The organism is Stenotrophomonas sp. (assembly GCF_032056425.1).
Taxonomy (GTDB): Bacteria; Pseudomonadota; Gammaproteobacteria; order Xanthomonadales; family Xanthomonadaceae; genus Stenotrophomonas.
In genome coordinates this window covers 56,872-114,542 of sequence record NZ_DAMBCN010000009.1, presented here as the reverse complement: position 1 = coordinate 114,542, position 57,671 = coordinate 56,872, and the positions used below count along the sequence as shown (strand labels likewise).

The window sequence follows — 57,671 nt, the reverse complement described above, 5'->3', positions numbered from 1 at the left end:
ATGTCGCGGCGCGGCTCCAGGTGGATGTCCGAAGCGCGCTGCTCGTAGGCGTACTGCAGCAGCCAGTCGACGATGTGCACGATGTGCTGGTCGTCGGCATTGACGTCGCCGGCGCGGCCCAGTTCCACCAGCTGCTCGAAGCTGGGCAGGGTGCCGCTGGGTTCGCCGCGCACATCGCCGCGCGCGCCTCGCACCGATCGGGTCACCCCGAAGAATTCCATGGTGTAACGGTGCAGGTCCAGCGGGTTGACCACCGCCAGTTCGATCTGGCGCCGCGTCAGGTGCTGCAGGTCGCGGCGCCATTCCTGCGCCAGCGGCTCGCTGGTGGCCACCAGCACGCGTTCGGCGTCGACGGCCAGCGGCAGGAAGCGATGACGGCGGGCATAGGCGTGCGAGGCCACCGCAGTAACCGAGGCGACGTCGACGCGGGTCGGGTCGATGCGCAGGTAGCGGCAGCCAGTGCGCCGGGCCAGCCATTCGGTCAAGCGTTCCAGGCTCAGCTCACCGCCGTCGCTGGCGGCCAGCTTCAGGTTGGACAGCAGCACCAGCGGATGCACTTCGCTGGCATTGCGCGCACCCTGCGCGGAAAAGCGCACGCGCTCGCGGTCCGCCGTGGCGACCCTGCCATCGGCCAGCAGCGCGGCGGCCACCTGCTCGAACTGCAGTCGCCCCGGGGGCAGCGGCACCGCGCCCGGATCGCCGGAACTCCCCACCGGCAGCCGGTGATCCATCTGCCTGCTCCTCCCGGGTACGGAATGCCCCGCAGGTCGGCCGCTATACTAGCGCACCCCTTTGCCGGCCAAGAATCGTCCGCATGTCCGCGACCCCGACCGTTCCGATCACCTTCCAGGGCCTGATCCAGACCCTGAACCAGTTCTGGGCCCAGCAGGGCTGCGTGCTCATCCAGCCGCTCGACCTGGAGGTGGGCGCCGGTACGTTCCACCCGGCCACCTTCCTGCGTGCGATCGGGCCGGAAGGCTGGAACGCGGCGTACGTGCAGCCCTCGCGCCGCCCCACCGACGGCCGCTACGGCGAGAACCCCAACCGCCTGCAGCGCTACTACCAGTACCAGGTGGCGATGAAGCCGGCGCCGGACAACATCCAGCAGCTGTACCTGGATTCGCTGAAGGCACTGGGCATCGACCCGCTGGTGCACGACCTGCGCTTCGTCGAGGACAACTGGGAATCGCCGACCCTGGGTGCCTGGGGCCTGGGCTGGGAAGTCTGGCTCAACGGCATGGAAGTGACCCAGTTCACCTACTTCCAGCAGGCCGGTGGCCTGGAGTGCCGCCCGGTGCTGGGCGAGATCACCTACGGTCTCGAGCGCCTGTGCATGTACCTGCAGAACTGCGACAACGTCTACGACCTGGTCTGGACCTACGGCCCGGACGGCCAGCCGGTGACCTACGGCGACGTTTACCACCAGAACGAGGTGGAGCAGAGCACCTACAACTTCGAACACGCCGACGTGGAAGAAATGTTCCACCGCTTCGATGCGTGTGAGCGCGAGGCGCAGAAGCTGGTGGAAGTGAACCTGCCGCTGCCGGCCTACGAGCAGGTGATGAAGGCCAGCCACACCTTCAACCTGCTGGACGCGCGCCGTGCGATCAGCGTGACCGAACGCCAGCGCTACATCCTGCGCGTGCGCGCGCTGGCCCAGGCGGTGGCCAGGGCGTACTACGAGCAGCGCGAGAAGCTGGGCTTCCCCGGCGCGAAGAAGGCCTGAGGGCCGCGCTTCCCACCCCTTCCGGGCGCCGGTCGCGTTGCGCGCTGCGCCCCCACCACAGGATTGAAACGATGAGCCAACTGTCCCCCCTGCTGATCGAACTGGGCACCGAAGAGCTGCCCGTGAAGGCGCTGCCGGGCCTGGCCCAGGCCTTCTTCGACGGTGTTGTCGATGGCCTGCGCAAGCGCGGTGTCGAACTGGAACTGGGCGATGCGCGCCCGCTGTCCACCCCGCGCCGCTTGGCCGTGCTGCTGCCCGGCGTGGGCCTGGAACAGCCCGAACAGCGCAGTGAAGTGCTGGGCCCATACCTGAACATCGCGCTGGATGCCGAAGGCCAGCCGACCAAGGCCCTGCAGGGTTTCGCGGCCAAGGCCGGGATCGACTGGACCGCACTGGAAAAGACCAGCGACAACAAGGGTGAGCGCTTCGTGCACCGTGCGGTGAGCCCGGGCGCACGCACCGCTGCGCTGCTGCCGGAGATCCTGCGCGAGGCGATTGCCGCCATGCCCATTCCCAAGCCGATGCGCTGGGGCGACCACGACTGGGGCTTCGCCCGCCCGGTGCACTGGCTGGTGCTGCTGCACGGTGCCGACGTGGTCGACGCCGAGCTGTTCGGCCTGAAGGCCGACCGCATGAGCCGCGGCCACCGCTTCCACCACGACAAGACCGTGTGGCTGAGCCAGCCGCAGGACTACGTGGAATCGCTGCGCGCGGCCAAGGTGCTGGTCGACCCGGCCGAGCGCCGCGAGCGCATCGTGGCCGAGGTCGAGGCCGCGGCAGGTACCGCCGGTGGCAGTGCGCGCATCACCGAAGACAACCTGGAGCAGGTGGTGAACCTGGTCGAGTGGCCGTCGGCCGTGCTGTGCAGCTTCGAGCGCGCGTTCCTGGCGGTGCCGCAGGAAGCGCTCATCGAGACGATGGAGATCAACCAGAAGTTCTTCCCGGTGCTGGATGAAAGCGGCAAGCTGACCGAGAAGTTCATCGGCATCGCCAACATCGAATCGAAGGACGTGGCCGAAGTGGCCAAGGGCTACGAGCGCGTGATCCGCCCGCGTTTCGCCGATGCCAAGTTCTTCTTCGACGAAGACCTGAAGCAGGGCCTGGATTCGATGGGCGAGGGCCTGAGGACGGTGACCTACCAGGCCAAGCTGGGCAGCGTGGCCGACAAGGTGGCGCGCGTTTCCGCGCTGGCCGAGGTGATCGCGCCGCAGGTCGGTGCCGATCCGCTGCTGGCCAAGCGTGCCGCGCAGCTGGCCAAGAACGACCTGCAGTCGCGCATGGTCAACGAGTTCCCCGAGCTGCAGGGCATTGCCGGCCGCCACTACGCCGTGGCCGGTGGGCAATCGCCGGACGTCGCGCTGGCCATCGACGAGGCCTACCAGCCGCGCTTCGGTGGCGATGACATCGCGCTGTCGGCGCTGGGCAAGGTGCTGGCGATCGCCGAGCGCGTGGACACCCTGGCCGGCGGTTTCGCCGCAGGCCTGAAGCCGACCGGCAACAAGGACCCGTTCGCCCTGCGCCGCAACGCGCTGGGCCTGGCCCGCACCATCATCGAGAGCGGCTTCGAGCTGGACCTGCGCGCGCTGCTGGCCAGCGCCAACGCCGGCCTGGCCGCGCGCAACGTGCAGGCCGACGTGGGCGAGCTGTACGACTTCATCCTCGACCGCCTGAAGGGCTACTACAGCGACAAGGGTGTGCCGGCCACGCACTTCAATGCGGTGGCCGAATTGAAGCCGGCCTCGCTGTATGACTTTGACCGCCGCCTTGACGCAATCGGCACGTTCGCCGCGTTGCCGGAGGCTGAAGCTCTGGCCGCGGCCAACAAGCGCATCCGCAATATCCTCCGCAAGGCCGAAGGCGACATCCCGGGCCAGATCGATGCGTCGCTGCTGCAGGAAGACGCCGAGCGCGCGCTGGCCGAGGCGGTGACCGCGGCCATCGACGATACCGGCGCCAGCCTGCACCACAAGGACTACGTGGCCGTGCTGGCGCGCCTGGCCCGCCTGCGTCCGCACGTGGACGCGTTCTTCGATGGCGTGATGGTCAATGCCGAAGACCCGGCCCTGCGGGGCAACCGCCTGGCCCTGCTGACGATGCTGGGCGAGCGCCTGGGCAAGGTGGCGGCGATCGAGCATCTGTCGAGCTGACGGGTGGATAGGTAGGTAGCGCCGGGCATGGCCCGGCACTACCCATATCGTGCAGGTGACGCGCACAAAGCTGCGCATTTTGACTGCCACTTAACAACCGATCCCGATTCGCGCGCTGCATTTCGCATCGTCACGCGCGGTCGGTATGCTGTGCCGCATGCAGCCAAAGAACTACGCCCTGCCCCTGGTGCTCCTGTCCTTCGCCGTGGCCTCGTCCGCCCACGCACGCGGCACCATCGACAAGGTGGAAATCAAGGGATTGGACAAGGGCGACGACGCCGAGATGATCGAGAACATCGAAGTCTCGCTGTCGCTCTATGAAACCATCGGCAAGGAACAGGGCGAATCGCGCTTGGAATACCTGCTGTCGCAGGCCGAGCGGCAGACCCGCCAGGCGCTGGAACCGTTCGGGTACTACAACCCGGTGATCACCGTGGAAGCGCCCCGCCAGGACGAGCACCTGCAGGTGGTGATCCATGTGGAAAAGGGGCCGCCGGTGACCGTGCGCCGCGAGCACATCGACATCACCGGCCCGGCCACCTACGACCAGTACCTGCAGGATGACCTGGCCGCGTTCAAGCCACGCAAGGGCCAGCGCTTCGAACACACCCAGTACGAGGCCAGCAAGATCACCATCACCCGGCGCCTGGCCGAGCGCGGCTATTTCGATGCCGACTACACCCAGCGCCAGGTGCAGATCACCCGGGCCGACAATGCGGCCGACATCGACCTGACCTGGGACAGCGGCCGCCGCTACAACATGGGCCCGGTGCGCTTCGAGCAGGACTACTTCGTCGACAGACTGTTCGATCCGCTGGTGTACTGGGAACAGGGCAGCTATTTCCACGAGGGAAAGCTGGACCGCCTGCGTGAATCGCTGACCAAGCTGGATTACTTCAGCGTGATCGACATCCAGCCGCGCCCGGACCAGGCCGATGGAAATGGCGAGGTGCCGATCGATGTGAAGCTGACGCGTGCCAAGCGCACCATCTACACCGCCGGCCTGAGCTACGGCAGTGAAAGTGGCGCCGGTGTGCGCGGTGGCGTGGAGCGGCGGTTCCTGAACAGCCGCGGCCACAAGATGAACACCCAGCTGGACTATGCGCAGAAGCGCAAGAGCCTGATCAGCACCTACCGCATTCCGGCGTTCAAGTGGCTGGACGGCTGGTACGGGCTGACCGCCAGTGCCTATGACGAACAGACCGACTACATCGATCTGCGCAACTTCAAGCTGATCGCCAGCCGCAGCGGCGAGATCAACGAGCACTGGACCGCCATCGCCTCGATCAACGCGCTGCGCGAGCGCTGGCGCTACGCCTCGGGCACCGAGTTCACCGATGCGGTGTACAACACCTCCACGCTGGTCTACCCGCAGCTGGTGGCCGACTACGTGAACGTGGATGACGAACTGTTCCCACGCAGCGGCCTGAGCGGCAGCGCGACCCTGCGCGGCGGCGTGGAGGGTGCCGGCTCGGACACCAGTTTCGTGCAGGCCAACCTGCTGCTTCGCTGGTACATCCCGATCGGTGAGAGCAACCGCCTGATCCTGCGCGGTGAAGGCGGTACGACCTGGACCAGCGACCTGGTGGCCATGCCGCCCAGCCTGCGCTTCTTCGCCGGTGGCGACCGCAGCATCCGCGGTTACGCGTTCCGCGAAGTCGGCCCGCGCACGCCGGCGCCGGACAAGTACGCGCTGGGTGCGAAGAACCTGGTGATCGGCTCGGCCGAGTACGAGCACTATTTCAACGGCGGCCCGTGGGGCGCGGCGGTCTTTGTCGACACCGGCAGCGCGTTCGACAACACCATTGACCTGCACACCGGCGTGGGCTTCGGCGTGCGCTGGAAATCGCCGGTGGGCCCGCTGCGCGTGGATATCGCGCACGGCCTGAACAATCCGGATTCGCAGTTCCAGCTGTACCTGAACATCGGAGCGGACCTGTGAGCGCGCCAACGCCGAATCCGCCTGCAGGCAACCCGCCGCCGCGCGTGCGTTTCTACCGCCGCCGCCGTTTCTGGGCGTGGTCGGGCGTGGGCGTGCTGGGCCTGGTGCTGCTGGCCCTGCTGGCGGTGTACTGGCTGCTGCAGACCGTGGCCGGCCGCGATGTGCTGCTGGCACAGGTGGTGGCACGGCTGCCGGTGGGCGCCAGTTTCACCTGGGACAAGGTGGACGGCCCCGTCGCCGGCCCGCTGACCCTGTACAACGTCGATTTCCGCTACGACGACATCCATTTCCACGCCGAGCGTGCGCACCTGGAACCGGACCTGCGCCCGTTGCTGGGCCGCAAGCTGCTGCTGGACCGGCTGGAACTGACCAACGCGACCTTGAACCTGGCCAAGAGTGACGAGCCGTTCGAGCTGCCGTCGTGGCCCGATTCGCTGCCGCAGATCGAGATGCCGCTGGCCATCCAGGCCGATGCCATCGCGATCGATGGCTTCCGCATCACCCAGGCCAACGAGCCGCTGATCGACATCGCCCGCGTGCGCGGCGGCATCGAGATCGCCAATGGCGAGTTCCAGGCCCGGCAACTGGTGGTGGACAGCGATCTGGGCGATTTCACTGCGCAGGGCCGCTACATTCCGGCCAAGGATTACGACACCGACGTGACCGTGACGGCGGTGCTGCCGGCCCCGCGCGGGCGCACGGCCGCCACGCTGGGACTGGTGGCACGCGGCAACCTGGCGCACATGGAAGTGGGCGTGGCCGGTCGCGCGCCGAAGCCGCTGCGCGCCATGCTGGTGTTCGACGGCCGTACCGATCCGACCTGGAGTGCCAGCGTGCGCAGCGATGAGCTGGATCTGGCACTGCTGTCGCCGGCGCTGGCCGCATCGGCCATCGCACCACTGTCGCTGGACTTCACCGCCACGGGCAAGGGCGGCCACGCCAACCTGCACGGAAGGCTGAAGCAGGGCGCGCAGGACCTGGAACTGGCACCGTCGGTGGTGTCGCTGGAAAACCAGGTGCTGAAGGTGTCGCCGCTGGTGCTGAAGGCGTTCGGCGGCGAAGCACGCCTGCAGGGTACCGCCGATTTCAGCAACCCGGACCAGCAGACCCTGAATTTCTCCGTGATCGCCAGGAACCTGACCTGGGTGCCCGAGGCTGACCCGAACACCGCCGGCAGTGCGCCGGTGCCGGTCACGCTGCAGGAAGCGCGCTTCGGCCTGGCCGGTACGTTGAAGGCGTGGGCGGCGATCGGCCGTGCGCAGATCGAGCGCGAGCAGAAGCGCGCCGACCTGCGCTTCGACGTGCGCGGCAATGACCAGTCCGCATCGATCCGCGAACTGGTGGCGCAGACCCCGGGTGGCCAGTTGCAGGTGGAAGGCCAGGTAGCCTGGGCGCCACAGCTGGACTGGGATGCCAAGGCCAGCCTGAGGGACTTCGATCCGGGCTACTTCCTGCCGGGTTGGGACGGTCGGCTGTCGGGCAACCTGGCCTCGAAGGGGCGCCAGATTCCGCCGCCGGCCAGCGCGGCGGCCGGCACGTCCCCCACGCTGGAAGCCACCGTCGATCTGCCTGCGCTGAAGGGCATGCTGCGCCAGCGCAACGTGGATGCGAAGGGCAAGTTCGCGCTGCAGGGTGCGCAAGGGCAGGGTGAACTGGCGCTGGCGATCGGCAGCAGCCGGGTCACCGCCAAGGGCAAGGTGGGCGACCGCCTGGACATCGATGCGCGCTTCGAGCCGTTGCAGCTGAGCGATCTGCTGCCTGGCGCCGACGGTGGCCTGCGTGGCCAGGTGCAGGTAAGCGGTCCGCGCGATGCGCCCGACATCCGTGCTGATCTGGTGGGCAACAACATCAACTGGGATGGCTACGGCGCGCAGAGCCTGAGCATCCAGGGCAACCTGCCGTGGCGTGGCGACGCCGGGCGGCTGTCGATCCAGGGCCAGCAGGTCAACGCCGGCATGCTGCTGGAACGCCTGGCCATCGATGCGCAGGGCAGCGTGTCCAACCTGCGCCTGAGCGCGCAGACCCACAACGAACTGGGCGCGATCGACCTGCAGGGCAGCGTGCGCCAGCAGGGCGAGCAATGGCGCGGTGAACTGTCCAACCTGCGCATCGCGCCGGTGAAGGGCGATGCCTGGGCGTTGCGTGCACCTGCCGCCTTCGCCGTGAACGGTGGCACCTACACGTTGGCCGAGGCCTGCCTGGCAGCAGCCACTGGCGGCGCCCTGTGCGCGCAGGCCAACTGGCCGCGCGAAGGGCTGGTGGTACGCGGTGATGCCTTGCCGCTGTCGCTGGTGCAGCCGTGGTTGCCGCCGCAGTCGGGGCGCCGCATCTACCTGCGTGGCGAACTGACCCTGGATGCGCAGATCCGCCCGCGCGGCAATGCCTGGGAGGGCCACGTGGAAGTGCGCTCGCCGGAAGGTGGCGTGCGCCTGGGCGAGAACCGCAACACCGGCACTGGCGCCAATGCCAACCGCGGTGAACTGGCGCGCTACGACCAGTTCTCGGTGAAGCTGGACATGACCCCGGCCAGCATCAAGGGCTACCTGGGCCTGGGCTTCCAGGGCAATGGCTTCGTGGACGCGAAGTTCCAGACCGGTTGGGAACCCAGCGCGCCGTTGAACGGCGAGTTGTACCTGAACATGTCGCGCCTGTACTGGCTGGAACTGTTCTCGCCGGACATCGTGCGCCCCACCGGCTTGATCGAAGGCCATGTGAGCCTGCGCGGCACGCGTGGCCAGCCGTCGCTGGGCGGCGACGCGCAACTGAGCAACTTCAAGGGTGAATTCCCGGCGCTGGGGCTGACCCTCGACCAGGGCAAGGGCAGCTTCATCGCCCAGCCCGATGGCTCGGCCAAAATCACTGCACAGGCCAATTCGGGGCAGGGCACGCTGTACGTGGACGGCGGCCTGTCCTGGTTCGGCGATGCGCAGCCGCTGCAGCTGAAGATCCATGGCGAGAACGTGCTGGTGTCCAACACCAGTGAGCTGCGCATCATTGCCAACCCCAACCTGGACTTCACCCTGGCCAAGGCGGCGATGGAACTGCGCGGCACGGTGCACGTGCCCGAGGCTGACATCGACCTGGAACGCCTGGACCGCGGCACGTCGGTGTCCGAAGACGTGGTGGTGCTGGACCCGGCAGACCCGGAAGAGTCGCGCACTTCGCCGCTGGACATGGACCTGACCGTCAGCCTGGGCGACAAGGTGAAGATGACCGGTTTTGGCTTGAAGGGCGCGCTGACCGGCAAGATGCAGGTGTGGGCGCGACCGGGCCGCGAGATGACCGCCAATGGCGGCCTGGAAGTCAGTGGCCGCTACAAGGCCTATGGCCAGGACCTGACCATCACCCGCGGCAACCTCAACTGGAATTACAACGCGGTGTCGGACCCGCGCATCAACATCCGCGCCGAGCGCCGCATTGGTGACGTTACGGCGGGCATCGATGTGACCGGGCGCGCCCAGCAGCCGCGCGCCGATGTCTGGTCCGATCCGGCGATGTCGCAGTCCGAGGCGCTGGCTTACCTGGTGCTGGGCCGCAGCCTGACCAATGCCAGCAGTGACCAGACCCAGCAGGTGACCGCCGCCTCGGCCGCGCTGTCGGCCGGCAGCGGCCTGCTGGCCTCGCAGCTGGGTGCCAAGCTGGGCCTGGACGATGCCGGGGTCAGCCAGTCGCGCGCGCTGGGCGGTTCGGTCATCGGTTTCGGCAAGTACATTTCACCCAAGCTGTACGTGGGCTACGGCGTGTCGATGGTCGGCAGCGGTTCGGTGCTGACGCTGAAGTACCTGCTCAGCCGCGGCTTCGACGTGGAAGTGGAGTCGAGCACGGTGGAGAACCGTGGTTCACTGAACTGGCGCCGGGAGAAGTAGTAGCACCACGCCCGGCGTGGCTGCACCGGGCCGGGATCAGAGCACTGTCAACGACAGGGCTCTGATCCTGGGGTTTCATCCCGTGGCGCGAAGCAGCTGGCGGTGACGGAACAGGTCCATGCTCCACAGCAGCAGGGCGCCCAGCAGCGCCGGTACCACGCTGAGCACGGACAGCAGGACCAGGGTGGACATCGGCCCGGACATGCCAACGGGCTGGCCGCACCGCACCCGCAAGCGAACCCAGGCGGCGACCAGCACTGTCCACGCCAGCAGCCAGCACAGCGGCAGCAGCCACAGCGAAAGCGAGGGCGCCCACAGGTACACGGCGATACCGGTAGCGGCCAGGGCCACGCAGGCGATCGGCAGGGCCAACCAGCGCACGCGGGAACGCGGCCCGGGCGATGATTCGGGCGCGCTCTGCCAGACAAACAGGTAACGCACCCCAATGGCGAACAGCGTGCCCAGCAGGGGGGCAAGTGCGGCCGCACCCAGCACCAGCGCGATGCGTTGCCCACTCGACAGCGCAGGCAGCAGATCGGTACCCAGACGGGTGGTGAGCAGCACCAGCAGTGCCACCACCGGCAGCACCAGGCTTGCCAGCAGTGCCCGCAGCAACGCCAGCTGCGCCGAGATGCCGTGCGCCTCGCTGCTGGCACCGGCCCAGAACCGGGCCTGGCCCGGGTCGATACCGGGCGGCAGCGCGTGGCCGGGTTGGCAACCCAGCACGTCCATCAGGGCCGCGGCCTGGCGGGGCACCCGCAGTGGCAGTGCGGACAGCAGGTTGCGCAGGTGCGGGCGCGGTTCACGCAGCTGCTGCAGGCGCGTGGCCGCGTCATCGTGGCTGGTCCAGCGCCCGCCCTGTGCCTCGATCTGCTGCGCCAGTGCATCGGCCTGCGCGGGCAGCTGCAGCCACGCCTGCCAGGCATGCTGGGCCAGTTCCCGCAGTTCGCGTGGCGCCAGCCCGCAGCCCACTTCGTCCCAGCCGAATGCCTGGTACAGCGTCGCCACCTCGGACAGGTTCATGGCCGCACGGCGGTCGCGCAGGGCCTGCAGCACCAGCGCCGCCAGCGCATCGCGTTCGTTCAGTGACCAGTGGCTGCGCAGTTCCTGCACGTAGACCGCGAACGGCTGCGGATCGGTGGCTCTGGCACGGTCCAGCACCTCTGCGCAGACCCGCTGCAGATCCGGCGGCGCCGCGCCCTGGGTGACGTCGTGCAGCCGATCCTGCGACGGCGCGGAGGTGGCCGCCGCCGCTGCCTCGCCCGCTGCCACGGCGCGGCAGTGGGCCAGCGCCTGCGCATACGCCTCCTGCAGCTGCTGGAACGCCATCGGGTCCTGGTCCGGACGGTTCTGTTTCAGCGCCTGCGCATAGGTCTGCTTGAGCGCACGTTCGTCGCCGCTGCCGGCGACCTGCAGCAGATGTTCAAGGATGTTCATGGTGTGCTCTCCAGCTCGTCCATGGCCGTATGGAAGCGTTGCCGCACCGGCTCGATCAGCGCCGGGTCCTGGGTGTCGAGGGTGGTGCGGAACTGCACGATCCAGGCCTGCAGGGTCGGGCGCAGGCCGAGATGCTGTTCGTACAGGCGCTCGGCCCGGGTCAGTACGGCCAGGTTCTGCTGCTGCTCGCGGGGGTGCATCTTCAGTGCCTGCAGGCTGGCCAGGCGCTGGGCAATCTGTGCGGGATCCAGCAGCCCCGGGTTCTGTTCGATCACCTTTTCCATGCGCAGGCCGGTGGCCATTTCGGTCGCTTCCACCTGCAGCAGCCCATTCACGTCATAGGTGAAGCGCACCCGCGCGCCGCTGTTCCTGCGGCCCGGCGCCAGCGGCAGGACGATCTCGCCCAGCTTGATGTTGTTCGCGGCCATCGGGCTCTCGCCCTGGTAGATTTCGATGTGCAGGTTCGGCTGCCCGTCCTCGGCCGCCAGCACAGGCGCCTCGCGGCTGGTCGGTACCGCCGCGTTGCGTGGAATGATCGGATGGAAGTGACCTTGCTGCAGACTGTGCTGGGTGGCAATGCCGACCTTGATGCCCAGCGTGTACGGGCAGACATCGGTCAGGACCCTTTCCTCCAGTGCTTCATCGCGTGCCTTCATGCCGGCGGCAACCGCTGCCCCCAGCGCCACCGCCTGGTCTGCCGGGACATGGCGCAGGGGCAGGCGGCCGAACAGCCGGGTCACCAGCCGGGTGGCCATCGGCATGCGCATGGCCCCGCCCACCAGCACGATGTCATCCAGATCCGATGGCGACAGTCGTGCGTCGCGCATCGCCCGTTCAATCGGCGCACGCATGCGCTGCAGCAGCGGTTCGGCCAGGCCCGCGAACGTCGCTTCATCGATCTGCCAGTGCAGTTCGCGGCCGTCCAGCAGGATCTGCAGCTGCGCGGTGCCGTGCTGGCCGAGGTCACGCTTGAGCCCTTCCAGGCGCTGGCGCAGGGTGGCCGCTTCGCGCGGGGCGAGGTAACGCAGGTCGATGCGGTGGTGGCTGCAGAACGCGGCGACCAGCACGTCCAGGAAGTCTTCACCGCCGAGGACGTTGTCACCGGCACTGGCGTGGACCTGGACCACCCCGTCGAACAGCTCCAGCAACGAGACGTCGAAGGTGCCACCACCGAGGTCCAGCACCAGCACGCGCCCTTCCGCCTGCCGATCCTGCACGCTGTACGCCAGGGCGGCGGCGGTGGGCTCGTTGACCAGCCGTTCCACGCGGATGCCGGCCAGTTCACCGGCCACACGGGTGGCCTTGCGCTGGGCGTCGGAAAAGTACGCCGGCACGCTGATCACCGCTTCTTCGATGCGCGTGCCCAGGGCGGCCTCTGCATCGGCCAGCAACGAGCGCAGCACCAGCGCCGACAGCTCTTCCGGGCGGAAGCCGCGGTGGCCCAGCCGGACGTCGCGGCCGGTGCCCATCAGGCGCTTGAAGCCGGCCACGGTCAGCCCCGGGTGGGTCACCAGGCGGTCGCGGGCAGGTCTGCCAACCAGCACGCGGTCGCCGTCAACGCTGACCACCGAGGGGGTCAGCAGCTCACCGTGGGCATTGCTGAACAGTGTCGGGCCCTCGGCGCGATGCACGCCGATCAGCGAATGCGTGGTACCCAGATCGATTGCTGCAATCATCGGTCCCTCCGTGGATTCCGAACCTGATTCTAGCCAGCGGCCATGCTCCCTTACCATCGGCCGTTGCCCCGGCCTGCCCCAGCGGCTATGGTCCCCGGCTGTTCTGTATTGCCGGAGTGCCGATGTCTGCCCGCAAATCTCTTCCCGCCGCCCTGGCCCTGGGCCTGACCCTGGCCGCCGGTGCCCATGCCGATGAGGGCATGTGGATGCCGACCCAGCTGCCCGATCTGGCCAAGCCGCTGCAGGCTGCAGGTTTCAAGGGCGATCCGGCCGACCTGGCCAACGTGACCGCGCCGCCGTTGAGCGCCGTGGTGCGTGCCGGCGGCGGTACCGGTTCGTTCGTCTCGGCAGACGGCCTGCTGCTGACCAACCATCACGTCGCGATGGGGGTGATCCAGTACAACAGCTCGCCCGAGCACAACCTGATCGACAACGGCTTCATCGCCCAGGGCCGCGCCGATGAGCGCCCGGCCAACCCGGATTTCCGCGTGCTGGTGACGGTCGGCTTCGACAAGGTGACCGACCAGGTGCTGGCCCAGGCCCGTGGCAAGACCGGCCGCGCGTATTACGACGCGGTGGATGCGGCCAGCAAGCAGATCGTGGCCGAGTGCGAGAAGACCGGCAACGTGCGCTGTTCGGTGGCCAATATGTACTACGGCACCGATTTCTACCGCATCGCGCAGCTGGAACTGAGCGACGTGCGCCTGGTGTACGCACCGCCGCGCGCGATCGGCAACTACGGCGATGAGATCGACAACTTCATGTGGCCGCGCCACACCGGCGATTTCACCCTGCTGCGTGCCTACGTTGGCAAGGATGGCAAGCCGGCCCCGTACAGCAAGGACAACGTGCCGTACCAGGCACCGGCGCACCTGCAGATGTCGGTGGAAGGGCCGAAGGAAGGCGACTACGCGATGCTGGCCGGCTACCCGGGCATCACCTACCGCCACCGCACGGCTGCCGAATTCGCCGGGCAGATCGACGCGGTGCTGCCGCGCCGGGTGTCGCTGTTCCAGCAGATGATCGACACCATTGAAGCGGCCACCGCCAACGACGCTCAGGCGCGTACCCGCTACGCCTCGCAGCTGCAGTCGCTGAAGAACAACCGCAAGCGCGCCGCCGGCGAACTGGAAGGCCTGCTGCGCAGTGATGCCAAGGCCCAGCGCGCCGCCGACGAGACCGCCATGCTGGCTGCCACCGACCGGCGCTACCAGGGGGACATCAAGGCACTGCTGGGCAACCTGTCGCAGGGTGCGGCGGTGGGCGAGCGCGACCTGCTGCTGGATCAGATGGCCCTGCAGACCCAGCTGCTGCGCTCGGCGCTGCTGCTGGAACGCCTGCGCATCGAATCGGCCAAGCCGGACGCGCAGCGCGAGACCGGCTTCCAGCAGCGCGACCAGGCGATGATCGAAGGCGTGCTGAAGCAGGTGCAGCGCCGCTACGCACCGGAGGTCGAGAAGGCCCTGCTGACCCGCCTGCTGACCCGCTACCAGCAGCTGCCGGACGCGCAGCGCGTGGCCGAGTTCGACACCGCCTTCGGCCGAACCCCGCAACAGCTGGCCAAGGCCCTGGACGGCCTGTATGCCGGCACCCAGCTGGGTGACGAGGCACAGCGCCTGAGCCGCTTTGCCGCCGCCCGCGAAGGCAAGGCCCTGGCCGCCGATCCGCTGATTGCCGTGGCCGGTCCTCTGGTGGCCGCGCAGCTGCGCATCGAAAACGAAAGCAAGACCCGCGAGGGCGAGCAGCTGCGCCTGCGCCCGGCGTACATGCAGGCGCTGTTCGCCTGGCGGGCCAAGCAGGGCCGCGCCGTGTACCCCGATGCCAACCGCACCCTGCGCATCAGCTACGGCAAGGTCGAGGCACTGCACCCGCGTGATGGCGTGACCTATTCGCCGGTGACCACCGTGGCCGGCATCGTCGAAAAGAACACCAACGCCTACCCGTTCGATGCGCCCAAGCCGCTGCTGGCGGCCATCGCCAAGGGCGATTTCGGCAGCACCGCCGACCCGGCGCTGAAGACCCAGACGGTCAACTTCCTGACCAACCTGGACACCACCGGAGGCAACTCCGGCTCGCCGGTGCTCAACGCCAAGGGCGAACTGATCGGCCTGAACTTCGACAGCAACTGGGAATCGGTCAGCGCCAGCTGGTGGTTCGACCCGCGCTTCAAGCGTGCCGTGCACGTGGACATGCGCTACCTGCGCTGGCTGCTGGCCAAGGTCTACCCGGCGCCGGAGCTGCTGAAGGAAATGGGCGTGCCGGCGGAGTAAGGCCGGTTGCTGGTGGGTGCCCACCTCCTTTGGTGGGTGCCCACTGTCCACCTCTTCTGGTGGGTGCCCACTGTTAGTGGGCACGGATGCCCCGTCACGACCAACGGTCGTGACCTACCCTCCCGCCCAACGGTCGTGATCTACTGGCCCCTGTCCTGACGGAAACGCGCGCGTGGTCTCCAGCTGGATCCTGCTGCTGGTCTCGGTTGCCTATGCCGCGCTGCTGTTCGGCGTGGCGTGGTGGGGTGACCGACGGCCCATGTACCCCGACCGCCCGTGGCTGCGGCCGGTGGTCTACAGCCTGGCACTGGCTGTCTACTGTTCGTCGTGGACCTTCTACGGTGCCGTCGGCACTGCCGTGCGCAACGGTGTGGGCTACCTGCCGATCTACATCGGCCCGTTGCTGCTGCTGCTGTTTGGCTGGCGCATCATCGAGCGGCTGGCGCTGATCGCACGCAGCCAGAACGTGGTATCCATCGCCGATTTCATTTCCTCGCGCTTCGGCCGCTCGCGGCGGCTGGCCGCGCTGGTGGCGATCATCGCCCTGATCGGCATCGTTCCGTACCTGGCCCTGCAGTACAAGGCCGTGGCCATGAGCCTGCAGGTGCTGACCGGCAACAGTGGCCCCACTGGCTTCTTCACCGATCCGGCGCTGTACGTGGCGCTGTTGATGGCCCTGTTCGCCACCCTGTTCGGCACCCGCCAGGTCGACGCCACCGAGCACCACCACGGCATGATGCTGGCCATTGCCTTCGAATCAGTCATCAAGCTGTGCGCGATGCTGGCGGTGGGTGTGTTCGCCTACCTGTGGCTGAGCGACCGCAGCGAGGCGGTGGTCGCCTCGGTGCATACGCTGTTCACCGGGTTGCCGCCGGTGGGCTTCATTTCCCAGACCCTGCTCAGCTTCCTGGCCATCATCTGCCTGCCGCGCCAGTTCCATGTGGCGGTGGTGGAGTGCGGCGATGTGCGCGACGTGCGCCGCGCGCGCTGGATGTTCGGCGGCTACCTGGTGCTGATCTCGGCCATGGTGCTGCCGATCGCCACCGCCGGCGTCAGCCTGTTCGGTACCGGTGGCAGCGTGGCTGACGATGCGATGGTGCTGGCGCTGCCGCTGGCCGAAGGGCGCAACGCGCTGGCCCTGATCGCCTACGTGGGCGGTTTTTCGGCGGCCACCGGCATGGTCATCGTCTCGTCCATCGCACTGGCCACCATGGTCAGCAACGACCTGGTGATGCCGATCCTGCTGCGCCGCAGTGGCGACCACCAGGAAGCAGCCGACGTTGCCTCGCGCGTGCTGTGGATCCGCCGCCTGGCGATCCTTCTGCTGGCGTTGATGGCGTACAGCTACTACCGCAGCAGCAGCAACGACAGCACCCTGGCATCCTACGGCCTGATGGCGTTCGCGGCGGTGGCGCAGTTCGCGCCGGGCCTGATTGGCGGCCTGTACTGGCGGGGCGCCAGCCGCCGCGGCGTGGAAGCGGGCATGCTGCTGGGCTTCGCCACCTGGCTGTACACCCTGTTGCTGCCGGCGATGACCCTGGCCGGCTGGGTGGATGCCGCCTGGGTGCAGCACGGCCCGTTCGGCATCGACTGGCTGCGCCCGCAGCAGCTGTTCGGCATGACCGGCTGGGACCCGCTCACCCATGGCACCTTCTGGTCGCTGCTGGTGAACGCGGCCACGATGATGCTGGTGTCCGCGCGCTGGCGGCCCGGCGTGGACGAACGCCTGCGCGCCGCCCCGTTCCTGGACCCCTACGCCGAACGGCCGTCGGTGGCCGGTGGCTGGCCCGGCCATGTGCACGTGGGTGACCTGCTGGCGCTGGCCTCGCGCGTGGTGGGCGAACGCCATGCGCGGCGTTCGTTCTTCGAACAGGCACAGTCGCTGGGCCGCGAACTGCAGTCGTCGGCACCGGCCGACCGACCATGGGTGCAGTTCACCGAGCGTCTGCTGGCCGCCTCCATCGGTGCGGCCTCTGCGCGCCTGCTGCTGACCAGCCTGCTGCGCGGTTCGGGCATGGACCTGGGCGAAGTGGTTGCGGTGCTGGACGAAGCCGGGCAGGAGCTGCGCTTCAACCGCGAGATTCTGTCCACCACCCTGGAAAACATCAGCGCCGGCGTCAGTGTGGTTGACCCGGACATGCGCCTGACCGCATGGAACCGCCGCTACCAGGACATGTTCGGCTATCCGGACGGCATGCTCTACGTCGGCCGACCGGTGGCCGACCTGATCCGCTACAACGCCGAGCGCGGCGAGCTGGGCGAGGGCGATATCGAAGTGCAGATCAACCGCCGCATCGGCTACATGCGCGCCGGTTCGCCGCACGTGTTCGAGCGCACCCGCAGCGATGGCAAGGTGATCGAGATGCGCGGGCAGGCGCTGCCCGGCGGTGGCTACGTCACCAGCTACAACGACATCACCGACTACAAGCACGCGGAAAAGGCCCTGCTGGAAGCCAACGAAACGCTGGAACAGCGCGTGGCCGAGCGCTCGCACGAAGCCGAGGTCGCGCAGCAGTCGAAGACCCGCTTCCTGGCGGCGATCAGCCATGACGTGCTGCAGCCGCTGAACGCCGCGCGCCTGTTCGCCTCGGCACTGCGCGACAGCGACCACGTGAGCGATGAGCAGAAGCATCTGGCCGAGCGCGTGGATGCCTCGCTGCGCGCGGCCGAAGAGCTGCTGGATGGCCTGCTGGACGTGTCGCGGCTGGATGCCGGTGGCCTGCACCCGGTCATCGGCGAGTTCGATGTCAGCGCGCTGATGCGCGAGCTGGCCGCGCAGTACACCCCGGTAGCGGCGGGGCGTGGCCTGCGCCTGGATCTGTTCGCGCGCACCACCTGGGTGCGCAGCGATCGTCGCCTGCTGCGCCGCGTGCTGCAGAACTTCCTGGCCAATGCCCTGCGATACACCCGCCAGGGCCGCATCGTGCTGGCCGTGCGCCAGCGCGGCGATGAAGTGGAACTGCAGGTGTGGGACACCGGGCCGGGCATTCCCGAGCACCACATGCGGCAGATCTTCGATGAATTCCACCGCTACCAGCAGCCGTTTGACTGGGGCGAGCAGGGCCTGGGCCTGGGCCTGTCGATCTGCCAGCGCATCTCGCGCCTGCTGGACCATCGCTTGAACGCCCGCAGCCGGGTCGGCAGCGGCTCGATGTTCTCGATCATCCTGCCGCGGGTGGCACCGTTGCCGGGCTACACCGAACCGGCCACTGCGGTGGCCGCGGCCGCACCCACGGTGCGCAGCGATTCGCTGGCCGGACTGCGCGTGCTGTGCGTGGACAACGACGAGGAGATCCTGGACGGCATGCGCGCGCTTCTGGGCCGTTGGCAGGTGCAGGTGATCACCGCCTCCACCGTGGACCAGGCACTGCAACGCATCGCCGAGCGTCCGCAGGTGATGCTGGTGGATTACCACCTGCATGACCGCATGGATGGCCTGGATGCGCTGGTGGCGCTGCGCGAGGCTGCAGGCTATCCGCTGCCGGGTGCATTGCTGACCGCCGATGGTCGCGACGAGTTGAAGCGGATGGCTCGCGAACGCGGCTACCGCGTGCTGACCAAGCCGATCAAGCCCGCTTCGCTGCGCGCCTTCCTGGGCGCGCTGCGCGATGCAGGAACGTCACCGTAAATCCACGCCATGCGTGGATCCGGTAGGTGCCAACCTTGGTTGGCACGCTGCGGGACTGCATGCCCGGCGGTCACGATAACCCACGCGTTACGCGGCGCCGTGCAGGTGCTCGTACAGGATCGTCGAACCGATGATGATCAGGATCACGCCGCCGATGATCTCGGCGCGCTTGCCGACCATGCTGCCCAGCGCACGGCCGAGCATGATGCCGGCGGTGACCATCGTCAGCGTGCACAGGCCGATCACGGCCGCCATCACGCCGATATGCACGTCCATGAAGGCCAGGCCGATGCCCACCGCCATGGCGTCGATGCTGGTGGCGAAACCGGTCAGCGCCAGCTTCCAGAAGCCGTGGTGCTGCGAGGAGTCTTCCTCTTCGTCATCGCCGTCCGGGCGCACACCGTTGATGATCATGTGCACGCCCAGTGCCAGCAGCAGGCCGAACGCGATCCAGTGGTCGAAGGCTTCCACGTACTGCAGGGCAGCGCGGCCGAGCAGCCAGCCGATGATGGGCGTGATCGCCTCGATGACACCGAAGATGATGCCGGCGCGCAGTGCATCGCGGAACACCGGCCTGCGCATGGCCGCACCCTTGCCGATCGCGGCAGCGAAGGCATCGGTGGACATGGCAAAGCCGATCAGGAGGATCGAAACAGGAGACATGGGCGGCATCTGAAGGTCGGGCAGGGACGAACGCACGGCTCGCGTTCGCGCCCAACCTGAGATTGCGCACGCGGGCCGCTGGTCTCGCCAACCATCATGGTTGTCCACGCCACGGCGCACTGGCCGAGTATGTTGACGTGGACGATTCCTGCGAAGGAATCCGGCTACTCCCCAAGGGGACGCGAAGCTTAGCACCGCGATCCGCGCGTGGCGCATTTCCAGGCAAACGCGCAGGCAGGGCTGGTTTGTATAGCGAAGGCTATATCGATGCCGATGCGGTAGCGCCGGGCCATGCCCGGCGAGCGCAGCGGTGCAGCGGTTCAAGGTAGCGCCGGGCCATGCCCGGCGAGGGTCAGTCTTCTTCCGGCGGCAGCACGATGGCGTCGTCGTCGATGGCCAGCTTGCCGGCCATCAGCACGGCCTGGGTGCGGTTGGTCACGCCCAGCTTTCGCAGGATCGCGGTTACGTGCGCCTTGATGGTCGCTTCGGAAACATTGAGGTCGTAGGCGATCTGCTTGTTCAAGCGACCGGCGCCGAGCATCTGCAGCACGCGGAACTGCTGCGGGGTCAGCTCGCGCAGGCGCTGGCCGACTTCGCGTTCCTCGCTGCCAGTGGGCGGCACGTTGTGCGCTTCCGGCGGCGCCCAGGTCTCGCCATCCAGGATGGTGCCCAGCGCATGGCCGATGGTGTCCGAGTCGGCCGACTTGGGAATGAAGCCCAGCGCGCCGTGGTCCAGCGCTCGGCGCATCACCGTGGCTTCTTCGCGCGCAGAGACCACCACCACCGGCAGGTGCGGGTGCAGCGACCGCATGTGTACGAGCGCGTTGAAGCCCTGCGCACCGGGCATGTTCAGGTCCATCAGGACCAGGTCGGCATCGTTGTGCTGGTCGGCCAGCGCGTACAGCGCTTCCACGCTGTCGGCCTCGAACAACTGCACGCCGGGGATGACCCGCTGCACCGCACCGCGCAGGGCTTCGCGGAACAGGGGGTGGTCATCGGCAATCAGAAGGGTGGTCATGGTCGGGGGGAACCGTGGGGGAAACTGTTCGGGGTCAGATCCCGTTCCGTCAGGGACGGGCTCTGACCCCGTGGCGGCCGGAATCTGCTGGGGTCAGAGCCCTTTCCTTGCGGAAAGGGATCCGACCCCGGGCTCTGACCCCGGGTGATGCATCAGCGCACCTTGCGTTCGTCCACCAGCGAGGCCACGACCGACGGATCGGCCAGGGTCGAGGTGTCGCCAAGCTGGTCAGGGGCATTCTCGGCGATCTTGCGCAGGATGCGGCGCATGATCTTGCCCGAGCGGGTCTTCGGCAGGCCCGGTGCCCACTGCAGGTGGTCCGGCGTGGCGATGGGACCGATCTCCTTGCGCACCCAGGCGACCAGCTCTTTCTGCAGCGCGTCGCTGGGGGCCTCTTCGGCCACCAGGGTCACATAGGCATAGATGCCCTGGCCCTTGACGTCGTGCGGGAAGCCGACCACGGCCGCCTCGGCCACCTTCGGGTGCGAGACCAGCGCGCTTTCCACTTCGGCGGTACCGATGCGATGGCCGGACACGTTGATCACATCGTCCACGCGGCCGGTGATCCAGTAGTAGCCGTCCTCGTCGCGGCGGCAGCCGTCGCCGGTGAAATAGCTGCCCGGGTAGGTGCGGAAATAGGTATCGATGAAGCGCTGGTGGTCGCCATACACCGTGCGCATCTGGCCCGGCCAGGAATCGCGGATGATCAGGTTGCCCTCGGTCGGGCCTTCCTGGATCTCGCCATCGGCATTGACCAGCGCCGGCTGCACGCCGAAGAACGGCAGGGTGGCCGAGCCCGGCTTCAGGTCCATCGCGCCGGCCAGCGGCGAAATCAGGATGCCGCCGGTTTCGGTCTGCCACCAGGTATCGACGATCGGGCAACGGCTGTCACCCACCACTTCGTAGTACCAGCGCCAGGCTTCCGGATTGATCGGTTCGCCGACGCTGCCAAGCAGGCGCAGCGAAGCGCGCGAGGTCTTCTTCACCGGCTCCTCGCCCTCGCGCATCAGTGCACGGATGGCGGTCGGGGCGGTGTAGAAGATGGTGACCTTGTGCTTGTCGATCACGTTCCAGAAGCGCGAGGTGTCCGGATAGTTCGGCACGCCTTCGAACATCAGCGAGGTCGCGCCGTTGGCCAGCGGGCCGTACACGATGTAGCTGTGGCCGGTGACCCAGCCGACGTCGGCGGTGCACCAGTAGATATCGTCCTCGCGCAGGTCGAACACCGCTTCATGGGTGTAGGCCGCGTACAGCAGGTAGCCGCCGGTGGTGTGCAGCACGCCCTTCGGCTTGCCGGTGGAACCGGAGGTATAGAGGATGAACAGCGGATCTTCGGCGTTCATGCGTTCCGGTTCGCAGGTGGACGGCTGGCTGTCCACCACATCGTGGAACCAGCGATCGCGCGGGGCCTGCATGTCCACCGCGCCGCCGGTGTGGCGCACCACCAGCACGGTTTCCACCGTGTTGGTGCCCGGCAGCTTCAACGCGGCATCCACGTTGGCCTTCAGCGGTACCTTGCGGCCGCCGCGCAGGCCTTCGTCGGCGGTGATGATCAGCTTGCTCTGGCAATCGCTCACCCGGTCGGCAATCGAGTTCGGGGCGAAGCCACCGAACACCACCGAGTGGATCGCACCGATACGTGCGCAGGCCAGCATGGCCACCGCGGCATCGACGATCATCGGCAGGTAGATGGTGACCCGGTCACCCTTCTTCACGCCAAGGTTGCGCAGCGCATTGCCCAGGCGGCAGGTGCGCTCGTACAGCTCGCGATAGGTCACATGCTGGGCCGGCGCATCCGGGCTGTCCGGTTCGAACAGCAGGGCGGTCTTGTCGCCACGCGTTTCCAGCTGGCGGTCCAGGCAGTTCACGCTGGCGTTGAGCTCGCCATCTTCGAACCACTTGATGTGGAAATCGGCCAGGTCGTAGTTGACGTTGCGGATCTTCGTCGGCGCACGCATCCAGTCCAGCCGCTGTGCGGCCTTGCCCCAGAAGGCATCGGGATCGGATACCGACGCCTGGTACTGCTGTTCGTAGGACTTCTTGTCGATGCGTGCCTTGGCGGCGAACTGCGGATCGACGGGGTAGATATCAGCCATGGCACCCTCACTTGCACGTTGACTTTTCATGTGCGGTCGCAGCATCGCAACGACCCTCCGCCACCAGTTTGCCCCATCCACCTCCGGTCGCGTCACCACTGCGCTTAGACCATGGTCGAAAGTCGGCGCCCTGCAGGCCCGGCTTCGACCAATGGCGAATACCGCTATACATAAACGCCCCGCAGTCTCGGCTCGACCGTGCCCCACGCGCGGCATCACCTTGCCACTTGGGAGAGAGGGCAACATGAGCCACCGTACGTTGAAAGCCGTGCGCAAACCTTTGGCGGCCTGCCTGCTGGTCGCCCTGGTCGCACCGGGCATGGCGTTTGCAGAGACCGCCAAAGAGAAAGCGCTGGAAGCACGCGTTGCCGAGCTGGAACGCCAGGTCCAGGCGCTGCTGTCGTCGCAGCAGCAGCAACAGACCCAGATCGTGCAGACCCAACAGGCCGTGACCGATGTCCGCGCCGTGCAGGCCGAGCAGAAACCGGTCGCACAGGTGCCGGCCGGCAAGCAGCCGATCCAGGTCACCACCATCACCCCGGGCGCCGCGCCGGGCACTACGGTCAAGATCGGTGGCTTCATCAAGGCCGACTTCCTGGCTACCCAGACCGGTGATGGCCAGTTGGCCGACGATGCCACCGGCCGTGCGCTGTACCTGCCGGGGCAGACCCCGGTGGCCGGTGCCGGCGGCAGCGGCAAGCGCTCTGACGTGGACTACAACGCCCACGCCAAGTTCTCGCGGTTCAACCTGGGCATCGACAACGTCAGCGAATCGGGCAACAAGGCCGGTGCGTTCTTCGAGATGGACTTCTTCGGCAACTCGCTGGGCAACCAGACCGCCACCAACACCTACGGGGTGACCCTGCGCCACGCCTACATGTACTGGAACAACTGGCTGGCCGGCCAGACCTGGTCCAACTTCATGGACGCTGCAGCACTGCCGGAAGCGGTCGACTTCGTCGGCCCGACCGATGGCGTGGTGTTCGTGCGCCAGGCCCAGGTGCGTTACACCCAGGGCGGCTTCAGCGTTGCGCTGGAAAACCCGGAAACCACCACCCTCACCGGTACGCGCAACCCGGTCACCGGCGCGTGGACCAACGCCAGCGCCAACTCCGACCGTGGCAGCCTGCCCGACCTGACAATGCGTTATGGCTGGAAGGGCGACTGGGGCACCTTCGGCGTCGGTGGCATCGTGCGCCAGCTGAAGGTCGACAACCAGGCCACCGGCGCCAAGGCCGACAAGGTGGCCGGGGGCCTGACCCTGGGCGGCAAGTGGGTGATGGGCGGCAACGATTCGCTGCATTACCAGCTGACCGGTGGCGAGGGCATTGCCCGTTACATCGGTCTGGGTGTGACCGCCGATACCGCCTACGACGTGGCACGTGACGAACTGAACCCGACCGGCGTGCTGGCCGGCTACGTGGGCTGGCGGCATGCGTTCACCCCGAAGCTGCGCACCAACCTGATCTACGCGCGCAGCGACTACGACAACGATGGCAGCCTGGGCCCGCTGGTGACCAAGAGCGTGCAGAGCATCCGCGGCAACATCTTCTACACGCCCATGCCCAAGGTCGATATCGGTGCCGAGTACATGTACGGCGTGCGCGAGATCGAAGACGGGCGCAAGGGCGATATCAACCGCTTGCAGTTCACCACGAAATACAGCTTCTAAAGGAGTGCCGACCAACGGTCGGCACCTACCAGATTGAGTGCCGACCAACGGTCGGCACCTACAAAGGGGAAAACGTCTCATGTCCAGTACACCCAGTACCGCGCACAACGCGGGCAGCCTGACCAAAGGCCACAAGAAGGTCATCTTCGCATCGAGCCTCGGCACGGTCTTCGAGTGGTATGACTTCTTCCTGTACGGCTCGCTCGCCGCGATCATCGCCAAGCAGTTCTTCAGCGGTTTCAACGAAACCACCAGCATGATCTTCGCCCTGCTGGCCTTCGCCGCCGGCTTCTTCGTGCGACCGTTCGGCGCGGCCTTCTTCGGCAGCCTCGGCGACCGCATCGGCCGCAAATACACTTTCCTCGTCACCATCCTCATCATGGGCATCTCGACCTTCCTGGTCGGCGTGCTGCCCAACTACGCCACGATCGGCTTTGCCGCACCGGTGATCCTGATCGTGCTGCGCCTGGCCCAAGGCCTGGCGATGGGCGGCGAGTACGGTGGTGCCGCCACCTACGTGGCCGAGCACGCTCCGGACGACAAGCGCGGCCTGTACACCAGCTTCATCCAGTGCACCGCCACGCTCGGCCTGTTCATGTCGCTGCTGATCATCCTGGCCTGCCGTTACTTCCTGGGCAACGAAGCCTTCGAAGCGTGGGGCTGGCGCATTCCGTTCCTGGTCTCGATCCTGCTGCTGGGCGTCTCGGTGTGGATCCGCCTGCAGCTGAGTGAATCGCCGCTGTTCCAGCAGATGAAGGCCGAAGGCAAGGGTTCCAAGACCCCGTTCCGTGACAGCCTGAAGGGCGGCAACCTGAAGCTGATGCTGCTGGTCCTGCTGGGTGCCGCAGCTGGCCAGGCCGTGGTCTGGTACGGCGGCCAGTTCTACGCGCTGTTCTTCCTGAGCAGCATGCTGAAGGTCGACGCCACTACCTCCTACCTGCTGATCGCTGCCGCGCTGGCACTGGGCGTGCCGTTCTTCATCTTCTTCGGCTGGCTGTCCGACCGTATCGGCCGCAAGAAGATCATCCTGGCCGGCTGCCTGCTGGCCGCCATCACCTACATCCCGATCTTCAAGGGCCTGACCCACTTCGCCAACCCGGCCATTGAAGAAGCCCGCAGCAACTCCCCGGCCCTGGTCGTGGCCGATCCGAGCACCTGCTCGTTCCAGTTCGATCCGGTGGGCATGCGCAAGTTCACCAGCTCCTGCGATGTGGCCACTGCCGCGCTGACCAAGGCGGGCGTGCCGTATGACGTGCAGCCGGCCGCTGCCGGTTCGCTGGCGATGATCAACGTGGGCAGCGCCAGCGTCACCTCGTACGAGGCGGCCGGCCTGACCAAGGAAGAAGGCAAGGCCAAGGCCGATGCCTTCGGTGGCGAGCTGAAGACCGCGCTGACCGGTGCGGGCTACCCGGCCAAGGCCGACAACGCACGCATCAACTTCGCAGGCACCATCTTCATGCTGTGGCTGCTGGTGCTGTACGTGACCATGGTCTACGGCCCGATCGCCGCCTACCTGGTGGAACTGTTCCCCACCCGCATCCGCTACACCTCGATGTCGCTGCCGTACCACATCGGCAACGGCTGGTTCGGTGGCTTCCTGCCGGCCATTTCGTTCGCGCTGGTGGCTGGTACGGGTAACCTGTACTACGGCCTGTGGTACCCCATCATCATCGCGCTGATGTCGGTGGTGATCGGAGGCCTGTTCCTGCGTGAGACCAAGGACGTGGATATCACCAAGTAACCGGCGTGCCGACCAACGGTCGGCACCCACCGGGTTTCAGGGGCCGTGGTGCGTACCACGGCCTTTTCGTTTCCCGGTAGCGCCGATCCATGCTCGGCAACCGCGCAACGCACGGCACCCCGTATAGTCGGCCCATGACCACCACCGCCCCGGCCGACCTTCCCACCCTTCTGCACACCCTGCGCAGCGCCTGGCACGCCCAGCGCCCTTCGCTGGACCAGCGCGAGGCCGACCTGCGGCGCCTGCGCGAGGCGCTGAAGGCGCGCCTGGATGAAATGGCTGTGGCCATCGCCGAGGACTTCGGCCACCGCGCCCCCGTTGAATCGAAGTTGGCCGATGGCATGAGCGTGCTGTCGGCCATCGACCACCTGCGCCGCCACCTGCGGCGTTGGGCAAAGCCGCAGCGCGTGGGTGCCGGTTGGCGGCTGTGGCCGGCGCGCGCGCAGCTGCGGCCGACGCCGCTGGGCGTGGTCGGGGTGATTTCGCCCTGGAACTACCCGGTCACGCTGGCGTTGGTGCCGCTGGCCACGGCCATCGCGGCGGGCAACCACGTGTTGCTCAAACCCTCCGAACACACGCCACGCACCAGCGCGTTCCTGGCCGATCTGCTGGCCAGCGTGTTCCCGCCCGATCGTGTGGCGGTGGTGCAGGGCGGGTCGGACGTGGCCGCCGCCGTGTCCTCGCTGCCGCTGGACCATCTGGTCTTCACCGGCTCCACTGCCGTCGGCCGCAAGGTAATGGCGGCCGCAGCCGAGCACTTGGTGCCGCTCACGCTGGAACTGGGTGGCAAATCACCGGCCATCGTCTGCCGCGATTTCCCGCTGGAAAAGGCCGCCGCGCGGCTGGCCACCGGCAAGTGGTTCAACGCCGGGCAGACCTGCATCGCGCCGGACTACGTGCTGATCGATACCGTGCGCCAGCGCGAGTTCGTGCAGGCGCTGCAGCAGCAGGTGCGTGGCCGCTATGGGGGTTTCGCCGATGCAGTCGACTACACGCGCATCATCAACGACGGCCAGTACCAGCGCCTGCAGGGCTATCTGGCGCAGGCCCGCGAACGCGGCGTGCCGGTCATTCCGTTGGCCCAGGTGGATGCGGCACGCGCCGACCGCGAGCGGCTGCTGGTGCCGACCGTGGTGCTGGACCCGCCGGATGACCTGGACCTGATGCGCGAGGAGATCTTCGGCCCGATCCTGCCGGTGCGCGCCTATCCGGATCTGGATGCGGCGCTGGCCGACGTGCTGTCGCGCGACCGGCCGCTGGCGCTGTATCCCTTCAGCCAGGACCGCGCGACGGTGGAGCGCATCCTCGACCAGGTGGTGGCCGGCGGGGTGACGGTGAATGACACGCTGCTGCATTTCGCCGCCGACGGCCTGCCGTTTGGCGGGGTGGGGGCCAGCGGCATGGGCGCGTACCATGGCCGGGCCGGGTTCGATGCCATGAGCAAGAGGTTGCCGGTGTTGTGGCAGTCACGCTGGGCGGCCAGTGACCGGCTGCGGCCGCCGTATTCGAAGATTGCGGGGTTGTTGAGGTTGTTGCTGAGGTGAAGCCACGCATGGCGTGGCTCTACTGGCAGGTGCCAACCTTGGTTGGCACGCGGGAGGGTGTCGGCAAGCGGCCGGCGCTAACGGGCCGGCGTGCGCGGTATCCCTTGGGCGGGATCAGCGCGGAGCCCGGCCTTCCCGAAACCACGCGTAGGCGGCGGCTTCGAGGTCGCCTTCCTTCGCGATTACAGAGCCATCTTCATCCAGCAAGGTATAGCTGCGCTGGTCGCTGCCCAACGAGGCACTACCATCCAAGCCGAGCAACAGCGTGTACATCACGTCTCTGGTGAACGTCCCGAGCAGGTCCTGCAGTTGCACGGTCTGCTCTGAGGACAGGCCCATTGCCGTGATCCTTGCCTCGCACTCAGTGCCCGGCATCCAGGCATCTGACAGCAGCTTTTCCTTTTCCGCGTGCCAATTGGCCACGAATGCGTCTGCGTCCAAGGTGATTCCATGCGATCGGAAGGGCGTCCCGGATTGTACGGGAGGGGGGGACAGCCGTCAGCGTGCTGACGGCCCGTTGCCGGCCAGCGGACGGCAACGGGCCGATCCACCCGGGTAGAATGCCCGCATGAAAATCGCCTCGTGGAACGTCAATTCGCTCAATGTCCGCCTGCCGCACCTGGAGCAGTGGCTCAAGGACTTCGGCCCGGACATCGTCGGTATCCAGGAAACCAAGCTGGAGGACCACAAGTTCCCCGATGCGGCGCTGATCGCCGCCGGTTACCGCAGCGTGTTCGCCGGCCAGAAGACCTACAACGGCGTGGCCCTGCTGTCGCGTGAACCGGCGCAGGATGTGCAGATCGGCATTCCCGGCTTCGAGGACGAGCAGAAGCGCGTCATTGCCGGCACCTTCGGCGATCTGCGGGTGATCAACCTGTACGTGGTCAACGGCCAGGACATCGGCACCGACAAGTACGACTACAAGCTGCGCTGGCTGGAAGCAGTGCATGCGTGGATCGCGCAGGAACTGCAGCGCCACCCGAAGCTGATCGTGATGGGCGACTTCAACATCGCTCCGGACGCACGCGATGTGCACGACCCGGAGGTGTGGAACGAAAACCACATCCTGACCTCCACCGCCGAGCGCGGCGCGTTGAACAAGCTGCTGCAGCTGGGCCTGCACGATGGCTTCCGCCTGCACAACGAGGAAGCGGGCGTGTTCAGCTGGTGGGATTACCGTGCGGCGGGCTTCCGCCGCAACCTGGGCCTGCGCATCGATCTGACCCTGGTCTCCGATGCGCTGAAGGGCAGTGCCGTTGCCGCGGGCATCGACCGCGAGCCGCGTACCTGGGAACGTCCTAGCGACCACGCCCCGGCATGGGTGGAATTGGGTTGACGGGAGCGCGCCGGGCACGGCCCGGCGCGTCCCATACGTTCACCGTATGCTCTTGCGGGTGAACAGGTTGACGATGGCCAGCAGGATCACCGCGCCGATCAGCGAGAACAGGAAGGTTCGGATGGTGATGGCCTCGTTGATGCCGCCGCCGAACAACCAGCCGGCAATCAACGCGCCGACGATGCCGACCACGATGTTGAGGATGATGCCCTGCTGGGCGTCGCGTCGCATGATGATGCTGGCCAGCCAGCCCACCACGCCGCCCACGATCAGCCAGATGATGATGCCCATGTACGTGACCTCCGGAAGGGAACGCGCCCAGTTGACGCGCAGCGCCGTGAACCCGTCGTGCAATCCCGTGACGGGGGCGTGCGGATGAGCCTGCCGGCCACCCTGGACGGCCCGTGGCGGTTCGGTCCGGTGACGGTCTGGCGGCGCCCGCATGTACCGGGCCAGCGCGGCGAACCGCAGGCGCGGCAGGTGCTGGCGCAGGCGCTGGGCGGCGAACCGGAGGCGCTGCCGCTGGTGCGCGACGACAAGGGCCGCCCCGAACTGGCCGGCGCGCTTGCCCACTACGGTACGGGCTGGAGCCACAGCGGCGAAGTGCTGCTGGTGGCGCTGGGCGAGGGCGTGCGGCTGGGGGTGGACCTGGAACTGCTGCGCCCGCGCCCGCGGCTGCTGGAAATCGTGCAGCGCTTCTTCCACCCCGACGAGGTGGCCTGGCTGGAAGGGCTCTCCGTCGCCGAACGCGAGCACTGGTTCTTCCGGGTCTGGTGCGCCAAGGAGGCGATTCTGAAGGCGCACGGGCAGGGCATTTCCTTCGGCCTGCACCGTCTGCGCCTGGCCCCCGGCCACGATGGCGCGCTGCACCTGCTGGCCTGTGATGCCGAACTGGGCCAGGCCGAGCGCTGGCACCTGCACGAATGGCAGGCCAGTGGCCAGTTCCGCGCCGCATTGGCCTGGCATCCGCAGTGAAGCGGCGAACCGGCGGGCAAAACCGGCGATAATGAGCGCATGAGCGAACATGATCTTCCCGCCGGCGTGGTTGCCACGCTGGAACAGGGCCTGGCCAGCATGGGCCTGGCGGCCGACCTGGCGCCGCCGCTGCTGCGCTACCTGGCCCTGCTGCACCGCTGGAACGGCACCTACAACCTGACCGCCATCCGCGACCCGCAGGAAATGGTCACCCGCCACCTGCTCGATTCGCTGGCCATGCAGCCGTTCGTGGCCGATGGCAGTCTGGCCGACCTCGGCACCGGCCCCGGGCTGCCCGGCATCCCGCTGGCCATCGCCTGCCCGGGCCTGCAGGTCACCCTGGTGGAAAGCAACGGCAAGAAGGCGCGCTTCATGCGCGAAGCCGTGCGCCAGCTGGGCCTGGCCAATGCCCGTGTGGCCGAGTCGCGGGCCGAGGCGCTGGACGAGGCCGGTGCCTACGACCAGCTGACCGCGCGCGCCATGGACACCCTGGCCGGCATCGTCCGCGTGGGCGGCCACCTGCTGCGCCCCGGTGGTGTGCTGCTGGCCATGAAGGGGGTCTACCCGCATGACGAGATCGCCGCACTGCCGGTCGGCTGGCAGGTGCGCGAAGTGACCCCGCTGAGCGTGCCCGGCCTGGCCGGCGAACGCCATCTGGTCACCGTTGCCGGCCCTTGAACCCGCTTGCCGACCCCTTGTGCAACAACGGGTTGGCGATCCACGATTTCCGCCCGGGGCTGGTTGTACGCATAATGACCGGTCCCAACCATCCGTCGACGAGGCACACCTGCATGGCCCGCATCATCGCCATCGCCAACCAGAAGGGTGGCGTCGGCAAGACCACGACCGCCGTCAACCTGGCCGCTTCCCTGGCCAACGCACCCAAGCGGGTGCTGCTGGTCGATCTCGATTCGCAGGGCAATGCGACCATGGGCAGCGGCGTGGACAAGCGCGAACTGGTCGCCTCCACCTACGATCTGCTGCTGGGTGAAGCCAACGCCGCCGATGTGCGCGTGGCCACCGCCGAGGGCTACGACCTGCTGCCGGGCAACATCGACCTGACCGCGGCCGAGATCCAGCTGATGGCGCAGGAGGCGCGCGAGCAGCGCCTGAAGCGCGCGCTGGCGCCGATCCGCGATGAGTACGACTACATCCTGATCGACTGCCCGCCGGCGCTGTCGCTGCTTACGCTCAATGCGCTGGCCGCCGCCGATTCGGTCATCGTGCCGATGCAGTGCGAGTACTACGCACTGGAAGGCCTGAGCGCGCTGGTGGAAACCATCGACGCGCTGCGCACCAGCCTGAACCCGGTGCTGGAGATCGAAGGCGTGCTGCGCACCATGTTCGACGTGCGCAACAACCTGGCCAACGCGGTGTCGGCCGAACTGACCGAACACTTTGGCGACCGCGTGTTCCGCACCATCGTGCCGCGCAACGTGCGCCTGGCCGAAGCGCCCAGCCATGGCCAGAGCATCGTCGGCTACGACCGCGCCTCGCGTGGTGGCGTGGCCTACCTGGGCCTGGCCGGCGAGATCATCCGCCGCAACAACGAACGCAACAAGGCCGCCAAGGCCGTGGAGACCGCCTGATGACCAGCAAGCCTGCACCCAAGAAGCGAGGCCTCGGCCGCGGCCTGGACGCCCTGCTGGGTCCCAAGGGCGCGGTCAGCCAGGTGCAGGCCACCACTGCTGTCATCGAACCGCTGCCGGGTGAAGTGCTGCGCAAGCTGGCCGTGGGCCAGCTGCAGCCGGGCAAGTACCAGCCGCGCCGCGAGATGGACGAGGGCAAGCTCTCCGAGCTGGCCGATTCGATCAAGTCGCAGGGCGTGATCCAGCCGATCCTGGTGCGCCAGCTGCCGGCCGGCAACTACGAAATCGTGGCCGGCGAACGCCGCTGGCGCGCTTCGCAGCTGGCCGGGCTGGACGAAGTGCCGGTGGTGGTGCGCGAGCTGGAAGACCGCACCGTCATCGCGATGGCGCTGATCGAGAACATCCAGCGCGAAGACCTGAACCCGCTGGAAGAAGCCGAAGCGCTGCAGCGGCTGATCAGCGAATTCACCCTGACCCACGCCGAGGCCGCCGAAGCGGTGGGCCGCTCGCGCGCGGCGGTGTCCAACCTGCTGCGCCTGCTGGAGCTGCCGGTGGCGATCCGCCTGCTGCTGGAAACCCGCCGCCTGGAAATGGGCCACGCCCGCGCGCTGCTGACCCTGGCCCCGGAACTGGCCGGCAAGCTGGCCCAGGAAGCGGCCGACGAAGGCTGGTCGGTGCGCGAGGTCGAGCGCCGCGCCCAGGCCTTCGCCGCCGGCAAGGTGCCGAGCAACCGCCCGGTGGCCACGCCGAAGGTGCAGCAGGCCGACATCGCATCGCTGGAAACCGAGCTGTCCGAATCGCTGGGCACCAAGGTGGCCATCAACCATGGCCGCGGCGGCAAGGGCAAGCTGGTCATCCACTACACCGACTTGGATACCCTGGACGGCGTGCTGGAAAAGCTGCGTACGCGCCAGGGCTGAGCCCGGCCGGGTTTCTGCCTCGCGCACGGCGCGCCTGCGCCGTGCCCCGGGGCCTGACAGGGAACCGTGCATGAGCAACGACTTCGACGATGTCAGCCCCGGTGGCAGCCGCATGCACCTGCACCGCCGCGATACCGTGTATTCGCCCGCGCAGGGCCAGCCACACACTGCGCAGATCCGCGCCCATATCGAGCGCCACCTGGGGCCGGTAACGGGCGCCTTCGACGATGCCTTGCCCGATACGGTTCGCGTGCTGGTGCACGTGGTGCCGGCCACGGCAAACCGCCCTTGGCTGCAGCTGGTCACCTCGGGCATGAGCGACCTGCCGATGAACCTGCCGCCGGGTGTGGATGTTCCGCATTTCGCCGAACTGATGTTGACCCTGCCGGCCGACTGGCCGATGGATGCACAGTCGCTGCAGGATGAGCGCTGTTACTGGCCGGTGCGCCTGTTGCAGATGCTGGCGCGCCTGCCGCATCTGTATGACACTTGGCTGGCACCCGGCCACACCGTGCCACATGGCAATCCGGCCGAACCCTACGCGGCCGACGTGCGGTTCGACGGGGCCATGGTGGTGTATCCGGCTTCGGTGCCGCCGGCCTTTGGCGAACTGCTGGACGATGATGGCCGCACGATCGCCTTCCGCGCGGTGCTGCCGCTGTACCCCGAAGAGATGGCGCTGAAGCTGCAGGAAGGGGCCGATGAACTGCTCGAACGCCTGCAGGCCAAAGGCATCGATGACCGCATCGAGCTGGGCCGTTTCAATGTCGCGCGGCCACGCCTGGGCCTGTCCTGAGCCAGGGCGGGTACCATCTGTGCTGCATTCCTGCGCGTAGAGTCCCCCGCCATGACCATTCTGCTCACCGGCGCTGCCGGCTTCATCGGTGCCTACACCGCCCGCGCCCTGCTGGAGCAGGGCCAGGCCGTGGTCGGCCTGGACAATTTCAACGATTACTACGACCCGCAGATCAAGCGCGACCGCGTGTCCGCGCTATGCCCCACGCTGGACCTGCGCACGCTGGACCTGACCGACCGCGAAGGGCTGGCCGCGCTGTTCGACGAAGTGCAGCCCACTGCGGTGATCCATCTGGCCGCGCAGGCCGGCGTGCGCTACTCGCTGGAAAACCCGCACGCCTACGTCGACAGCAACCTGACCGGCTTCGTCAACATGCTGGAACTGTGCCGCCACCGGTGCGTGCAGCACCTGGTGTACGCCTCCAGCAGTTCGGTGTATGGCGATTCGGCCACGCCGCCGTTCTCCGAGGACCAGCGCGTGGACCAGCCGCGCTCGCTGTACGCGGCCACCAAGGCCGCCAACGAGCTGATGGCCTATACCTACGCGCAGCTGTACGGCCTGCGTGCCACCGGCCTGCGCTTCTTCACCGTGTATGGCCCGTGGGGCCGCCCGGACATGGCGCCGCTGCTGTTTTCACGCGCGGTGCTGGCGGGCCGGCCCATCGACGTGTTCAACGAAGGGCGCATGCAGCGTGATTTCACACATGTTTCCGACATCGTGGCCGGTATCCTCGGCGCCCTCGCGCATCCGTCCACCGAGCCGGTGCCGCACCGCGTGTTCAACCTGGGCAATCACACCCCGGTCGAGCTGGAGCGCTTCATCGGGGTGATCGAACAGGCGGCCGGCCGTGCGGCGCAGAAGGTCTACAAGCCCATGCAGCCCGGCGACATGGTGCGCACGATGGCCGACACCCGGCGCGCCCATGACGCATTCGGCTTCGACGCGGTCACCCCGATCGAACAGGGGTTGCCGCCGGTGGTGCAATGGTGCCGCGAGTACTTTGGCGATCGCGCCTGAGGGCAGGTCCTCACACAGCCGGGTTCATCTTCGGATAACCTCGGCTGCGGACAATGCGCGGTCTTTGTATCCCTGCTTGCCGAGTGACCCATGAGCCCCCCCGAGCTTTCCGTTGTCGTACCGGTATTCAATGAGCGCGACAACGTCGCTCCGCTGGTGGCCGAGATCACCGCCGCCCTGCGTGGGCACCTGCCGTTCGAGATCGTCTACATCGACGATCACTCGCGCGACGACACCCTGGCCGTGCTGGAAGGCCTGAAAACCAGCACCCCGGAGCTGCGGGTACTGCACCACGTCAGCCAGAGCGGGCAGAGCACGGCGGTGCGCACCGGGGTGAAGCATGCGCGCGCGCCGTGGATCGCCACTCTTGACGGTGATGGCCAGAACGATCCGGCCGATATTCCCAAACTGCTGGACGCCCGTGCCGCCGCCGATGCGCAGGTGAAGCTGTTCGCCGGCTGGCGGGTGAACCGCCAGGACAGCGGCAGCAAGCGCTGGGCCAGCCGCTGGGCCAACGCGATCCGCGCGCGCATGCTGCGTGACGATACCCCCGATACCGGCTGCGGCATCAAGCTGTTCGAACGCGCCGCCTTCCTCGATCTGCCGTATTTCGACCACATGCACCGCTACCTGCCGGCGCTGATGCAGCGCGCCGGCTGGAAGACCACCAGCGTGCCGGTCAATCACCGCCACCGCACCGCCGGGGTTTCCAAGTACAACAACCTGGGCCGCGCGCTGGTCGGCATCCGCGACCTGCGTGGCGTGGCGTGGCTGATCACCCGCAGCAAGCGCACCGCGGTGGAGGAGCGTTGATGGAGCTGCACTGGCTGGACCAACCGCTGACCTGGCTGTACTGGACCGGCCTGCACGTGACCGGCTGGAAGCTGATCGGCTATACCGGCGCGCTGATGTTCGGTGGCCGCTGGCTGGTGCAGTTCGTGGCCTCCAAGCGGGCGGGCAAGCCGGTCATCCCGCGCCTGTTCTGGTACATGAGCGTGGTCGGCAGCCTGATGACGCTCAGCTACTTCCTGTTCTCGGCCAAGCAGGATTCGGTGGGCGTGCTGCAGAACCTGTTCCCGGCGTTCACCGCGCTGTACAGCCTGCAACTGGACATCAAGCACCGCGGCTGGAAGCGCGACAAGGCGAGCCACTGAGAGCAGGGGTCGGATCCCTTTCCAAGGGAAAGGGCTCTGACCCCGTCCGAGACCCCGGCGCATCCATGCATGGCGTGGATCTACTGGATGTTCGTTGGTAGCGCCGGGCCATGCCCGGCGGATGTATCGTTTCCGCGCTGCGCGCTCGCGGGGCATGGCCCCGCGCTACCACGCGCCTTCGGCGCTCGGGCCCCAGCCTGCGGCCGGTGCCCAGGTCCTGCCTGCGTTGCAGGCAGGACCTTCGTCCCATGCCACGGGCCGTGGGCGGTGCCATCATCGGGGTCTGCCTTCCCGGGAACCTGCGCTTGTGAAAACCCGTCTTGCCGTTGCCCTCATGATTGCCCTGTCCGCCCCCGCGCTCGCCCTGGCTGCCCCGCCGGTCGCCGCTCCGGCCAGCATGGCCGCCGAATCGGCCGCCGATGCCGCCTTCCGTGCGCTGTACGAGAAGGAGTGGACGTGGCGCCAGGAGGGCGGTGGCGAAGCCAGCGAGGACGAGGACGCGCCGGCCAACGCGACCCGCATGCCTGATGTCGGCCCGGCCGCGCAGCAGGCCCGCCTGAAGGTATGGGACCAGACCCTGGCCGACCTGAAGAAGATCGACGTCAAGGCCCTGTCGGCCGACAACCAGGTCAACTACGCGATCTACCGCGACCAGGTCTTCAACTTGGCCGAAGCCGCGCGCCTGCATACCTACGAGATGCCGTTCAATTCGGACTCCTCGTTCTGGTCCAACCTGTCCTTCATGGCCCGGCGCGAGATGAAGACCGCGCAGGACTACCGCAACTACATCGCCCGCCTCAACGACGTGCCGCGCTACTTCGGCCAGCAGACCGACAACATGCGCGCCGGCCTCAAGCGCGGTTTCAGCGTGCCGCGCGCGGTGCTGGACGGCCGCGAGGTCTCCATCGCCACCGTCGCCGAACTGAAGGACCCGACGACCTCGCCGCTGTACGCGCCCTTCAAGAAACTGCCCGCCAGCATCCCGGCCGCCGAACAGGCCGCCCTGCGCGAACAGGCCGCGGCGGCCATCAGCGGCAAGGTGGTGCCGGCGTTCCAGCAACTGCGTACGTTCTTCGTGAAGGAATACGTGCCGCAGGCGCGCACCACCCTGGCCGCGGAGGCCATGCCCGGTGGCAAGGCGTTCTACAGGCAGCAGATCCACGAATACACCACGCTGGACCTGTCGCCCGATGAGATCCACCGCATCGGCCTGGCTGAAGTGGCACGCATCCAGAAGGAGATGAACGACATCATCCAGCAGGTGCAGTTCAAGGGCAGCTTCGCCGAATTCCTGACCTTCCTGCGCACCGATCCGCAGTTCTACGCCAAGACCCCGGAAGAGCTGCTGTCGCGCGCTGCATGGATCTCCAAGCGCGCCGATGGCCAGCTCGGCCGGTTCATGACGCTGCCGCGTGCGCGCTTCACCATCGTGCCGGTGCCGCCGGATATCGCCCCGTTCTGGACCGCCGGTCGCGGTGGCATGGGCACCTACTGGGTCAACACCTACGACCTGCCGTCGCGCCCGCTGTACAACCTGCCGGCGCTGACCCTGCATGAGTCCGATCCGGGCCATGCGCTGCAGGGCGCGATCGCCGCCGAGCAGAAGGACCTGCCCGAGTTCCGCCGCAACGCCTACATCTCTGCCTACGGCGAAGGCTGGGCGCTGTACTGCGAGAAGCTGGGCGTGGAAATGGGCATCTACGAAACCCCCTACGAGGATTTCGGGCGCCTGACCTACGAGATGTGGCGTGCAGCACGCCTGGTCATCGATACCGGCGTGCACAGCAAGGGCTGGACCCGCGAACAGGCGCTGGCCTACCTGCGCGACCACACCGCGCTGAGCGAGCATGAAGTGACCACCGAAGTGGACCGCTACATTTCCTGGCCGGGCCAGGCGCTGAGCTACAAGCTGGGTGAGATCGCCATCGTGCGCCTGCGCGCGCAGGCCGAGAAGGAACTGGGCGACCGCTTCGACATCAAGGGCTTCCACGACGTGATCCTGAAGCAGGGTTCGGTACCGCTGCCGGTGCTGGAACAGCAGATCCAGGCGTACATCGCAGAGCGCAGGAAGGCCTGACCGGGCACGCCGCCGGGCAGGGCCCGGCGGCGTAGCATCCGGCTGCGATTGTGTAACGGCTGCAACGCCCGCTACCCTCCCGGCATGATCCGCTTCGTGCGCCGCCGCTCGCCGTTCCTGCTCCGCCTGCTGATGCTGGTGGTGGTCGCGATCGGCAGCGTGGGCGGCGCCACGGCGTCGGCACTGGGTGAGCTGCACGAGATGTCGCACCTGGACCACCCGGCGACGCCGCACGATGGCGCCGGGTTCGATGCCGGGTTCGATGCCGGGCACGATTCGGACGACACCAGCGCCCGCCTGCTGCACGCGTTGGTGCATTGCGGCCACTGCCACGGCCAGGGCGGCGTCCTGCCGTTCGCATTGGCCAGCTGGGAACTGCCGGCGCCGCCATCCGCCGCGGCGCCGACGACGATCGACACCGACGGCCGCCCTGCGCCGCTGGAATCGCTGCTGCGTCCTCCGATCCAGGCCTGATCCATCGCCCGCCGTGCGCGGGTTTCCGATCCTGTCCTGAGATTTCCGGAGTATTCCCATGTGGATCCGCCTGGTCGCTGTCGCGGCCCTGGCGATCGCGCCCTGCGTGCATGCGCAGGCGCCGTCGTCGCTTGCCCCCTTGACCCTGGACGCGGCCATCGATCGCGTCGCCCGTACCCATCCCGACCTGCGTCTGCCCACCCTGCAGCGCCAGGCCGCCGAAGCCCGCCTGGACGGCGCCGCGCTCACGCCGGCGCTGGTGCTCGGCGTGGAGCTGGAGAACGTGCTGGGCACCGGCGACACCCGCGGTTTCGATGCCGCCGAAGCCACCGTCACCCTGGCCGGCGTGCTGGAGCGCGGTGGCAAGCTGGACGCGCGCCGCGCCGTGGCCCAGGCCAACCTGGACGCGCTGGCCCCGCAGCGTGAGATCACCCGCCTGGACCTGCTGGCCGAAACCGCGCGCCGCTACCTGGCCATCAGCGCGGCCGAACAGCAGCGTCGTATCGCCGTGGACGACATCGAACAGCGCCGTCGCGCAGTGGTTGCCGCACGCCTGCGCCTGCAGGCCGGTGCCTCGCCGGCGTCCACGCTGTTGACCGCGCAGGCGGCACTGGCCCAGGCCGAACTGGACCGCGACCGCAGCCTGCAGGCGGCACGCGCAGCGCGCCTGGCGCTGGCGGCGCTGTGGAACGCGCGCGCGGTGGATTTTGATGCCATCACCGGCGATCCGTTGCAGTTGCCCGCCCTGCAGGATTTCCAGCACCTGGCGCAGCTGCTGCAACGCACGCCGGAACTGGTGGTGATCGCCACCGAAGCGCGTGTGCGCGAGGCGCAATTGCAGTTGGCGCGCAGCCAGCAGCGCAGTGACCTGTCCTGGCAGCTGGGCGTGCGCCACATGCGGGACAGCGGCGATACCGCCCTGCTGGCCGGTTTCAGCATGGCGCTGGGCAGTGCACGTCGTGCGGACCCGGAGATCCGCGCCGCAGAAGCCGAACTGGCCCTGAGCGCGGTCGAACGCGAGGCCCGCGCGCTGCAGCTGTACGCCATCCTGGCCGAAGCGCACGGGCGCTACGAAACCGCCCGGCTGGAAGTGCAGCGCATGCAGCGCGACGTGCTGCCGCAACTGCAGAAGGCCGAAAAGGCCGCCGAAACTGCGTGGCGCGCCGGTGCCATCAGCTACCTGGAATGGGCCCAGCTGCAGGCCATGCGCATCGAAGCCCGTCAGCGGCAGTTGGATGCCGCGCTGTCGGCACAGTCCGCCCTGATCGAAATCCAGCGCCTGAGCGGACAACCGCTGCTGGCCGCCTCTGCTGAAGGAACCCTGCCATGAAGGCCGTCACCTCCCTGATCCGTCTGGCCTCCATGGCCGCGCTGCTGGTGGCCCTGGGCGCCTGTGGCAACGGCAGCCCGCCGGCGGCGCCCGCTGCGCACGATGACCACGATCACGCCGAAGGTGAAGGCGCACACGCCGATGATGCGCCCGAGCGCACCACCATCAGCGCCGCGCAGGCAGCCGAGGCCGGTATCGTCAGCGCCGCCGTGGGCCCCGGCACCATCGCCGACGAACACGACGTACAGGGCCTGCTGGCCCCGGTCGATGGGCGCAGCGCGCAGGTCACCGCACGCTTTCCGGGCCCGGTGCGCGCGCTGCGCGCGAACGTCGGCGACCGCGTGCGTGCCGGCCAGCCGCTGGCCAGCATCGACAGCAACCTCAGCCTGACCACCTACAGCGTGGCCGCACCGATCAGCGGCGTGGTGCTGTCGCGGCAGGTGCAGGTGGGCGCGATGGCAGGCGAGGGCCAGGTGCTGTTCGAGATCGGCGATCTGTCCCAGCTCTGGGTCGACCTGCACATCTTCGGTGCCGATACCCAGCACATCACCGCGGGCGTGCCGGTCACCGTCACCCGCATGACCGACGGCGTCAGCCAGGTCACCACCCTGGAACGCGTGCTGCCCGGCACCGCCACCGCCAGCCAGAGCACCGTGGCGCGCGCCAGCGTGGACAATGCCGATGGCCTGTGGCGGCCAGGTGCGGCGGTACGCGCGCGCATCGTAGTGGCCAGCACCCCGGCCGATATCGTGGTGCCGCTCAGCGCATTGCAGACCCTGGACGACAAGGACGTGGTGTTCGTGCGCGAGGGCGACTCCTATACCGCGCGGCCGGTCACCCTGGGCGCACGCGATGCGCAGCAGGTGGCGGTCAGCGCCGGGCTGCGTGCCGGTGAACAGGTGGTGGTGCAGCAGAGCTACACGGTAAAGGCCGACATCGGCAAGGCGGGCGCCAGCCATGAGCACTGACCCCAACGCCCGCCACGGGCTGCTGGAACGCATCATCGCCGCGGCCATCCAGCGCCGCTGGCTGATGCTGGGCCTGACCCTGGTGCTGGTGGCGGTCGGCATCTGGAGTTTCACCCGGCTGCCGATCGACGCCACCCCGGACATCACCAACGTGCAGGTGCAGGTGAACACCGCCGCACCCGGCTATTCGCCGCTGGAAAGCGAACAGCGCATCACCTATGCGGTGGAAACGGCGATGGCCGGCCTGCCGAAGCTGGACCACGTGCGTTCGCTGTCGCGCTACGGCCTTTCGCAGGTCACCGTGGTGTTCAAAGACGGCACCGACCTGTACTTCGCCCGCCAGCAGGTGGCCGAACGCCTGCAGCAGGTGCGCTCGCAGATTCCGACCGGGCTGGACCCGCAGCTGGGGCCGATCGCCACCGGCCTGGGCGAGATCTTCATGTACACCATCGACGCCGATCCCAAGGCGCGCAAAGCCGATGGCACGGCCTATACCGCCACCGATCTGCGCACGCTGCAGGACTGGGTGATCCGCCCGCAGCTGCGCAACGTGCCGGGCGTGACCGAGGTCAACACCATCGGTGGTTTCCAGCGCCAGGTGCACATCACCCCGGATCCGGCGCGACTGCGCGCGCTGGGCTTCAGCCTGGACGACGTGGCCGAAGCCGTGCAGGCCAACAACCAGAACGTCGGTGCCGGCTACATCGAACGCAATGGCCAGCAGTTCCTGGTGCGCATTCCCGGCCAGGTGGCCGATCTGCAGGAGATCGGCAACATCGTGCTGGACCGCCGCGAAGGCGTCCCGATCCACGTGCACGACGTGGCCAGCGTGGCCGACGGCCCGGAACTGCGCAGCGGCGCGGCCACCCAGAATGGCCATGAAGTGGTGATGGGCACCGTGGTGATGCTGGTCGGTGCCAACAGCCGCGAGGTCGCGCAGGCCGCGGCGGCCCGCCTGCAGCAGGCGCAGGCCAGCCTGCCCGCGGGGGTGACCGTTACCGCCAGCTACGACCGCACCGCGCTGGTGGACCGCACCATCCAGACCGTGGCGCGCAATCTGCTGGAAGGTGCGCTGCTGGTGATCGTGGTGCTGTTCCTGCTGCTGGGCAACGTGCGTGCCGCGTTGATCACCGCAGCGGTCATTCCGCTGGCCATGCTGTTCACCCTCACCGGCATGGCCCGTGGCGGCGTCTCGGCCAACCTGATGAGCCTGGGCGCACTCGACTTCGGCCTGATCGTCGATGGCGCGGTCATCATCATCGAGAACTGCCTGCGCCGCTTCGGCGAACGCCAGCACGCGCTGGGCCGCGACATGACCGTGGCCGAACGCTTTGCCGAAACCGCCAGCGCCACCGCCGAAGTGATCCGCCCCAGCCTGTTCGGCCTGGGCATCATCACTGCGGTGTACCTGCCGATCTTCGCGCTCACCGGCGTGGAAGGAAAAATGTTCCACCCGATGGCGATCACGGTGGTGCTGGCACTGACCGGCGCCATGCTGTTGTGCCTGACCTTCGTGCCGGCTGCCATCGCGCTGTTCCTGGGTGGCCGCGTGCAGGAAAAGGAGAACCGGCTGATGGCCTGGCTGCGGCGGCGCTACCAGCCGCTGCTGGCGTTCACCCTGCGTCGCGGTCGCTGGATCGCGGTGGGTGCCGTGGTGCTGGTACTGGGCTGCGGCGTCCTGGCCACGCGCTTGGGCAGCGAATTCGTGCCCAGCCTGGACGAAGGCGATGTGGCCATGCATGCCATGCGCATTCCCGGCACCAGCCTGGCGCAGTCGGTGCAGATGCAGGTGCAGATTGAACGCCGCCTGCTGCAGGTGCCGGAAGTGGCCAAGGTGTTTTCCAAGATCGGCACGCCGGAAGTGGCGTCCGACCCGATGCCGCCTTCGGTGGCCGACACCTTCATCATGATGAAGCCCCGCAGCCAGTGGCCCGACCCGCGCAAGCCGCGCGCCACGCTGCTGGCCGAGCTGGAGCGCACGGTGGAATCGCTGCCCGGCAACAACTACGAGTTCACCCAGCCGATCCAGATGCGCATGAACGAGCTGATATCCGGTGTGCGTGCCGATGTGGCGGTCATGCTGTACGGCGATGACCTGGACACCCTGCGCAACGTCGGCCAGCGCCTGCAGCGCGTGGTTGCAGCGGTACCCGGCGCGGCCGATGTGCGGCTGGAAGAGACCAGCGGCCTGCCGCTGCTGACCGTGCTGCCGGATCGCCAGCGGCTGGCCGGCTATGGCCTGAACCCGGGGCAGGTGCAGTCCACCGTCGCCACCGCCGTGGGCGGGCAGGTGGCCGGGCAGCTGTTCGAGGGGGATCGCCGGTTCGACATCGTGGTGCGCCTGCCGGAAGCGCTGCGACAGGACCCGGCCGCCCTGGCCGACCTGCCGATTTCGCTGGAACCGGCGCTGGCCAGTGACAACGGCGACGAGCTGAGCCGGGGTGTGGCCGCAGGCAGCGGTGGCCCGCGCACCGTGCCGCTGCGCGAACTGGCCCGCATCGAAACCAGCGAAGGGCCAAACCAGATCAACCGCGATAACGGCAAGCGTCGCATCGTGGTCACTGCCAACGTGCGCGATCGCGACCTGGGCAGTTTCGTGGGCGAACTGCAGCAGGCAGTGCAGGGCGGGGTGCAGCTTCCGCCCGGCTACTGGGTCGATTACGGTGGCAGCTTCCAGCAGCTGATCTCGGCCAGCCAGCGCCTGGCCGTGGTGGTGCCGGTCACGCTGCTGCTGATCTTCGTGCTGCTGTACTGGGCGTTCGGCTCGGTACGTGACGCGGCCATCGTGTTCAGCGGTGTGCCGCTGGCCCTGACCGGCGGCGTACTGGCGCTGGCCGCGCGTGGCCTGCCGCTGTCGATCTCGGCTGGCGTCGGCTTCATCGCCCTGTCGGGTGTGGCCGTGCTCAACGGGCTGGTGATGATCAGCTTCGTGCGCCACCTGCGGCAGCAGGGCCTGCCCCTGCTGGACGCGGTGCGCGAAGGCGCGCTGGGTCGCCTGCGCCCGGTGCTGATGACCGCGCTGGTCGCTTCGCTGGGCTTCGTGCCGATGGCCTTCAATGTCGGTGCGGGTTCGGAAGTGCAGCGGCCACTGGCCACCGTGGTGATCGGCGGCATCGTCTCGTCCACGCTGCTGACCCTGCTGGTGCTGCCCGTGCTGTACCGCTGGCTGCACCACCGCGAGCCCTGACCGGAGGGGTCAGATCCCTTCCGCAGGAAGGGCTCTGACCCCATCCCCTCCAGCGGCTTCCGCTGGCTGCCGACCCCTGCCGCAGGCAATCGCGCCGACACCACTGCCTGGTTGCGCCGCCGTGCACCATCGGTGAGGATCGGGAATCGCCACCAAGGACGGAACGATGACTGCACGCGCTGCCGCAGCTGGTCTGCTGCTGGTCCTGGCCAGTCCCGCTGCATTCGCCGCCGGGGATGTCTACGTGGAGTTGCTGTGGGCGCCGACGCCCGCAGATGCGATCGCACGGTCAGTGGCCTACCAGTTCGTTGCCGATGGCCAGCATGACCATCGCATCTGCGTTGCCGCCGGTGGAGAGGACGCCGATGTGGGCGGGCTGGAGCTCACCATTCGTGATGCCAAGGGCGTTCGCATCTCGCACGTGAGGCATGCCGGTTTCCGTGGCCGGAAAACGTGTTTCCCTGCGGACATCGGCGCCGCAGGGGCAGCCGGCATGTGGACGGTGGATGCCACGCTTGGCGACGGCCGCACCGGCAGAGCAGACGTTCGCGTCGATCACCGCCTGGAGGACTCCCCGCTGTACCTGGGGCACGACGGGCCCTACGTTGCGGGTCGTCCAAACTACGATCCGTCCGTTCCGGCGGCCGCATGGGTGGGAAAGCTGGTCTGGGCAACGGACGTGGATGCAGAAGGCAGAGTGACCCACGTTGAAGTTGAAATGGCCGAAGGCGTTGGCGAACGCCTGCGTGCGCGCGCATTGGCCGCCGGCTGGTTGAACCGGTTCGGTCCCGACCCGGCGCGTGCGACGCAACCTTTGCGTTGGCGCCGCACACTGGAATTTGCCGCAGAGTGATTCGTACTACTTGGGTGCGGGCAGCTTCGCAATCACCTTGATCTCGAACTGGAACCCATACAGCCAGGTCACGCCGATACCGGTCAGGGTCGGGTGCGGTGCCTGGCCCCAGTACTCGGGCACGATCGCCCAGGCCTTCTCGAAATTCATTTCCGGATCGACCAGGAACACGGTCACGTCGACCACATCGTCGAACGTGCAGCCGGCGGCTGCCAGCACCGCGTTGAGGTTATCGAAGGCGCGGCGCACCTGGGTTTCGAAATCCGGCTCGGGCGAGCCGTCTTCGCGGCTGCCGACCTGGCCGGAGACGAACAGGAAGCCGTTGGCGCGGATGGCCGGCGAGTAGCGGTTGCGCTCGTACAGGGCCTGGCGCCCGGCGGGGAATACGACATCACGCTGTGACATGGGGACTATCCCGTGGAAGAGATGGCCATCCTCCTCGCCAATGCTGTCTGGATAAACCGCGATAATCAGCCTAGATTGATTGCCATTTCCAAACAATCGCGGGCCGCCCATGGACCGTTTCGAGGCGATGCGGGCTTTTGCCCGCGTGGTGGAAACCGGCAGTTTCACCCGCGCCGCGCACACCCTGCAGGTCAGCCGCACCACGGTCACCCAGCTGGTGCAGCAGCTGGAAGCGCACCTGCGCCTGCGCCTGCTCAACCGCACCACGCGCCGTGTCAGCACCACCGCCGATGGTGCGGCCTACTACCCACGCATCGCCCGCCTGCTGGCCGAGCTGGAGGCGGTGGAAGGCGGCCTGGGCGAAGCCGCCAGCCAGCCGCGCGGGCGCCTGCGCATCGACGTGCCGGGGCCCTATGCACGGCTGCGGCTGGTGCCGGCGCTGGCGGATTTCCATGCACGCTACCCGGAGATCCAGCTGGACATCGGCGTCAGCGATCGCGAAGTGGATGTCATCGCCGACAACGTGGACTGCGTGATCCGCGGCGGCACGCCGGCCGACCCGGCGCTGGTCGCACGGCCGCTGGCCAGCCTGCCGCTCGGCTTCTACGCCAGCGCTGCCTACCTGCAGCGCTTCGGCGCGCCCGACCACCCGCGCGCACTGGAAGGACCGGACCATCATGTGGTCGGCTTCCTCAGCCCGCGCAGCGGTCGCGCGCGGGTGCTCAGCGCCCGCCGTGGTGATGAGCGCATGGAGGTGCAGGGCCGTTACACGGTGGGCTTCGATGATGGCAACGCCTACCTGGCGGCCGCTGTGGCCGGGTTGGGCGTGGTCGCCCTGCCCAGCTACATGGCGCAGCCGCACGTGGCCCGTGGCGAACTGCAGCCGGTGCTGCAGGACTGGCAACTGCCCGCCATGCCGATGCACGTGATGTTCCCGCCGAACCGGCACATGAGCCAGCGCCTTCGGGTGTTCATCGATTGGGCGGTGGAGGTGCTGGGGTAATGCCCTTGTAGCGTCGAGCGTTGCTCGACTGCTTCTGCTCTGCGCTACAGCCGCCCGACCGCAAAGGATTGCAACTGTTCCTAGGTCGATGACGTCAACCTTCGTGCGACCATTCCCGGCACGCCACAAAGGAAACGGATCGCCGCATGAGTCGTATCGTTGCACTGGACACCGAAACCACCGGCCTGTCGCATAAGCAGGGCCATCGCATCATTGAAATCGGCGCGGTGGAAATGATCGACGGACGCATCACGGGTCGCCAGTTCCACACATTCCTGCAGCCACAACGTCGCGTGGACCCTTTCGCACAACGTGTGCACGGCATCAGCGACGCCATGCTGGTCGGCAAGCCGTTGTTCTCCAACAAGGCGGTCGAACTGCTTGAATTCCTGCGTGGCAGTGAACTGGTGGCCCACAACGCCACGTTCGATGTCGGCTTCCTGGACCATGAACTTCGCCTGGCCGGCCACACGGTGACCCTGGCCCACCATTGCCGCGTGACCTGCAGTCTGAAGATCGCCCAGCAGCGCTGGCCGGGGCAGCCCAACAAGTTGGATGACCTGCTGCGACGCCTGGGCATTCCCAGCAACCGCGGCCTGCATGGCGCGCTGAAGGATGCGCATCTGCTGGCCCAGGTGATTCCGCACCTGCGTTGAGTTGGCCTGCAGCAAGGGTCAGAGCCCGCGTCTGTCGACGCGGGATCCGACCCCGTTCGGAGGCCGTGCCAACCGTTCGATCATCGCCACACCGGTGGCCACGCCATCTTCGCTGGCCATCGCTGCACCCAGTGCAACCGCACGTGCGCGCGTTTCCGGGTCTTCGGCGAACGCGATGGCCGTCGCCAGCGTGGCTGCATGCAAGCGCTTCGGCGACAGTGGTGCTGGCGCAACACCGAGCGCCTGCAGGCGCCGCGCCCAGAAGAACTGATCGGCAGCGAAGGGCATCACCAGCGAGGGAATACCCGCGCGGCAGGCCGAATGCGAGGTGCCACTGCCACCGTGATGGATGGCCAGCGCGCAGCGCGGGAACAACGCTTCATGCGGTGTGGGGCCAACGACGAACACGTTCGCCGGGAGGGCGCCTGCAGGCAGGCCCGCCCAGCCGGGAAACAGCAGCACGCGTCGCGGTGCCAGGGCGTGCAGCAATGCTGGCAGCACACGCTCGCGGTCGAAGCCGGTCATGCTGCCGAAGCCCAAGTACACCGGTGGCGGACCGGCATCGAGGAAGGCCTGCAGGTCTGGCGGCGGCAACCACGGTTGCTCCGGCATCCGCCATTGCCCGCACACCACGTGGTCGGCCGGCCAGTCCGGTGGCGGTGGCAGCAGCTGCGGGGAAATGCCGTACAGCATCGGCAGGCCGGTCCACAGCGTGCGGCGCGGGGCTTGCCGCAGTGCGGCGCGCGCCGCATTGATCGGTGTGCGGAAGGTGCGCCACACCGCCTGGTTGACCAGCCCGTAGCTGGCCCGGCGCAGGAACGCGGGCAGCGGCAGCGGCGGCAGGAAGGGGGATGCAAAGGCCCGCGTCGGGGTGAGCGGAATCATGCCGGTGCCGATGGCTGGCAGGTCGTGCCGTTCGGCCACGCTCAAGCCCACCAGGGCGGCCAGACCGCCCGTCAGTATGGCGTCGCAACCCGTGGCAGCCGCATCGGCCTGCGCCATCCAGGCCGGCACGTGGCGGCCGGCCATCCGCGCCAGACCGCGCGAGGCGGCAGCCAGGTTGTTGCCGCGTGCCACCAGGGCCACCACTTCGTCGTGGATGTCGCCTTCCAGCGCCGCGTTCGGCACGTCGAGGTCGCGCGCAGTGGCCAGCGTGCCCTGTTCGGCCAGCAGCATCACCTCGTGGCCCGCCTGGCGCAGCCCGTGGCACAGCATCACCAGCGGCCGGGTGTCGCCTTCGGTGCCATAGGTCAGGGCCAGCAGTCGCATGGAAGGGCTCGCGGGAGGGGGCGCCAGTATGGTCAGACCCGGCATGAACACGGCGTGCCACGTTCAGCCTTTGCCCTGTGGACAACTTGCGCAAGTGATTGAAAGCCTGCATAATGCGCGGCTCGCTGTGTCCGGTTTCGTACCGGGTGGCACCCCCGGGAGCACGTCCCCGGCCGCCCAACGCCAGCGTAACCCTTTGATTCTCTTGACGTGTGGTGGGCAACCACCGAGGCCGCCGTCTCCCGGGCTACGGGCTGACACAATTAACTATCGAGGTGCGCAATGTCCCGCGTATGCCAGGTTTCCGGCAAGCGAGTGCAGACGGGTAACAACGTCTCGCACGCCAACAACAAGACCCGTCGTCGTTTCCTGCCCAACCTGCACGAGCGCCGCTTCTGGGTTGCCAGCGAAAACCGCTGGGTGAAGCTTCGTGTTTCCGCGCATGCACTGCGCACCATCGACAAGAACGGCATCGATTCCGTTCTGGCTGAGCTGCGTGCGCGCGGCGAAAAGGTCTGAGGAGTAGACGATCATGGCAGGCAAGCGCGATAAGGTCCGTATGATTTCGACCGCCGGTACCGGTCACTTCTACACGACCGACAAGAACAAGAAGAACACCCCGGGGAAGATGGAATTCTCCAAGTACGATCCGGTCGTGCGCAAGCACGTCCCGTACAAGGAAGGCAAGATCAAGTAATCCGCAAGGGTTGCTGATCGCCTCCGAAAGAACCCGCCCTTGTGGCGGGTTTTTTCATGCCCGGCGCCCGGTAGGTGCGTACCCCGCCTGGTAGGTGCCAACCTTGGTTGGCACATTCGCCCCGCCTGGTAGGTGCCAACCTTGGTTGGCACATTCGCCCCGCCCGGTAGGTGCCAACCTTGGTTGGCACACGCTTCCAAGCAGTCGAGCATGGCTCGACTCTACACACCCTGCTGGGCAGAATGGCTGCACACCTCCCGACGGGCGACGCGATGCTGTTCGAGTGGCTGCTGGGCTCCTACCTGCTGTTGATCGACTGGCTCATCCGCCTGGTCGCGCTGTGCTGGATTCCCACCCGCACCACACCGGGGGCGGCGCGCAGCTGGCTGCTGCTGGTCGGCTTCGTGCCGCTGCTGGGCCTGCCGCTGTACCTGCTGTTCGGCCACCCGTGGCTGTCGCGCGAACGCATCCGCCGGCAAGCTGAGGCCTCGCAGGTCATCCGCGAGGAACAGGCGCTGCAGCACCGCCTGCGCTGGACCCCGACGGCCGACACCGCCATCGCCGAGATCGTGCCGCTGGTGCAGCGCCAGGGTGATTTCATGCCGGTACACGGCAATGCCGTCGATCTGCTGACCGACTACGACGAATCGCTGCACAGCCTCATCGCCGACATCGACCAGGCCGAAGACCGCGTGCACCTGCTGTACTACCTGATGTTCGATGACGCCGTCGGCGAGGCCATCGTCGAAGCCCTGCAGCGTGCGGCCGCGCGCGGCGTGCAGTGCCGCGTGCTGCTTGATGCCGTCGGTGCCAAGCGCGGCCTGCGCGCCTATCGCAAGCGCCTGCAGGCACGCGACATCGAGGTGCGTGCGATGCTGCCCGGTGGCCTGCGCTGGCGCCGCAGCGGGCGCATGGACCTGCGCAACCACCGCAAGATCGCGGTGATCGACAACGAAGTGGCCTACGTCGGCTCGCAGAACCTGGCGGGCCCGCGCTTCGTGCCCGGCCACCCCAACCGCGAGCTGGTCGCGCGCGTGCGCGGTCCGGCGGTGGCGCATCTGGAAGCGGTGTTCGCCAGCGACTGGTACATGGAAACCGGGCAGCGCCTGGACGTCATCGCCAACGTGCCCGAGTGCGGCGATGACATCGCCACCCAGCTGCTGCCGAGCGGCCCCGCCTACCCGTACAGCAACGCGCGCGATGCTGTGGCCGCACTCATTCACCTGGCACGGCGACGGCTGGTGATGGTCACCCCGTATTTCGTGCCCGACGAGGCAACCTTGAGCGCGCTGCGCATCGCCGCGCTGTCGGGCGTGCAGGTGCAGTTGATTCTGTCGGCCAGCAACAACCAGCGGCTGACGTCGTGGGCGCAGGAGGCGTACTACGACGAGCTGTTGCGCTGTGGCGTGCAGATTGCGTTGTACGAGCCGCAGTTCCTGCATGCCAAGCACATGAGCGTGGACGAAGACATCGCGGTACTGGGCTCGATCAACATGGATATCCGTTCGTTCGCGCTGAATGCCGAGATCGGCCTGATCTGCTACGACCGCCCGCTGGTGAAGCAGCTGTGCGCGATCGAAGACGATTACCTGCGGCAATCGACGCTGCTGGACCTGGAGCAGTGGCGGCAGCGGCCGGCATGGCGACGCAGCCGTGACGGCATTGCACGGCTGGCCGATGCGCTGATGTAAACGGGCGCGTTGGCGCGGGGTACGCCGGCCATGGCCTACAATCCCCGCATGACTGATTCCGCGCGAACCGCTGAAGCGGACCTGGCGATCATCGGTGGCGGCGCCGCCGGCGTACTGGTGGCCCTGCACGTGCTGCAGCAGGCCCGGCAGCCGCTGCGCATCGCCCTGTTCGAGCCGGCCTCGCAGCCGGCGCAGGGCATCGCCTATTCCACACCGTGGCCGGAGCACCTGTTGAACGTGCCGGCGGCGAAGATGAGCGCGTTCCCCGATCAGCCCGGCGATTTCCTCGATTACCTGGAAGCAGCCAACGCCTATCCGGGTGAAGCACGCGACGTGCTGGGCGAGCGCTATGTCTGCCGCCATTACTTCGCACGCTACCTGCAGCAGCGCCTGCAGCAGGCGGCTGCGGCCAGCCCCGCAGAGCTGCAGGTGATCGCCCAGCCAGTACTGGCGCTGCAGGTGGATGCGCATGGCTGCCAGTTGCAACTGGGCGATGGCCAGACGCTGCGTGCCGCGCAGGCGGTGCTGGCCACCGGCAACAGCATGCGCCCGCTGCCGGTGCACGGCGCCGACGCATTGCCGACCGATGCGGTGGTCGAAGCCTGGGATTACGACGGCGTGCGGACCCTGGCCGGTACGCAGGCATTGGCCATTGTCGGCTCGGGCCTGAGCATGGCCGATACCGTGCTGGCCCTGGTGGCTGCCGGCCATAGCGGTCCGCTGCACGTCATCTCGCGGCACGGCCTGCTGCCGTTGCCGCACGACCATGGCGCGCTGCCCAGCTTCGATCCCGCCAGCCTGCTGCCGCTCACCTTGCGCCAGCGGCTGCGCGCGCTGCGCCAGCACGCGCGCCAACTGCAGGCCGAAGGACAGCCGTGGCAGGGCGTGATGGACCGCATCCGCGCCCACGGGCAGGCTCTGTGGTGCAGCCTGGATGAAGCCGACCAGCGCCGCTTCCTGCGCCATGTGGTGCGCTACTGGGATGTGCATCGTCATCGCATTGCTGAAGGCATCGATGCGCAGCTGCAGGCGCTGCAGGCCACTGGCCAGCTGCAGATCCACCGCGCACGGTTGCAGCAGGTGCGCCAGCAGGACGGCGCCCTGTTGCTGAGCGGGCGCAGCGCCTACGGTGCCGACCAGGCCTGGGCCGTGGCTGGCATCGTCAACGCCACCGGCGTGGAAACCCGTGCCACCGCGCTGCGCAATCCGCTGCTGCAGCAGCTGTTGGCCGATGGCGTGGTACGGCCTGGACCGCATGGGCTGGGCCTGGACAGCAGCGTGCCCGGCGATCGCCTGCACGACGCGCAGGGCCGGCCGCAGCCGCGGCTGGGCGTGCTGGGCAGCCTGCGTATCGGCAGCCTGTGGGAGAGCCTGGCCGTGCCTGAACTGCGTCAGCAGGCGCAGGCGCTGGCCGCACAGGTGGTCGCAGGAGCCGCGACCCCGATGCCGTAAAATGGGGGCATGGATGTCTCCCACCTGCTTGATGGCCTGAACCCGGCCCAGCGCGACGCCGTCTCTGCTCCCCCCGGCCACCACCTGGTGCTGGCCGGCGCCGGTTCGGGCAAGACCCGCGTGCTTACCCACCGCATCGCTTGGCTGCATGAAGTCTTCGGTGTGCCCACCCACGGCATTTTCGCGGTCACCTTCACCAACAAGGCGGCCGGTGAAATGCGCCACCGCATCGACGCGCAGCTGCCCAACGGCAGCCGCGGCATGTGGATCGGCACCTTCCACGGCCTGGCCAACCGCCTGCTGCGCCTGCACTGGCAGGATGCCAAGCTGCCCGAAGGCTTCCAGGTCATGGATTCGGACGACCAGCTGCGGCTGGTCAAGCGCGTGGTCCAGGCGCTGGAGATCGACGACAGCAAGCATCCGCCCAAGCAGATCGCGTGGTGGATCAACGAACAGAAGGATGAGGGCCGCCGCCCGCAGCACATCCAGCCCGAGCCGCACGACGCGTGGCTGGAAACCATGCGCCAGGCGTACATCGAATACCAGGCGCGCTGCGACCGCGCCGGCCTGGTCGACTTCGCCGAGCTGCTGCTGCGCGCGCATGAACTGCTGCGCGACAACCCGGCACTGCTGGCGCACTACCGCGCCCGCTTCCGCGAAATCCTGGTGGACGAATTCCAGGATACCAATGCCATCCAGTACGCCTTCGTGCGCGTGCTGGCCGGGCACGAAGGCCACGTGTTCGTGGTGGGCGACGATGACCAGGCCATCTATGGCTGGCGTGGCGCCAAGGTCGAGAACGTGCAGGGCTTCCTGCGCGATTTCCCCGGCGCGCAGACCATCCGCCTGGAACAGAACTACCGTTCCACCGCCAACATCCTGGGCGCCGCCAACGCGGTGATCGCGCACAACCCGGACCGCATCGGCAAGGAACTGTGGACCGACAGCGGCGATGGCGAGCCGATCGACCTGTATGCGGCCTACAACGAGATGGACGAGGCGCGCTATATCGTCGAACGCGCCCGCCAGTGGGTGCGCGACGGAGGCAGCTACACCGAAGTGGCCGTGCTTTACCGCAGCAACGCGCAGTCGCGCGCGCTGGAAGAAGCGCTGCTGAGCGAGCAGGTGCCGTACCGCGTGTACGGCGGCATGCGCTTCTTCGAGCGTGCCGAAATCAAGGACGCGCTGGCTTACCTGCGCCTGCTGTCCAACCGCAACGACGATGCCGCCTTCGAGCGCGCGGTGAACACGCCGACCCGTGGCATCGGCGAACGCACGCTGGACGAAGTACGCCGCGAAGCGCGTGCGCAGGGCCTCTCGCTGTGGGAAGCCACCATGCTGGTCACCCAGGGCACCGCGCTGGCCGCACGCGCACGCAATGCGTTGGCTGGCTTCCTGGTGCTGGTCAACGAGCTGCAGGCACAGACCCTGCACATGACCCTGGCCGAGCGCGTGGACCACATCCTGTCGCGCTCGCAGCTGCGCGAACACTGGAGCAAGGAAAGCCGCAATTCGCTGGATTCGGAATCGCGCACCGACAACCTGGACGAACTGGTGTCGGTGGCCTCGCGCTTCGTGCGCCGTGCCGATGACATCGAGGAAGTGGGCGAGGACATGGATGAGCTGGTCGCTTTCCTGGCCTACGCCGCGCTGGAGGCCGGTGAAGGCCAGGCGCAGGCGGGCGAGGAGGGGGTGCAGCTGATGACCCTGCACTCGGCCAAGGGCCTGGAGTTCCCGCTGGTGTTCCTGGCCGGCATGGAAGACGGCCTGTTCCCCAGCGCACGCTCGCTGGAAGAAAGCGGGCGTCTGGAAGAAGAGCGTCGCCTGGCTTACGTGGGCATTACCCGTGCACGGCAGAAGCTGGTGCTGTGCTACGCCGAATCGCGGCGCATCCACGGCCAGGACAACTACAGCCTGCCCTCGCGCTTCCTGCGCGAGATCCCGCGCGAACTGCTGCACGAAGTGCGCCCGAAGGTGCAGGTCTCGCGGCCGGCCTCGCTGGGCAGCAGCCGAGTGATGGGCCACGCCTCGATCGAGGCGCCGCCGCTGAAGCTGGGTGCCCTGGTCACCCATCCCAAGTTCGGCGAAGGCATGGTGACCGACTACGAAGGCAGCGGTGCGCACGCCCGCGTGCAGGTCGAATTCGCCGATGCTGGCAGCAAGTGGCTGGTGATGGCCTACGCCAACCTGACGGTGATCTGATCACCGTCGGGGTCAGATCCCTCCCGCCGGAGGGATCTGACCCGCTCTGCGAGCTCCTGTAGAGTCGAGCTTGCTCGACTGCTTTACGCGTTCAGTCGAGCAAGCTCGACTCTACGGATCGGGGGCCTCAGTCCTGCGCTTTCGAGCCCGTCGCGGCATCCTGCTCGGACATCGACTGCTGCAGGCTGCTGGTGAAGTTCTTCACGGCGCGCTCCAACGCGATCTCCCAGTTCTCGCGCGAGACGATCTGGAAAATGTTCGCGCCGTGGCCGGTGGCAGTGAAGGTTCGGGCCTGACCGTCCTTGCGGGCGGTCACATCGACCGCTATGTCGGCCAGCATCTGCTGGGTCGAAGACGCGGCACGCCAGAAGTTCATTGGCATCTTCACCGAGAAATCGGTCAAGGTTGCTTCCAGCTCCGTGCAGGTACCCGTGCACTGGTCTGTCGTGCGGTAGCCCATGTTGCGCAGGGCCTGGATCATGATCTCGCGCGCCTTGTCCGGGGCGGTGGACGACTCAAGGGACACCAGCACGCCATTGTTGCCGCGGATCACGCCACCGATGCTCTGCGGGCGCTCCGCAGCTGCCACCTGCGGGAAGTATGTCGTGCGCCCATCGCGTACCGGCGCGACGACGACCATCGGACCCTGCTCGGGATTGACCCGGATGTCAGGCACGTTCACCCGCACGACTTCGGTGCGGATGCCGCAGCCCGTGAGCAACAGCAGCAGCGTGGCCGCAATGATCGACTTCATGTATTCCCCCTGTTGGAATGATGTTTCTGTACCGCGCATTATCGCGTGGCCGACGGGCCCGGTGGGCTGAAGAAGCAGTCGAGCAAGCTCGACTCTACAATGGGCGGTGACATCTTCCAGGAACGCCGCCATGACCGAACCCACGCTGCACGTTACCGTGACCTTGAACGCCCGGTTGCAGCCCGAGCACCGCCACGAGCTGTTCGAGGACCCGCTGGATGCGCTGCTGCAGGGGACCGGCATCGGTGAGATCACCGGCGGCGGCACCGCGATCTCCGACGAGGGGGAAGTGGAGTACGGCGATATCGAAATCGCGCTGAACGACGCGGCCGGCGTGCCCAAACTGGTTGACCTGCTGGAACAGCTGGGCGCACCGAAGGGGTCCAAGGTGCAGGGCGCAGGCGAGGCCGATCGCAGCTTTGGCGTCACCGAGGGGCTGGGCATCTACCTGGATGGTCTGAACCTGCCGGACGAAGTGTACGAGCAGTGCGATTCGAACCATGTGTTCGAGCAGCTGTCCGAGCGCATCGATGGCCTGGGCGAGATTTGCAGCTGGTGGCAGGGCCCGACCGAAACCGCGCTGTACATGTACGGCCAGTCGTTTGCCGCGATGCAGACGGCCATTGCCGAGTTCGTTGCCAGCTACCCGCTGTGCCAGAACGCGCGCGTCGTGCAGATCGCCTGAGGTGAGCACGACCCTCATGGATGATGCAGCTGCCGGCGGCGATCACACGTCGCGGGTGGTCACCCATTTCCGGGAAATGTTGATGGCCCTGCTGCCGGCCATGCCCGCCGAGCTGATCGAGGAAGAGCCGGACCTGGCGGACCTGTACGCCTTCCAGTGCCACCGGCTGGAAGCGCTGCCGACATGGCTGGATGCGCGCGCGCGGCAGCTGCTGAGCGAGCAGGGCCTGCCGCGCCAAGCGGCGCCCTACCTGTCGTTCTTCGATGGCGAGCGGGCAGGCGCGCTTTCCGCCAGCCTGCCGGCCCCTGGCCTGGCCATCGGCCACGACGGCGGCGGCAACCTGCTGGCCATCGATGCGGCCAGCGGTGAAGTGGTGATGTGGGACCACGACAACGGTGACGCACGCGTATTCGTCAACCGCGACCTGCTGCATTTCGCCGCCTGCCTGTGCGAGTTTCCGTACTTCGTGGAGGACCCGGCCGGGTTCCTGCCTGTGGTTGCGGATATTGATCCGCAGGCAGCAGCGGAAGGCAGCTTCTGGCGCGACGAACACTGAGTGTCTGCGTAGGCCGTAGCGTCGAGCTTGCTCGACGTCCGTGGTGCCCGTTGAATGAGCCAGGTGCTACGACAGCGTGCGCCGCGGGCTACCGTCCTGAGGCCTCTCGCGCGTTATCGCGCAGGGCCAGATCCTTGCCGACCTGATAGCCGCCGTAAAGCACAGCAAAAATGGCGATGACGGCCCACAGCAGCGTACGCTGGATGTCTGCGGGTCTGGGTGAGCGGTCCTGCATGTCGATCTCCCCGAAAATGGTGGATGCCTTCTGGCCAGCATGTACTGGCTCACACCGTCGAGCAAGCTCGATGTTACGGCAGGGTGGGGCTGTGCGCGTATTCCCAGTCCAGGCCGGAGTTCGTCACCAACGCGTCCAGCGGTCCATCCGTGCCACCTCGCAGGGCAGGCATTGGCCAGCGCCGGGCCGGGCCTGCGCCGCATTGATCCTGCTCAAGGCACGGCGTGCACATCGGCTGTGTAATGGTGGTGTTCCCATTCGGCAGATCGCCACGGAGCCCTACCATGTACACGCGCATCCTGATCGCCACCGACGGTTCCGAGCTGGCCGACAAGGGCCTGGCCAAGGGCCTGGAGCTGGCCAAGGACCTCAACGCCGAGGTCGATATCGTGACGGTGTCCGAGCCGTGGGCGGTCGGCATGTACGACGCCATGGGCTGGAGCGTGGGCTACATGAACAGCCCCGAGTACAAGGCCGACCGCGAAGAAGGGGCACAGAAGGTGCTGCAGCCGGCGCTGGCCAAGGCTGCCGAGCAGGGCATCAAGGCCAACCCGGTGCATGTGCTGGACCGCTATGCGGCCGACGGCATCATCGAAACCGCCGCTGATCGCAACAGCGACCTGATCGTGATGACCTCGCACGGCCGCCGCGGGGTGACCCGGGTGCTGCTGGGCAGCCAGACCGCCGAAGTGCTGGCGCGCAGCTCGCTGCCGGTGCTGGTCATCCGCTGAATTCACGCGTTCCCGGGGAGGGGACCGACGCCGGTGCGCACGATGCGTACCGGCGTCATCTTTTGTGGGTCCGGGCGGGCCGCATCCACGCATGGCGTGGATCTACTGGGGCGGGATGCGCGTGTACCTGCCGGGCGGCAGGTTGTAGATCCACGCCATGCGTGGATGCGCATTGCCACTGGCCTTGAAGGGGTCAGAGCCCTTTCCTGCGGAAAGGGATCCGAGCCCGCGCTGCATCACCAGCTGTACAGCTTCCAGTACACCGGCGACACGCCATCCTTGTCGTTGTCCATGCGGCCGTCGCCGTTCTTGTCATACATGTAGAACGGTGCGCCCCGCGACGGGGTGACCTTGACCATGCGCAGCTGGCCGGACACGCGGTACTCCTCGATGGTATCGCCGTTGTCCATGGTGCGGCTGGACACTTCGGCACCCTTCACGTCCACCGGGGGAGCGCCGGCACCGCCCATGCTGGCGCAGCCAGCAAGCAGGAGCACGGACGCCAGCATCAGGGTCTTCATCGGCAGGGCCTTTGCCTGGATCGGGTCTTGATTATGCCCCATCACCGTGTCGCCGCCGTGCAGGCACGGGCGCGTAGAATCGCCGCATGAGCAGATTAGTCCTGATCGACGGGTCCAGTTACCTGTATCGCGCGTTCCACGCGCTGCCGCCCCTGTCCAATGCACAGGGTGAACCCACCGGCGCGCTGTTCGGCGTGGTCAACATGCTGCGGTCCACGCTGAAGGAGCGCCCCGCGTACGTCGCCTTCGTGGTGGATGCGCCGGGCAAGACCTTCCGCGATGACCTGTACGACCAGTACAAGGCCAATCGCCCGCCCATGCCCGACGACCTGCGCAGCCAGGTGGAACCGATGTGCCGCATCGTCGAAGCGCTGGGCATCAGCATCCTGCGCATTCCCGGCGTGGAGGCCGACGATGTGATCGGCACGCTGGCCCTGCAGGGGGTGGCGCAGGACCTGAAGGTGACCATCTCCACCGGTGACAAGGATTTCGCCCAGCTGGTGCGCCCGGGCATCGAGCTGGTGAACACCATGACCGGCAGCCGCATGGATTCAGATGCGGCGGTGATGGACAAGTTCGGCGTGCGCGCCGACCAGATCATCGACCTGCTGGCACTGATGGGCGACACCGTGGACAACGTACCGGGTGTGGAGAAGTGCGGGCCGAAGACCGCGGCCAAGTGGCTGGCCGAATACCAGACGCTGGACGGCGT

General features: G+C 67.6%; 48 protein-coding genes and 1 riboswitch (2 of these 49 only partly in view). Of the genes, 35 read left to right on the top strand and 13 right to left on the bottom strand.

Translation table 11 applies throughout. The features are described 5' to 3' along the window. Positions 1-731: the 5' portion of a GspE/PulE family protein gene (locus RTY46_RS08510; protein WP_312707768.1), read on the bottom strand. It extends 1,105 nt beyond the left edge of the window; 731 of the gene's 1,836 nt are visible here — the first part of the coding sequence; it begins with the start codon at positions 729-731; the stop codon falls past the left edge of the window. Between the two features lie 83 nt (positions 732-814). Between RTY46_RS08510 and glyQ the strand changes: the two genes are divergently transcribed. The 4 genes from glyQ to RTY46_RS08490 all read left to right on the top strand — a co-directional run bounded on the left by glyQ (position 815) and on the right by RTY46_RS08490 (position 9,681). Then, positions 815-1,726 carry a glycine--tRNA ligase subunit alpha gene (gene glyQ, locus RTY46_RS08505; protein ID WP_303637271.1) on the top strand — a complete coding sequence of 304 codons (912 nt, stop codon included), beginning with the start codon at positions 815-817 and terminating at the stop codon, positions 1,724-1,726. Between the two features lie 71 nt (positions 1,727-1,797). Next, positions 1,798-3,873 carry a glycine--tRNA ligase subunit beta gene (gene glyS / locus RTY46_RS08500; RefSeq protein WP_312707767.1) on the top strand — a complete coding sequence of 692 codons (2,076 nt, stop codon included), beginning with the start codon at positions 1,798-1,800 and terminating at the stop codon, positions 3,871-3,873. A 145-nt stretch (positions 3,874-4,018) separates the two neighbouring features. Next, positions 4,019-5,815, top strand: coding sequence for an autotransporter assembly complex family protein (locus RTY46_RS08495; protein WP_312707766.1), 1,797 nt, complete (start codon positions 4,019-4,021; stop codon positions 5,813-5,815). After that, on the top strand, positions 5,812-9,681 hold the full coding sequence (locus RTY46_RS08490) for a translocation/assembly module TamB domain-containing protein (RefSeq protein WP_312707765.1): 3,870 nt from the start codon (positions 5,812-5,814) through the stop codon (positions 9,679-9,681). The genes RTY46_RS08495 and RTY46_RS08490 overlap by 4 nt, the downstream gene beginning before the upstream one ends. A 75-nt stretch (positions 9,682-9,756) precedes the next feature. Here the strand turns inward: RTY46_RS08490 and RTY46_RS08485 are convergent, their stop codons facing one another. Both RTY46_RS08485 and RTY46_RS08480 read right to left on the bottom strand, forming a co-directional pair. Then, positions 9,757-11,118 (bottom strand): hypothetical protein, encoded by a 1,362-nt coding sequence (locus RTY46_RS08485; protein WP_312707764.1) that lies wholly within the window; start codon positions 11,116-11,118, stop codon positions 9,757-9,759. Beyond that, on the bottom strand, positions 11,115-12,794 hold the full coding sequence (locus tag RTY46_RS08480; RefSeq protein WP_312707763.1) for an Hsp70 family protein: 1,680 nt from the start codon (positions 12,792-12,794) through the stop codon (positions 11,115-11,117). Before RTY46_RS08480 ends, RTY46_RS08485 begins: the two co-directional genes overlap by 4 nt. Before the next feature lie 122 nt (positions 12,795-12,916). Between RTY46_RS08480 and RTY46_RS08475 the strand changes: the two genes are divergently transcribed. After that, positions 12,917-15,064, top strand: coding sequence for a S46 family peptidase (locus RTY46_RS08475; RefSeq protein ID WP_312707761.1), 2,148 nt, complete (start codon positions 12,917-12,919; stop codon positions 15,062-15,064). A 172-nt stretch (positions 15,065-15,236) separates the two neighbouring features. Next, positions 15,237-18,692, top strand: a complete 3,456-nt coding sequence (locus tag RTY46_RS08470; protein WP_312707759.1) for a PAS domain-containing hybrid sensor histidine kinase/response regulator — start codon at positions 15,237-15,239, stop codon at positions 18,690-18,692. Between the two features lie 87 nt (positions 18,693-18,779). Here the strand turns inward: RTY46_RS08470 and RTY46_RS08465 are convergent, their stop codons facing one another. From RTY46_RS08465 to acs, 3 genes are all read right to left on the bottom strand, one after another. After that, positions 18,780-19,355 carry a manganese efflux pump MntP family protein gene (locus RTY46_RS08465; protein ID WP_312707757.1) on the bottom strand — a complete coding sequence of 192 codons (576 nt, stop codon included), beginning with the start codon at positions 19,353-19,355 and terminating at the stop codon, positions 18,780-18,782. An 89-nt stretch (positions 19,356-19,444) separates the two neighbouring features. Continuing rightward, positions 19,445-19,534, bottom strand: a riboswitch (yybP-ykoY riboswitch). 173 nt (positions 19,535-19,707) lie between these two features. Continuing rightward, complete coding sequence (locus RTY46_RS08460) at positions 19,708-20,373, bottom strand: response regulator transcription factor (protein ID WP_006477308.1); 666 nt, start codon at positions 20,371-20,373, stop codon at positions 19,708-19,710. Between the two features lie 152 nt (positions 20,374-20,525). Continuing rightward, positions 20,526-22,469: an acetate--CoA ligase gene (gene acs / locus RTY46_RS08455; protein WP_312707755.1), complete on the bottom strand. Its 1,944-nt coding sequence runs from the start codon at positions 22,467-22,469 to the stop codon at positions 20,526-20,528. A 244-nt stretch (positions 22,470-22,713) separates the two neighbouring features. Between acs and RTY46_RS08450 the strand changes: the two genes are divergently transcribed. From RTY46_RS08450 to RTY46_RS08440, 3 genes are all read left to right on the top strand, one after another. Then, on the top strand, positions 22,714-24,141 hold the full coding sequence (locus RTY46_RS08450) for a DcaP family trimeric outer membrane transporter (protein ID WP_312707754.1): 1,428 nt from the start codon (positions 22,714-22,716) through the stop codon (positions 24,139-24,141). A gap of 79 nt (positions 24,142-24,220) precedes the next feature. Beyond that, entirely contained in the window at positions 24,221-25,882 is a 1,662-nt protein-coding gene (locus RTY46_RS08445) for an MFS transporter (protein ID WP_312707752.1), read from the top strand. Positions 25,883-26,016: 134 nt separating this feature from the next. Then, the gene (locus RTY46_RS08440) at positions 26,017-27,426 is read left to right on the top strand and encodes a coniferyl aldehyde dehydrogenase (RefSeq protein WP_312707750.1); all 1,410 of its coding nucleotides are present in this window, start codon (positions 26,017-26,019) and stop codon (positions 27,424-27,426) included. Between the two features lie 114 nt (positions 27,427-27,540). Here RTY46_RS08440 and RTY46_RS08435 read toward each other — a convergent pair whose 3' ends face one another. Then, positions 27,541-27,867: a hypothetical protein gene (locus tag RTY46_RS08435; RefSeq protein ID WP_312707749.1), complete on the bottom strand. Its 327-nt coding sequence runs from the start codon at positions 27,865-27,867 to the stop codon at positions 27,541-27,543. 127 nt (positions 27,868-27,994) lie between these two features. On the opposite strand from RTY46_RS08435, the gene xth reads away from it, so the two are divergent. Continuing rightward, the gene (gene xth / locus RTY46_RS08430) at positions 27,995-28,762 is read left to right on the top strand and encodes an exodeoxyribonuclease III (RefSeq protein ID WP_312707747.1); all 768 of its coding nucleotides are present in this window, start codon (positions 27,995-27,997) and stop codon (positions 28,760-28,762) included. Positions 28,763-28,801: 39 nt separating this feature from the next. On the opposite strand, the gene RTY46_RS08425 is transcribed toward xth, so the two are convergent. Beyond that, positions 28,802-29,053, bottom strand: a complete 252-nt coding sequence (locus RTY46_RS08425; RefSeq protein WP_108754901.1) for a GlsB/YeaQ/YmgE family stress response membrane protein — start codon at positions 29,051-29,053, stop codon at positions 28,802-28,804. A gap of 84 nt (positions 29,054-29,137) precedes the next feature. Between RTY46_RS08425 and RTY46_RS08420 the strand changes: the two genes are divergently transcribed. From RTY46_RS08420 to RTY46_RS08355, 14 genes are all read left to right on the top strand, one after another. Then, entirely contained in the window at positions 29,138-29,737 is a 600-nt protein-coding gene (locus tag RTY46_RS08420) for a 4'-phosphopantetheinyl transferase superfamily protein (protein WP_312707783.1), read from the top strand. 39 nt (positions 29,738-29,776) lie between these two features. Beyond that, positions 29,777-30,415, top strand: coding sequence for a 16S rRNA (guanine(527)-N(7))-methyltransferase RsmG (gene rsmG / locus RTY46_RS08415; protein ID WP_312707746.1), 639 nt, complete (start codon positions 29,777-29,779; stop codon positions 30,413-30,415). A 113-nt stretch (positions 30,416-30,528) separates the two neighbouring features. Continuing rightward, positions 30,529-31,326, top strand: a complete 798-nt coding sequence (locus tag RTY46_RS08410; protein WP_312707744.1) for a ParA family protein — start codon at positions 30,529-30,531, stop codon at positions 31,324-31,326. Next, complete coding sequence (locus RTY46_RS08405) at positions 31,326-32,246, top strand: ParB/RepB/Spo0J family partition protein (protein ID WP_312707742.1); 921 nt, start codon at positions 31,326-31,328, stop codon at positions 32,244-32,246. The genes RTY46_RS08410 and RTY46_RS08405 overlap by 1 nt, the downstream gene beginning before the upstream one ends. 70 nt (positions 32,247-32,316) lie before the next feature. Next, positions 32,317-33,042 carry a suppressor of fused domain protein gene (locus RTY46_RS08400; protein WP_312707740.1) on the top strand — a complete coding sequence of 242 codons (726 nt, stop codon included), beginning with the start codon at positions 32,317-32,319 and terminating at the stop codon, positions 33,040-33,042. 51 nt (positions 33,043-33,093) lie between these two features. Then, positions 33,094-34,059, top strand: a complete 966-nt coding sequence (locus RTY46_RS08395) for an NAD-dependent epimerase/dehydratase family protein (protein WP_312707739.1) — start codon at positions 33,094-33,096, stop codon at positions 34,057-34,059. Positions 34,060-34,149: 90 nt separating this feature from the next. Further along, positions 34,150-34,872, top strand: a complete 723-nt coding sequence (locus tag RTY46_RS08390) for a glycosyltransferase family 2 protein (RefSeq protein WP_312707738.1) — start codon at positions 34,150-34,152, stop codon at positions 34,870-34,872. Next, positions 34,872-35,213 carry a lipid-A-disaccharide synthase N-terminal domain-containing protein gene (locus RTY46_RS08385; RefSeq protein WP_088101916.1) on the top strand — a complete coding sequence of 114 codons (342 nt, stop codon included), beginning with the start codon at positions 34,872-34,874 and terminating at the stop codon, positions 35,211-35,213. The genes RTY46_RS08390 and RTY46_RS08385 overlap by 1 nt, the downstream gene beginning before the upstream one ends. 307 nt (positions 35,214-35,520) lie before the next feature. Next, positions 35,521-37,290, top strand: a complete 1,770-nt coding sequence (locus tag RTY46_RS08380) for a DUF885 family protein (RefSeq protein WP_312707737.1) — start codon at positions 35,521-35,523, stop codon at positions 37,288-37,290. An 84-nt stretch (positions 37,291-37,374) separates the two neighbouring features. After that, entirely contained in the window at positions 37,375-37,764 is a 390-nt protein-coding gene (locus RTY46_RS08375) for a hypothetical protein (RefSeq protein ID WP_312707736.1), read from the top strand. 58 nt (positions 37,765-37,822) lie between these two features. After that, entirely contained in the window at positions 37,823-39,094 is a 1,272-nt protein-coding gene (locus RTY46_RS08370) for a TolC family protein (RefSeq protein WP_312707735.1), read from the top strand. After that, positions 39,091-40,062, top strand: coding sequence for an efflux RND transporter periplasmic adaptor subunit (locus RTY46_RS08365; protein ID WP_312707734.1), 972 nt, complete (start codon positions 39,091-39,093; stop codon positions 40,060-40,062). The genes RTY46_RS08370 and RTY46_RS08365 overlap by 4 nt, the downstream gene beginning before the upstream one ends. Positions 40,063-40,081: 19 nt before the next feature. Then, on the top strand, positions 40,082-43,249 hold the full coding sequence (locus RTY46_RS08360) for a CusA/CzcA family heavy metal efflux RND transporter (protein WP_312707782.1): 3,168 nt from the start codon (positions 40,082-40,084) through the stop codon (positions 43,247-43,249). Between the two features lie 166 nt (positions 43,250-43,415). After that, complete coding sequence (locus RTY46_RS08355) at positions 43,416-44,102, top strand: hypothetical protein (RefSeq protein ID WP_312707732.1); 687 nt, start codon at positions 43,416-43,418, stop codon at positions 44,100-44,102. Between the two features lie 6 nt (positions 44,103-44,108). On the opposite strand, the gene RTY46_RS08350 is transcribed toward RTY46_RS08355, so the two are convergent. After that, positions 44,109-44,507 carry a RidA family protein gene (locus RTY46_RS08350; protein ID WP_312707731.1) on the bottom strand — a complete coding sequence of 133 codons (399 nt, stop codon included), beginning with the start codon at positions 44,505-44,507 and terminating at the stop codon, positions 44,109-44,111. A 109-nt stretch (positions 44,508-44,616) separates the two neighbouring features. Between RTY46_RS08350 and RTY46_RS08345 the strand changes: the two genes are divergently transcribed. Both RTY46_RS08345 and dnaQ read left to right on the top strand, forming a co-directional pair. After that, positions 44,617-45,510: a LysR substrate-binding domain-containing protein gene (locus RTY46_RS08345; RefSeq protein WP_312707730.1), complete on the top strand. Its 894-nt coding sequence runs from the start codon at positions 44,617-44,619 to the stop codon at positions 45,508-45,510. Between the two features lie 146 nt (positions 45,511-45,656). After that, a complete protein-coding gene (dnaQ, locus tag RTY46_RS08340) occupies positions 45,657-46,166 on the top strand; it encodes a DNA polymerase III subunit epsilon (RefSeq protein ID WP_312707728.1) in 510 nt (169 codons plus the stop codon). A gap of 18 nt (positions 46,167-46,184) precedes the next feature. On the opposite strand, the gene RTY46_RS08335 is transcribed toward dnaQ, so the two are convergent. Then, entirely contained in the window at positions 46,185-47,435 is a 1,251-nt protein-coding gene (locus RTY46_RS08335; protein ID WP_312707727.1) for a glycosyltransferase, read from the bottom strand. 282 nt (positions 47,436-47,717) lie between these two features. On the opposite strand from RTY46_RS08335, the gene rpmB reads away from it, so the two are divergent. The 5 genes from rpmB (at position 47,718) to uvrD (ending at position 53,477) form a co-directional block, all read left to right on the top strand. After that, on the top strand, positions 47,718-47,954 hold the full coding sequence (gene rpmB / locus RTY46_RS08330; RefSeq protein WP_005411638.1) for a 50S ribosomal protein L28: 237 nt from the start codon (positions 47,718-47,720) through the stop codon (positions 47,952-47,954). 10 nt (positions 47,955-47,964) lie between these two features. Then, the gene (gene rpmG, locus RTY46_RS08325; protein ID WP_170272460.1) at positions 47,965-48,132 is read left to right on the top strand and encodes a 50S ribosomal protein L33; all 168 of its coding nucleotides are present in this window, start codon (positions 47,965-47,967) and stop codon (positions 48,130-48,132) included. A 272-nt stretch (positions 48,133-48,404) separates the two neighbouring features. Beyond that, positions 48,405-49,823, top strand: coding sequence for a cardiolipin synthase (gene cls / locus RTY46_RS08320; protein ID WP_312707781.1), 1,419 nt, complete (start codon positions 48,405-48,407; stop codon positions 49,821-49,823). 30 nt (positions 49,824-49,853) lie between these two features. Further along, positions 49,854-51,275, top strand: a complete 1,422-nt coding sequence (locus RTY46_RS08315) for an FAD/NAD(P)-binding protein (protein ID WP_312707726.1) — start codon at positions 49,854-49,856, stop codon at positions 51,273-51,275. A gap of 9 nt (positions 51,276-51,284) precedes the next feature. Next, positions 51,285-53,477 (top strand): DNA helicase II, encoded by a 2,193-nt coding sequence (gene uvrD, locus RTY46_RS08310; RefSeq protein WP_312707725.1) that lies wholly within the window; start codon positions 51,285-51,287, stop codon positions 53,475-53,477. A gap of 127 nt (positions 53,478-53,604) precedes the next feature. Here the strand turns inward: uvrD and RTY46_RS08305 are convergent, their stop codons facing one another. Beyond that, positions 53,605-54,363, bottom strand: a complete 759-nt coding sequence (locus RTY46_RS08305; RefSeq protein ID WP_312707724.1) for a hypothetical protein — start codon at positions 54,361-54,363, stop codon at positions 53,605-53,607. On the opposite strand from RTY46_RS08305, the gene RTY46_RS08300 reads away from it, so the two are divergent. Together RTY46_RS08300 and RTY46_RS08295 are read left to right on the top strand one after the other, a co-directional pair. After that, positions 54,362-54,916, top strand: a complete 555-nt coding sequence (locus tag RTY46_RS08300) for a hypothetical protein (RefSeq protein WP_312707722.1) — start codon at positions 54,362-54,364, stop codon at positions 54,914-54,916. The two genes, RTY46_RS08305 and RTY46_RS08300, sit on opposite strands and share 2 nt — an antisense overlap. A 1-nt stretch (position 54,917) precedes the next feature. Then, positions 54,918-55,472 carry an SUKH-4 family immunity protein gene (locus tag RTY46_RS08295; protein ID WP_312707720.1) on the top strand — a complete coding sequence of 185 codons (555 nt, stop codon included), beginning with the start codon at positions 54,918-54,920 and terminating at the stop codon, positions 55,470-55,472. Positions 55,473-55,560: 88 nt separating this feature from the next. On the opposite strand, the gene RTY46_RS08290 is transcribed toward RTY46_RS08295, so the two are convergent. Continuing rightward, entirely contained in the window at positions 55,561-55,707 is a 147-nt protein-coding gene (locus RTY46_RS08290) for a hypothetical protein (protein ID WP_312707718.1), read from the bottom strand. 284 nt (positions 55,708-55,991) lie between these two features. Here RTY46_RS08290 and RTY46_RS08285 point away from each other — a divergent pair, with 284 nt between their 5' ends. Next, positions 55,992-56,438, top strand: coding sequence for a universal stress protein (locus RTY46_RS08285; RefSeq protein ID WP_108754591.1), 447 nt, complete (start codon positions 55,992-55,994; stop codon positions 56,436-56,438). 236 nt (positions 56,439-56,674) lie between these two features. Here the strand turns inward: RTY46_RS08285 and RTY46_RS08280 are convergent, their stop codons facing one another. Then, positions 56,675-56,959 (bottom strand): DUF2782 domain-containing protein, encoded by a 285-nt coding sequence (locus RTY46_RS08280; RefSeq protein WP_312707716.1) that lies wholly within the window; start codon positions 56,957-56,959, stop codon positions 56,675-56,677. Between the two features lie 86 nt (positions 56,960-57,045). On the opposite strand from RTY46_RS08280, the gene polA reads away from it, so the two are divergent. Next, a protein-coding gene (gene polA, locus RTY46_RS08275) for a DNA polymerase I (RefSeq protein ID WP_312707714.1) crosses the window boundary here: on the top strand, positions 57,046-57,671 show its beginning. Its footprint extends 2,149 nt past the window's final position; the window shows 626 of its 2,775 coding nt (coding positions 1-626); it begins with the start codon at positions 57,046-57,048; the stop codon falls past the right edge of the window.

Bases quoted from the DNA above. Each gene is read 5' to 3' on its own strand.
- glyQ (WP_303637271.1), top strand. From the start codon at position 815: ATGTCCGCGACCCCGACCGTTCCGATCACCTTCCAGGGCCTGATCCAG.
- glyS (WP_312707767.1), top strand. From the start codon at position 1,798: ATGAGCCAACTGTCCCCCCTGCTGATCGAACTGGGCACCGAAGAGCTG.
- RTY46_RS08495 (WP_312707766.1), top strand. From the start codon at position 4,019: ATGCTGTGCCGCATGCAGCCAAAGAACTACGCCCTGCCCCTGGTGCTC.
- RTY46_RS08485 (WP_312707764.1), bottom strand. From the start codon at position 11,118: ATGAACATCCTTGAACATCTGCTGCAGGTCGCCGGCAGCGGCGACGAA.
- RTY46_RS08480 (WP_312707763.1), bottom strand. From the start codon at position 12,794: ATGATTGCAGCAATCGATCTGGGTACCACGCATTCGCTGATCGGCGTG.
- RTY46_RS08475 (WP_312707761.1), top strand. From the start codon at position 12,917: ATGTCTGCCCGCAAATCTCTTCCCGCCGCCCTGGCCCTGGGCCTGACC.
- RTY46_RS08465 (WP_312707757.1), bottom strand. From the start codon at position 19,355: ATGTCTCCTGTTTCGATCCTCCTGATCGGCTTTGCCATGTCCACCGAT.
- RTY46_RS08460 (WP_006477308.1), bottom strand. From the start codon at position 20,373: ATGACCACCCTTCTGATTGCCGATGACCACCCCCTGTTCCGCGAAGCC.
- acs (WP_312707755.1), bottom strand. From the start codon at position 22,469: ATGGCTGATATCTACCCCGTCGATCCGCAGTTCGCCGCCAAGGCACGC.
- RTY46_RS08450 (WP_312707754.1), top strand. From the start codon at position 22,714: ATGAGCCACCGTACGTTGAAAGCCGTGCGCAAACCTTTGGCGGCCTGC.
- RTY46_RS08445 (WP_312707752.1), top strand. From the start codon at position 24,221: ATGTCCAGTACACCCAGTACCGCGCACAACGCGGGCAGCCTGACCAAA.
- RTY46_RS08440 (WP_312707750.1), top strand. From the start codon at position 26,017: ATGACCACCACCGCCCCGGCCGACCTTCCCACCCTTCTGCACACCCTG.
- xth (WP_312707747.1), top strand. From the start codon at position 27,995: ATGAAAATCGCCTCGTGGAACGTCAATTCGCTCAATGTCCGCCTGCCG.
- RTY46_RS08425 (WP_108754901.1), bottom strand. From the start codon at position 29,053: ATGGGCATCATCATCTGGCTGATCGTGGGCGGCGTGGTGGGCTGGCTG.
- RTY46_RS08420 (WP_312707783.1), top strand. From the start codon at position 29,138: ATGAGCCTGCCGGCCACCCTGGACGGCCCGTGGCGGTTCGGTCCGGTG.
- rsmG (WP_312707746.1), top strand. From the start codon at position 29,777: ATGAGCGAACATGATCTTCCCGCCGGCGTGGTTGCCACGCTGGAACAG.
- RTY46_RS08410 (WP_312707744.1), top strand. From the start codon at position 30,529: ATGGCCCGCATCATCGCCATCGCCAACCAGAAGGGTGGCGTCGGCAAG.
- RTY46_RS08405 (WP_312707742.1), top strand. From the start codon at position 31,326: ATGACCAGCAAGCCTGCACCCAAGAAGCGAGGCCTCGGCCGCGGCCTG.
- RTY46_RS08400 (WP_312707740.1), top strand. From the start codon at position 32,317: ATGAGCAACGACTTCGACGATGTCAGCCCCGGTGGCAGCCGCATGCAC.
- RTY46_RS08395 (WP_312707739.1), top strand. From the start codon at position 33,094: ATGACCATTCTGCTCACCGGCGCTGCCGGCTTCATCGGTGCCTACACC.
- RTY46_RS08390 (WP_312707738.1), top strand. From the start codon at position 34,150: ATGAGCCCCCCCGAGCTTTCCGTTGTCGTACCGGTATTCAATGAGCGC.
- RTY46_RS08385 (WP_088101916.1), top strand. From the start codon at position 34,872: ATGGAGCTGCACTGGCTGGACCAACCGCTGACCTGGCTGTACTGGACC.
- RTY46_RS08375 (WP_312707736.1), top strand. From the start codon at position 37,375: ATGATCCGCTTCGTGCGCCGCCGCTCGCCGTTCCTGCTCCGCCTGCTG.
- RTY46_RS08370 (WP_312707735.1), top strand. From the start codon at position 37,823: ATGTGGATCCGCCTGGTCGCTGTCGCGGCCCTGGCGATCGCGCCCTGC.
- RTY46_RS08365 (WP_312707734.1), top strand. From the start codon at position 39,091: ATGAAGGCCGTCACCTCCCTGATCCGTCTGGCCTCCATGGCCGCGCTG.
- RTY46_RS08355 (WP_312707732.1), top strand. From the start codon at position 43,416: ATGACTGCACGCGCTGCCGCAGCTGGTCTGCTGCTGGTCCTGGCCAGT.
- RTY46_RS08350 (WP_312707731.1), bottom strand. From the start codon at position 44,507: ATGTCACAGCGTGATGTCGTATTCCCCGCCGGGCGCCAGGCCCTGTAC.
- RTY46_RS08345 (WP_312707730.1), top strand. From the start codon at position 44,617: ATGGACCGTTTCGAGGCGATGCGGGCTTTTGCCCGCGTGGTGGAAACC.
- dnaQ (WP_312707728.1), top strand. From the start codon at position 45,657: ATGAGTCGTATCGTTGCACTGGACACCGAAACCACCGGCCTGTCGCAT.
- RTY46_RS08335 (WP_312707727.1), bottom strand. From the start codon at position 47,435: ATGCGACTGCTGGCCCTGACCTATGGCACCGAAGGCGACACCCGGCCG.
- rpmB (WP_005411638.1), top strand. From the start codon at position 47,718: ATGTCCCGCGTATGCCAGGTTTCCGGCAAGCGAGTGCAGACGGGTAAC.
- cls (WP_312707781.1), top strand. From the start codon at position 48,405: ATGCTGTTCGAGTGGCTGCTGGGCTCCTACCTGCTGTTGATCGACTGG.
- RTY46_RS08315 (WP_312707726.1), top strand. From the start codon at position 49,854: ATGGCCTACAATCCCCGCATGACTGATTCCGCGCGAACCGCTGAAGCG.
- uvrD (WP_312707725.1), top strand. From the start codon at position 51,285: ATGGATGTCTCCCACCTGCTTGATGGCCTGAACCCGGCCCAGCGCGAC.
- RTY46_RS08300 (WP_312707722.1), top strand. From the start codon at position 54,362: ATGACCGAACCCACGCTGCACGTTACCGTGACCTTGAACGCCCGGTTG.
- RTY46_RS08305 (WP_312707724.1), bottom strand. From the start codon at position 54,363: ATGGCGGCGTTCCTGGAAGATGTCACCGCCCATTGTAGAGTCGAGCTT.
- RTY46_RS08290 (WP_312707718.1), bottom strand. From the start codon at position 55,707: ATGCAGGACCGCTCACCCAGACCCGCAGACATCCAGCGTACGCTGCTG.
- RTY46_RS08285 (WP_108754591.1), top strand. From the start codon at position 55,992: ATGTACACGCGCATCCTGATCGCCACCGACGGTTCCGAGCTGGCCGAC.
- RTY46_RS08280 (WP_312707716.1), bottom strand. From the start codon at position 56,959: ATGAAGACCCTGATGCTGGCGTCCGTGCTCCTGCTTGCTGGCTGCGCC.